The 56,456-nt window shown below is 62.7% G+C and carries 52 protein-coding genes and 1 riboswitch (1 of these 53 cut by a window edge); of the genes, 19 read left to right on the top strand and 33 right to left on the bottom strand.

What is annotated here, in order from left to right; translation table 11 throughout:
• Nucleotides 1–110 precede the first annotated feature (110 nt).
• Together SAZ10_RS12510 and SAZ10_RS12515 are read left to right on the top strand one after the other, a co-directional pair.
• The gene (locus tag SAZ10_RS12510) at nt 111–968 is read left to right on the top strand and encodes an NAD(P)-dependent oxidoreductase (RefSeq protein WP_318609538.1); all 858 of its coding nucleotides are present in this window, start codon (nt 111–113) and stop codon (nt 966–968) included.
• 48 nt (nt 969–1,016) lie between these two features.
• Nucleotides 1,017–1,847, top strand: a complete 831-nt coding sequence (locus SAZ10_RS12515) for an SDR family NAD(P)-dependent oxidoreductase (RefSeq protein ID WP_318609539.1) — start codon at nt 1,017–1,019, stop codon at nt 1,845–1,847.
• Nucleotides 1,848–2,055: 208 nt separating this feature from the next.
• Here the strand turns inward: SAZ10_RS12515 and SAZ10_RS12520 are convergent, their stop codons facing one another.
• On the bottom strand, nt 2,056–3,186 hold the full coding sequence (locus SAZ10_RS12520; RefSeq protein WP_318609540.1) for an FAD-dependent monooxygenase: 1,131 nt from the start codon (nt 3,184–3,186) through the stop codon (nt 2,056–2,058).
• Nucleotides 3,187–3,348: 162 nt separating this feature from the next.
• On the opposite strand from SAZ10_RS12520, the gene SAZ10_RS12525 reads away from it, so the two are divergent.
• Both SAZ10_RS12525 and SAZ10_RS12530 read left to right on the top strand, forming a co-directional pair.
• Nucleotides 3,349–4,365 carry a helix-turn-helix transcriptional regulator gene (locus SAZ10_RS12525; protein ID WP_318609541.1) on the top strand — a complete coding sequence of 339 codons (1,017 nt, stop codon included), beginning with the start codon at nt 3,349–3,351 and terminating at the stop codon, nt 4,363–4,365.
• Nucleotides 4,366–4,519: 154 nt separating this feature from the next.
• Nucleotides 4,520–5,695: a DUF930 domain-containing protein gene (locus SAZ10_RS12530; RefSeq protein ID WP_318609542.1), complete on the top strand. Its 1,176-nt coding sequence runs from the start codon at nt 4,520–4,522 to the stop codon at nt 5,693–5,695.
• A gap of 46 nt (nt 5,696–5,741) precedes the next feature.
• Here the strand turns inward: SAZ10_RS12530 and SAZ10_RS12535 are convergent, their stop codons facing one another.
• The 8 genes from SAZ10_RS12535 to SAZ10_RS12570 are packed head-to-tail and all read right to left on the bottom strand — an operon-like array spanning nt 5,742 to nt 12,787.
• Nucleotides 5,742–6,551, bottom strand: coding sequence for an SDR family NAD(P)-dependent oxidoreductase (locus tag SAZ10_RS12535; protein ID WP_318609543.1), 810 nt, complete (start codon nt 6,549–6,551; stop codon nt 5,742–5,744).
• The gene (locus SAZ10_RS12540) at nt 6,548–7,546 is read right to left on the bottom strand and encodes a sugar phosphate isomerase/epimerase family protein (protein ID WP_318609545.1); all 999 of its coding nucleotides are present in this window, start codon (nt 7,544–7,546) and stop codon (nt 6,548–6,550) included. The genes SAZ10_RS12535 and SAZ10_RS12540 overlap by 4 nt, the downstream gene beginning before the upstream one ends.
• Nucleotides 7,547–7,549: 3 nt before the next feature.
• Nucleotides 7,550–8,311, bottom strand: a complete 762-nt coding sequence (locus SAZ10_RS12545; RefSeq protein ID WP_318609546.1) for an SDR family oxidoreductase — start codon at nt 8,309–8,311, stop codon at nt 7,550–7,552.
• A gap of 8 nt (nt 8,312–8,319) precedes the next feature.
• The gene (locus SAZ10_RS12550; RefSeq protein WP_318609547.1) at nt 8,320–9,429 is read right to left on the bottom strand and encodes an ABC transporter ATP-binding protein; all 1,110 of its coding nucleotides are present in this window, start codon (nt 9,427–9,429) and stop codon (nt 8,320–8,322) included.
• Between the two features lie 40 nt (nt 9,430–9,469).
• Nucleotides 9,470–10,369, bottom strand: a complete 900-nt coding sequence (locus SAZ10_RS12555) for a carbohydrate ABC transporter permease (RefSeq protein WP_318609548.1) — start codon at nt 10,367–10,369, stop codon at nt 9,470–9,472.
• Nucleotides 10,362–11,297, bottom strand: a complete 936-nt coding sequence (locus tag SAZ10_RS12560; protein WP_318609549.1) for a sugar ABC transporter permease — start codon at nt 11,295–11,297, stop codon at nt 10,362–10,364. Before SAZ10_RS12560 ends, SAZ10_RS12555 begins: the two co-directional genes overlap by 8 nt.
• Nucleotides 11,298–11,348: 51 nt before the next feature.
• Nucleotides 11,349–12,611 carry an ABC transporter substrate-binding protein gene (locus SAZ10_RS12565; protein WP_318609550.1) on the bottom strand — a complete coding sequence of 421 codons (1,263 nt, stop codon included), beginning with the start codon at nt 12,609–12,611 and terminating at the stop codon, nt 11,349–11,351.
• Nucleotides 12,605–12,787, bottom strand: a complete 183-nt coding sequence (locus tag SAZ10_RS12570) for a hypothetical protein (protein WP_318609551.1) — start codon at nt 12,785–12,787, stop codon at nt 12,605–12,607. The genes SAZ10_RS12565 and SAZ10_RS12570 overlap by 7 nt, the downstream gene beginning before the upstream one ends.
• A gap of 186 nt (nt 12,788–12,973) precedes the next feature.
• Here SAZ10_RS12570 and SAZ10_RS12575 point away from each other — a divergent pair, with 186 nt between their 5' ends.
• The gene (locus SAZ10_RS12575) at nt 12,974–14,101 is read left to right on the top strand and encodes an ROK family transcriptional regulator (protein WP_318609552.1); all 1,128 of its coding nucleotides are present in this window, start codon (nt 12,974–12,976) and stop codon (nt 14,099–14,101) included.
• Between the two features lie 173 nt (nt 14,102–14,274).
• Here SAZ10_RS12575 and SAZ10_RS12580 read toward each other — a convergent pair whose 3' ends face one another.
• The 16 genes from SAZ10_RS12580 to SAZ10_RS12655 all read right to left on the bottom strand — a co-directional run bounded on the left by SAZ10_RS12580 (nt 14,275) and on the right by SAZ10_RS12655 (nt 33,306).
• Nucleotides 14,275–15,906 (bottom strand): hydantoinase B/oxoprolinase family protein, encoded by a 1,632-nt coding sequence (locus tag SAZ10_RS12580; protein WP_318609553.1) that lies wholly within the window; start codon nt 15,904–15,906, stop codon nt 14,275–14,277.
• Between the two features lie 196 nt (nt 15,907–16,102).
• Complete coding sequence (locus tag SAZ10_RS12585) at nt 16,103–17,206, bottom strand: aminopeptidase P family protein (protein ID WP_318609554.1); 1,104 nt, start codon at nt 17,204–17,206, stop codon at nt 16,103–16,105.
• 33 nt (nt 17,207–17,239) lie between these two features.
• Nucleotides 17,240–18,049, bottom strand: a complete 810-nt coding sequence (locus tag SAZ10_RS12590) for an aspartate/glutamate racemase family protein (protein ID WP_318609555.1) — start codon at nt 18,047–18,049, stop codon at nt 17,240–17,242.
• Nucleotides 18,050–18,273: 224 nt separating this feature from the next.
• Nucleotides 18,274–19,938, bottom strand: coding sequence for a hydantoinase B/oxoprolinase family protein (locus SAZ10_RS12595; RefSeq protein ID WP_318609556.1), 1,665 nt, complete (start codon nt 19,936–19,938; stop codon nt 18,274–18,276).
• 22 nt (nt 19,939–19,960) lie between these two features.
• Nucleotides 19,961–22,030: a hydantoinase/oxoprolinase family protein gene (locus SAZ10_RS12600; RefSeq protein WP_318609557.1), complete on the bottom strand. Its 2,070-nt coding sequence runs from the start codon at nt 22,028–22,030 to the stop codon at nt 19,961–19,963.
• Nucleotides 22,030–22,533: a GAF domain-containing protein gene (locus SAZ10_RS12605; RefSeq protein ID WP_318609558.1), complete on the bottom strand. Its 504-nt coding sequence runs from the start codon at nt 22,531–22,533 to the stop codon at nt 22,030–22,032. Before SAZ10_RS12605 ends, SAZ10_RS12600 begins: the two co-directional genes overlap by 1 nt.
• Complete coding sequence (locus tag SAZ10_RS12610) at nt 22,520–23,335, bottom strand: ABC transporter ATP-binding protein (protein WP_318609559.1); 816 nt, start codon at nt 23,333–23,335, stop codon at nt 22,520–22,522. Before SAZ10_RS12610 ends, SAZ10_RS12605 begins: the two co-directional genes overlap by 14 nt.
• A 229-nt stretch (nt 23,336–23,564) precedes the next feature.
• Nucleotides 23,565–24,455 carry an ABC transporter ATP-binding protein gene (locus SAZ10_RS12615; RefSeq protein ID WP_318609560.1) on the bottom strand — a complete coding sequence of 297 codons (891 nt, stop codon included), beginning with the start codon at nt 24,453–24,455 and terminating at the stop codon, nt 23,565–23,567.
• On the bottom strand, nt 24,452–25,285 hold the full coding sequence (locus SAZ10_RS12620) for an ABC transporter permease (RefSeq protein WP_318609561.1): 834 nt from the start codon (nt 25,283–25,285) through the stop codon (nt 24,452–24,454). The genes SAZ10_RS12615 and SAZ10_RS12620 overlap by 4 nt, the downstream gene beginning before the upstream one ends.
• Entirely contained in the window at nt 25,282–26,307 is a 1,026-nt protein-coding gene (locus SAZ10_RS12625; protein ID WP_318609562.1) for an ABC transporter permease, read from the bottom strand. Before SAZ10_RS12625 ends, SAZ10_RS12620 begins: the two co-directional genes overlap by 4 nt.
• A 64-nt stretch (nt 26,308–26,371) precedes the next feature.
• Nucleotides 26,372–27,985, bottom strand: a complete 1,614-nt coding sequence (locus SAZ10_RS12630) for an ABC transporter substrate-binding protein (RefSeq protein WP_318609563.1) — start codon at nt 27,983–27,985, stop codon at nt 26,372–26,374.
• Nucleotides 27,982–28,734, bottom strand: coding sequence for an XRE family transcriptional regulator (locus SAZ10_RS12635; RefSeq protein ID WP_318609564.1), 753 nt, complete (start codon nt 28,732–28,734; stop codon nt 27,982–27,984). Before SAZ10_RS12635 ends, SAZ10_RS12630 begins: the two co-directional genes overlap by 4 nt.
• A 76-nt stretch (nt 28,735–28,810) precedes the next feature.
• Nucleotides 28,811–29,842 carry an acyltransferase gene (locus tag SAZ10_RS12640; RefSeq protein WP_318609565.1) on the bottom strand — a complete coding sequence of 344 codons (1,032 nt, stop codon included), beginning with the start codon at nt 29,840–29,842 and terminating at the stop codon, nt 28,811–28,813.
• The gene (locus SAZ10_RS12645) at nt 29,842–31,107 is read right to left on the bottom strand and encodes an O-antigen ligase (RefSeq protein ID WP_318609566.1); all 1,266 of its coding nucleotides are present in this window, start codon (nt 31,105–31,107) and stop codon (nt 29,842–29,844) included. Before SAZ10_RS12645 ends, SAZ10_RS12640 begins: the two co-directional genes overlap by 1 nt.
• A 142-nt stretch (nt 31,108–31,249) precedes the next feature.
• Nucleotides 31,250–32,509: a polysaccharide biosynthesis/export family protein gene (locus SAZ10_RS12650; protein ID WP_412535209.1), complete on the bottom strand. Its 1,260-nt coding sequence runs from the start codon at nt 32,507–32,509 to the stop codon at nt 31,250–31,252.
• A 119-nt stretch (nt 32,510–32,628) separates the two neighbouring features.
• On the bottom strand, nt 32,629–33,306 hold the full coding sequence (locus tag SAZ10_RS12655) for a sugar transferase (protein WP_318609568.1): 678 nt from the start codon (nt 33,304–33,306) through the stop codon (nt 32,629–32,631).
• Between the two features lie 674 nt (nt 33,307–33,980).
• Here SAZ10_RS12655 and SAZ10_RS12660 point away from each other — a divergent pair.
• From SAZ10_RS12660 to SAZ10_RS12705, 10 genes are all read left to right on the top strand, one after another.
• Nucleotides 33,981–34,277 carry an exopolysaccharide production repressor protein gene (locus SAZ10_RS12660; RefSeq protein ID WP_318609569.1) on the top strand — a complete coding sequence of 99 codons (297 nt, stop codon included), beginning with the start codon at nt 33,981–33,983 and terminating at the stop codon, nt 34,275–34,277.
• Between the two features lie 146 nt (nt 34,278–34,423).
• Nucleotides 34,424–35,431, top strand: a complete 1,008-nt coding sequence (locus SAZ10_RS12665; protein ID WP_318609570.1) for a glycosyltransferase family 2 protein — start codon at nt 34,424–34,426, stop codon at nt 35,429–35,431.
• A 60-nt stretch (nt 35,432–35,491) separates the two neighbouring features.
• On the top strand, nt 35,492–35,851 hold the full coding sequence (locus SAZ10_RS12670) for a hypothetical protein (RefSeq protein WP_318609571.1): 360 nt from the start codon (nt 35,492–35,494) through the stop codon (nt 35,849–35,851).
• Between the two features lie 137 nt (nt 35,852–35,988).
• A complete protein-coding gene (locus tag SAZ10_RS12675) occupies nt 35,989–36,822 on the top strand; it encodes a glycoside hydrolase family 16 protein (RefSeq protein ID WP_412535204.1) in 834 nt (277 codons plus the stop codon).
• 8 nt (nt 36,823–36,830) lie between these two features.
• Nucleotides 36,831–38,009 carry a glycosyl transferase family 1 gene (locus SAZ10_RS12680; RefSeq protein WP_318609572.1) on the top strand — a complete coding sequence of 393 codons (1,179 nt, stop codon included), beginning with the start codon at nt 36,831–36,833 and terminating at the stop codon, nt 38,007–38,009.
• A gap of 59 nt (nt 38,010–38,068) precedes the next feature.
• A complete protein-coding gene (locus SAZ10_RS12685; protein ID WP_318609573.1) occupies nt 38,069–39,037 on the top strand; it encodes a glycosyltransferase family 2 protein in 969 nt (322 codons plus the stop codon).
• Nucleotides 39,037–39,990 carry a glycosyltransferase gene (locus SAZ10_RS12690; RefSeq protein ID WP_412535210.1) on the top strand — a complete coding sequence of 318 codons (954 nt, stop codon included), beginning with the start codon at nt 39,037–39,039 and terminating at the stop codon, nt 39,988–39,990. The genes SAZ10_RS12685 and SAZ10_RS12690 overlap by 1 nt, the downstream gene beginning before the upstream one ends.
• Nucleotides 39,980–40,939, top strand: coding sequence for a glycosyltransferase family 2 protein (locus tag SAZ10_RS12695; protein WP_318609575.1), 960 nt, complete (start codon nt 39,980–39,982; stop codon nt 40,937–40,939). Before SAZ10_RS12690 ends, SAZ10_RS12695 begins: the two co-directional genes overlap by 11 nt.
• A gap of 55 nt (nt 40,940–40,994) precedes the next feature.
• Nucleotides 40,995–41,891: a UTP--glucose-1-phosphate uridylyltransferase gene (locus SAZ10_RS12700; protein WP_318609576.1), complete on the top strand. Its 897-nt coding sequence runs from the start codon at nt 40,995–40,997 to the stop codon at nt 41,889–41,891.
• Nucleotides 41,892–41,995: 104 nt separating this feature from the next.
• Nucleotides 41,996–44,422, top strand: a complete 2,427-nt coding sequence (locus tag SAZ10_RS12705) for a polysaccharide biosynthesis tyrosine autokinase (protein WP_318609577.1) — start codon at nt 41,996–41,998, stop codon at nt 44,420–44,422.
• A gap of 7 nt (nt 44,423–44,429) precedes the next feature.
• Here the strand turns inward: SAZ10_RS12705 and SAZ10_RS12710 are convergent, their stop codons facing one another.
• The gene (locus tag SAZ10_RS12710) at nt 44,430–45,206 is read right to left on the bottom strand and encodes a metallophosphoesterase (RefSeq protein WP_318609578.1); all 777 of its coding nucleotides are present in this window, start codon (nt 45,204–45,206) and stop codon (nt 44,430–44,432) included.
• Between the two features lie 339 nt (nt 45,207–45,545).
• Between SAZ10_RS12710 and SAZ10_RS12715 the strand changes: the two genes are divergently transcribed.
• Nucleotides 45,546–46,187, top strand: coding sequence for a ThuA domain-containing protein (locus SAZ10_RS12715; protein WP_318609579.1), 642 nt, complete (start codon nt 45,546–45,548; stop codon nt 46,185–46,187).
• Nucleotides 46,188–46,250: 63 nt separating this feature from the next.
• Here the strand turns inward: SAZ10_RS12715 and SAZ10_RS12720 are convergent, their stop codons facing one another.
• The 3 genes from SAZ10_RS12720 to SAZ10_RS12730 form a co-directional block, all read right to left on the bottom strand.
• Nucleotides 46,251–46,688, bottom strand: coding sequence for a 6,7-dimethyl-8-ribityllumazine synthase (locus SAZ10_RS12720; protein ID WP_318609580.1), 438 nt, complete (start codon nt 46,686–46,688; stop codon nt 46,251–46,253).
• A gap of 77 nt (nt 46,689–46,765) precedes the next feature.
• A riboswitch (FMN riboswitch) is annotated at nt 46,766–46,909 on the bottom strand.
• An 82-nt stretch (nt 46,910–46,991) separates the two neighbouring features.
• Nucleotides 46,992–47,963, bottom strand: a complete 972-nt coding sequence (locus SAZ10_RS12725; RefSeq protein WP_318609581.1) for an NAD(P)-dependent oxidoreductase — start codon at nt 47,961–47,963, stop codon at nt 46,992–46,994.
• A gap of 111 nt (nt 47,964–48,074) precedes the next feature.
• Nucleotides 48,075–49,181: a mandelate racemase/muconate lactonizing enzyme family protein gene (locus tag SAZ10_RS12730; protein ID WP_318609582.1), complete on the bottom strand. Its 1,107-nt coding sequence runs from the start codon at nt 49,179–49,181 to the stop codon at nt 48,075–48,077.
• A 338-nt stretch (nt 49,182–49,519) separates the two neighbouring features.
• Between SAZ10_RS12730 and SAZ10_RS12735 the strand changes: the two genes are divergently transcribed.
• Both SAZ10_RS12735 and SAZ10_RS12740 read left to right on the top strand, forming a co-directional pair.
• Nucleotides 49,520–50,854, top strand: coding sequence for an LLM class flavin-dependent oxidoreductase (locus tag SAZ10_RS12735; protein WP_318609583.1), 1,335 nt, complete (start codon nt 49,520–49,522; stop codon nt 50,852–50,854).
• A gap of 180 nt (nt 50,855–51,034) precedes the next feature.
• Nucleotides 51,035–51,493, top strand: a complete 459-nt coding sequence (locus tag SAZ10_RS12740) for an NUDIX domain-containing protein (protein WP_318609584.1) — start codon at nt 51,035–51,037, stop codon at nt 51,491–51,493.
• 24 nt (nt 51,494–51,517) lie between these two features.
• Here SAZ10_RS12740 and SAZ10_RS12745 read toward each other — a convergent pair whose 3' ends face one another.
• The gene (locus tag SAZ10_RS12745) at nt 51,518–53,377 is read right to left on the bottom strand and encodes a glycoside hydrolase family 2 protein (RefSeq protein WP_318609585.1); all 1,860 of its coding nucleotides are present in this window, start codon (nt 53,375–53,377) and stop codon (nt 51,518–51,520) included.
• Between the two features lie 168 nt (nt 53,378–53,545).
• Here SAZ10_RS12745 and SAZ10_RS12750 point away from each other — a divergent pair, with 168 nt between their 5' ends.
• Complete coding sequence (locus tag SAZ10_RS12750; protein WP_318609586.1) at nt 53,546–54,544, top strand: LacI family DNA-binding transcriptional regulator; 999 nt, start codon at nt 53,546–53,548, stop codon at nt 54,542–54,544.
• Between the two features lie 69 nt (nt 54,545–54,613).
• Here SAZ10_RS12750 and cyoD read toward each other — a convergent pair whose 3' ends face one another.
• The 3 genes in view from cyoD to SAZ10_RS12765 are tightly spaced (each overlapping or abutting the next) and all read right to left on the bottom strand, a layout consistent with a single transcriptional unit that may run on beyond the window.
• Nucleotides 54,614–55,021, bottom strand: a complete 408-nt coding sequence (cyoD, locus tag SAZ10_RS12755; protein WP_318609587.1) for a cytochrome o ubiquinol oxidase subunit IV — start codon at nt 55,019–55,021, stop codon at nt 54,614–54,616.
• Complete coding sequence (locus SAZ10_RS12760; protein ID WP_318609588.1) at nt 55,018–55,713, bottom strand: cytochrome c oxidase subunit 3; 696 nt, start codon at nt 55,711–55,713, stop codon at nt 55,018–55,020. Before SAZ10_RS12760 ends, cyoD begins: the two co-directional genes overlap by 4 nt.
• Nucleotides 55,710–56,456: the 3' end of a cbb3-type cytochrome c oxidase subunit I gene (locus SAZ10_RS12765; protein WP_318609590.1), read on the bottom strand. It continues 1,266 nt past the right edge of the window; 747 of the gene's 2,013 nt are visible here — the last part of the coding sequence; its start codon lies off the right edge, out of view; its stop codon occupies nt 55,710–55,712. Before SAZ10_RS12765 ends, SAZ10_RS12760 begins: the two co-directional genes overlap by 4 nt.

The raw sequence follows: 56,456 nt of genomic DNA on the forward strand, positions 1-56,456 counted from the left end.
TTGGATTGGCGCGCTTCGCACCCCCACCCTGTATCCCTCCCCACAAGGGGGAGGGAGGCACCAGCGTCGCGCCCCGCAAATGCTAATCACCGAGGTCACAGTCAGCAAAGATGAGGATCATCGTCACTGGATCGAGCGGGCTGTTGGGACGGCATGTCGCCAGCGCGCTTGCCGACGCCGGACATACGGTGCTCGGTATCGACGTTGCGCCGCCGCCTGTGGGCGTGGACTGGGAGCATGTGACCGCGGACCTCACCGATCTCGGCCAGGCGCTGCAGCTGGTGCGGGATGCCGAAGCGGTGGTCCATATCGCCGCGATTCCGAGGCCGACCGGCGTTCCCGCCGGCCATGTGTTCCAGGTCAACATGGCCGCCTGCTACAATGTCGTCGAAGCTGCGGTGCTCTTCGGCGCGAAGCGCCTCGTCTACGCCTCGTCGATGAGCGTGCTCGGCTATCCCTTCTTCGAGAAGCCGATCGTCCCCTCATACTTGCCCTTCGACTCGGCGCATCCGGCAGCGCCGCAGGATGCCTATGCCTTGTCGAAATGGCTGGGCGAGGAAATTGTTGCTTCGGCGGCGCGGCGACGGCCGGATTTCTCCTGCGTGAGCTTGCGAATGCCGTGGATTCAGACGGCTGAGACTTTTGCGCGTGACGTTCTCGAGCGGCGCAAGCACTCCGAGCTGGTGGCGCGCGACCTTTGGGGCTATCTCGACGTGCGGGACGCTGCGGCTGCGTTTCGCCTGGCGGTCGAGCGGCCGCTTGAAGGCCACCATCGGATCTTCATCAGCGCGGCCGATACGTTCATGGAGGCCGAAACGGAGGCTCTGGTGCGGACCGCCTATCCGGGTGTCGAACTCCGACGCCCGCTGCCTGGTCACGCGGCCGCCTTCGACTTGACCGAGGCACGGGAACTGCTCGGTTTCGAGCCGCGCCATAGCTGGCGGGACTATTCTTTGTCCGGCGCATGATCTTCCCGAAACTCTGCAGCTATTCGGGGTCATATTGAGGAGGCAGCGATGAGCGACACGATCGGCCGACGCTTTGTCGACAAGGTGGTGCTGGTAACCGGCGGCGCAGGAGCCATAGGTTCTGCCGCGGTGCGCCGCTTTGCGGGGGAGGGGGCGAAAGTCGCGATCCTCGACCTCGACAAGGCCGGGGCTGAGGCGCTTGCCGACGAGTTTCTGCGTGGTGGAAGCGAGGCGCTGGCTATCGGCGCTGATGTGGGTTCGGAGAGCGAGGTGAACGCTGCGCTGGCCGAGATCGTGTCGCGTTTCGGCAGGCTGGATGTGCTGTTCAACAATGCCGGCATCTCCGGCAAGGTCGCGCCGGTGCATGAACTCGGCCTCGACGACTGGGACGACATCATCCGCATCAACCTCAGCGGCATCTTTCTGGTTCAGCGCGCGGCACTCCGCGTCATGATCGAGGCCAGGACACGCGGCAACGTCGTCAATATGGGCTCGTCGATGGCTGGATGGGACGTGCTCTCCGGCGGCGCAGGCTACGCGGCGAGCAAGCACGCCGTGCTGGGGCTGACCCGCATAGCGGCGCTCGACATGGCGCCCTACGGCATCCGCGTCAACGCCATCTGTCCCGGCGTGATCGAGACGCGGCTCGGCGTTCCTGCGGGGGACGATGCCGCCTATCGTGCCGGCGTCGAGCGTTTTGCCAACCGCATCCCGTTGAGGCGTATCGGCGAACCCGCCGACGTGGCGGCCGCCGTCGCCTTCCTGGCGTCAGACGAGGCTCGTCACGTCACGGGCGTCGGCTGGCTGATCGATGGCGGCCAGACTCTGCAGAGCTGGGCGAACGCGCCGGACGCGGAGTCCTATCCGCGGTTCGAGTGAATGCCGGGCGAAGCCGCGGGACAACGCGCGAACTTTTCGAAGGCTCACATTTGGTCTGAAAGACCGACAGCTTAGTATCCCGATCGGACCGCCGGTTTCGACCCTGTTCCGCCCTTTCCGTTGCAGAGAGGTTTCTGGCAAGCCATGACCCGAAGTCGACCTGAAGCCCTCGCATTGCTTGTATGATGCGGACGATTGCGCCCACGTGCTACGGAGGCGGCACGAGCGGTCCGAAACGGTCCTGCATCAATTGAGCGCCGCGCTCGCGCAACATTGCATCTCGGGCCGAAGTAGACGCGGTGAGAAGGTTGGCCAGACCCATGCTCTGGCGCTGTACCCACTCGACGCGGGGCTTGCGACGGCGGACATAGCTCGCCAGCGCGTCCTCCACGGTACGCGCCGAGCGCAACTCCTCGGTGAGCACGCAGGCATCCTCCATCGCCATGCAGCCGCCCTGGCCCATCATTGGCGAGCTGGCGTGCGCGGCGTCACCCACCAGCACCACGCGCCCGGCATGCCACTCCTTGATCTCCATCCACATCATGGTCGAGCAAATGACCTGATCGTCACGCTCGAGCGCGCCGAGATACTCTTGCACGCGCGGACCGAAATTCCGCAACCGGTGGCGTAGCCGTTCGAGGCGCCCCTCCAACGGATCGTGGAAGCGCTGTGTGATGACGTAATTGAAACCGTAAATGCGTCTCCGCCCTATCGGCATGAAGCCGAACAGGCACCCATCGCCGAGGTGGAACTGTATGGCCGTCGGGCCTGGGATCGGGCTTATCTGGGAAATGCTGCGCCAAGTCATGGCGCCAAGCTCGCTCGTCGATCTTGTGCCCAGTATCAGATTGCGCACCGTGGATTTCATTCCGTCCGCGCCGATGACGACATCGTAGTGGCAGGTCGAGCCATCCGAGAACCCGACCCGGACTCGGGAATCGTCCTGAACCAGAGTTGTGACCGACGTTCCAAGCCGGCAACGCAGATCGACGACACCGGGTAGCAGAGCGCGCTGTAGCTCTGGCCGTTCAATGCCGACGCAGGGACCTGTATCGTCCCACAAGGCCTCAAGATCGGTCTCAGACAGCAGGTGGCCTTGCTGATCGCAGAAGTGCCATCGGCGAACGAGCGCGCCCGCCTTTTCGACGCCGCTCCCAAGACCGAGTGAGGTCAGCATGCGCATCCCGTTGGCGTGGACCAGGAAGCCTGCCCCCGGCGCCCACCAGGTGTCTTGGCGCTCCACGAGCTCGACCGGCAAATCGTGCCGCTTGAGAGCCGCGGCGGTGGTCAGTCCTGCCACTCCGCCGCCGACGACCAGGATCCTGTTAATGTTTGCCATGTTCACACCGTTCGCAGTGAACGAGCCGAGTTCGCGCCTCACAATGCGAGCCTAGGCGCTTGTGTCCTCCTCAGTCTTGGAGTCGGCGGAACAGCGATTTGGACTGAAGGGAAATCGTGCGATACTAGGCAGGGAAGCGGCCATCCCACGCGGGTAATGGGCGTGCCAGACCTATGCACCACCTTCAAGTTCTCGACCGCCGGCCTGCCGGTATCGGCGCGGGCCCAGGCGGTACGTGACCTTCATCACCGCGAGCGACCGCTTTTGCCGGCCGGTGGCGAGCCGATCGAACCGCTCGAGCCGCTGCCCAATTTGCCGGTTCACGTCGCGGTGACCAAGAGGACGTTACCGGGCCTCGCGATCGTGTCTGGAACCTTCGGCGGTCTGCGTCACGGCATACGGCCCTGCAAGGCGGTCGCGAATGGTGCGGACGATCTCCTCATCGGTGTCAATGTACGCGGTTGCAGCACGGCTCTCCAACGTGATCGAGAGCAGTTGCTCGGGGACGGTGATGGCATCATTGCGACGCGAGGTGAGACCGGCCTGTCCCTGGTGCGGCCCACGCCCGCTCGCTTCCTCGGCTGCCGAATGTCGCTCAAGGCGGTCGCAGCACTCGTTGGCCGGCTCGACGATGTGCCAATGAGCCTGGTTCCGCATGGCACGGAAGCACTGAGCCTGCTTATCACCTATGCCTGCACCATTGCCGATGACCTGCCACTCGCCACTCCCGAACTGCAACGACTCGCGGTCAGCCACATGCACGATCTCGTGGCTGCAACCATCTCGGCCGCAAGCGGCCGCCGAGCTGTCGCCGAAGGACGCGGTATCGCCGCCGCACGGCTCAGGGCGATTATGACAGACATCAACGCTAACCTCGCCGACGGTGATCTGTCGGTTGCAGAGGTCGCACAGCGCCAGCATGTGACACCGCGATACGTACATAAGCTGTTCGAGATGGAGGGTCTCACCTTCTCATCCTTTGTGCTCGGGCAGCGCCTGGCGCGCGCGCATCGGACGCTGAGCGATCCACGGTTTGCCGATCGCACCATCGGTTCGGTCGCTTTCGATGTTGGCTTCGGCGATCTGTCCTACTTCAATCGCACTTTTCGCCGACACTATGAGGCCACGCCCGGTGAAATCAGGCAATCGGCGGTGAAGCTCGATCGCACGCGCCGCTGAGTGGGATTGTCGCCGGTCACGGTCAAGGACAAGCGCGCTTTCCATTTCTGGAATTGGCGCGACCAAGGTGTTCCGGCAGACGGCTCAAACGACAAAGTCCTACCGAAAACACCTGTTTGGAAGTCCGACCGCGTAGAATATCCGGCGCTCGTGCATGATACCGCCGCTATTTCGTTCCAAATCGGTCAAGATGAAGGACGAGACACAGGCCCGGCGGCGGAACTTGTTGTGGGCCTTGCCCGCATCGCTGATCCTGAATGCACTTATCATCGCGCTCTTGGGCTACGGCGTGCCGACGGCGCCTCAACAGCCGCCGGAGCAGCAAGCGGTAAATGTCTCGCTTGTCCCTCCGCCCGATCAGCCAAAGCCGAAACCTGCTCCTGCGCCGTCCCCAAAGGAACCCAAGGCCGAAAAGCCGCCAGAATCGAAGGTAGAGAAACCACCTCTGCCCGAAAAGCAGCCGCCCACGCAAAAGCAGCCGCCCAAGCCAGCGCGGATCGAGGTTCTGAAACCTGTTGTTGAATACGGTGACAAGGATGCCGGCCCCAGGAAATCTCTGGGTGGGAGCAGCGCTCAAGACAGCTCGCCGCCGCCGGGCAAGGATGACGATGCAAAGCCGCCTGTCGCGGCGAAGAGCCCAGACAACAAATCTGCCGCGCCTTCAGACGAGGGGGGGCGGGCAGATGCAGTGAAAGAGGCAGAGAAGAAGGCAAGCCAGGACGCAGGCAAGCAGGACGCAGACAAACAAGAAAACGAGGTGCACGACGCTGACAAGCAGACGGCACCGGCACCAACGCCGCTGGCTTCAGCCGGCAGCGACGGTGAGATCGCGCTTCCCAAGGCGACCGAAGCGCCGCAGCCGAGGCCCGCGAAAGCGCCAAAGCCCAGCTTTGCAAAGCTTTCGAAGCCCGCAAGTGGGACCGCCAGGAGGCCAAACTCCACGGACGTGGCCGCATCGCAGGGCTATTCGGGCCTTCCTGGTGTTCGCAAGCTCAACTCGCCAGGCGCTACCGGCGATGCGTTGGCCACGAGCTCGATGGCTGGCATACCTCGCGATAAGCGGGTTGCCAAACTTTGCGCCAGTGCGTTGCAGCAGCAACTGCCGGAAGCCTCTTATTTTCCCTACCTGGTGCCACTTGTTCCGTTGAAGACCGGCAATGTCGTTGACGTCCCGAACACCGCCTTCAGCACGCGAACGACATGGTACAATTTGGGCTTCCGGTGCGAGGTCGATGCCAATGCGACGAGAGTCTTGTCCTTCGCTTTCAATGTCGGAGCTGAGATCCCGCGCAGCGAATGGGCAGGTCTCGGATTACCGATTCTGTACTAGGGGCATTTCCGGCGAAAACAGGGGCGCCTGAGAGTGATCTTCACCACTACCCCGGCCAGACTGTCTCGCCGCCGTCGACGACCAGCACCTGGCCGTTGACGAAACGGCTGCGAGGGCTGACAAGGAACGCCACCGCCTCGGCGATCTCGTCCGGCTCGGCGTAGCGCTGCAGCGATTTCTGGGCCGAGTTCATCTTGACCGGGTCGACGACGCGTGTGGCTTCGAAGCGCGCGGTCTTGGTCGGTCCGGGGCTCACCGCGTTGACGCGCACGCCGTCGGCCTGGACCTCGCGGGAGAGACAGCGCGAGTAGTGGACGACCGCGGCCTTCAATGTCGCGTAGATGGCGCCGTGCGAATAGCCGGCATGCGCTGCGGTGGAGCCGATATTGACGACGGCGCCCCGGCCGGCTTTCACCATGGGCGGCACGAAGGTCTGGCACATCAGCATCGTGCCGATCAGGTTGTTGTTGGTGAGCGCCTGGATGTCTTCGAGCGGGATGCCGAGCACATTGTTCGGCTCCGGCTTGCCGCCGGCGGCACCGATGTCGCCACCGGCGCAGTTCACCAGCAATTCCACCTGGCCGAGCCTTGCCTCGATGTCGGTCTTCATCTTCGCAACGGCGGCCCTGTCGCCGATATTGCCGGTGACAGCGACGGTGCGCACGCCGAGCGCCTCGATCTCTCGTGCCGCCACGCCGAGGTCTGCCGCTTCGCCATATTTCGACGGCGCGTTCCACTCGAGGTCATGGATGGCGACATCGGCGCCGAGCGCGGCAAGCTTCAATGCTATGGCATGGCCGATGCCTCTGCCCGAGCCGGTGACAAAAGCGATCTTGCCTCTTAATTCCTTGGTCATGCCAATGCCCTTCCTTCCATAATTCCAGCTGTTCTCATGTTCGCGGCGCTACGGCGGATCATCGCGAGCTCATAGTCGACGAGCTCGTGATCGGCGTTGCGCTCCCAAGGGGTGCGATAATCGGCGTCGTCGGGCAGGCGGTTGCGGCGCGCCGCAAGGAGGCAGGCGGCCAGTGCCCGTGCATCCTTTGGCGCATAGCCGCGCCACCAGTCCGGCGTGAACAAGCGGACGTGCCGCGCTTCCAACGCGCCGGGCTCCAGCACGGCCGGCAGCGTCGGGTGGTGTTCGGCAAGGATGGCGATCAGCTCCTTGAACGGGACCGCTCCGTCACCGATCGCGCAGCGAACCAGCCTGATCCCCTCGTCGGTCCACTGCACGCGATAGTCCTTGAGATGGACATATGCGACATGGGGCGCGATGACACGCGTGAAGTCGAGAGGGGCTTCCGCGACCGGGAAGCTGTTGCCGGTGTCGTAGACGATGCGCACGCCGGGCCCGAACTCCTCGCAAAAGGCGACCAGCTCGCGGCTTGTGAAGTCCTGGTGGTTCTCGATGACGATCGTCAGACCCTCAGCGGCTGCGCGCGGCGCATAGGCCCCAAGCTTCTCGCGGACATTCGCCACCAGCTCCGGCCATCTTTCGCCTGCAGCGGCGCGGTCGCCGCACAGGATCGGCGTGAGCGCGAACCGGATCAGCCGGGCGCCGAGCGCCTTGGCGGCGCTGACGCAGATGTCGAAATCGCCGTGATGAAGGCCGGAGCTGACAACGGGCGTCATGCCAAGCCTGTGGAGGCGATCGCGCAGAGCGAGCAGCTCTGCGTCGGAGAGCGGTCCCAGCCAGGCCTCTGCGATCTCCAGCGTCCTTGCTCCGAGCTCTTCGGCAAGCTCGATGAAGCCCTCGAGGCCGCGGCCATTCGGATTGGCGCGCGGCGTCCCGCGACCCTGCAGCCCAAGAAAGTAGGTCAGTCCGTAGGGGTTCAGTCCGACTTCAAGCATGGGTCACCTCAGCCCTCCGTCGACGATGAGGCACTGCTTGGTGATCATCTCGCTGTCGTCGGCGGCGAGGAACAGCGCCACCCTCGCGATGTCGACGGGCAGCAAGCGCCGCCTGATGGCCTGACGGCCAGCCATTTCGTCGGCCTGCTCAGGCGTGTACCAGAGGCGCAGCTGCTTGTCGGTGACGACCGCCCCGGGCGCAATCGCGTTGACGCGAATGTTGTCCGGGCCGAACTCGCGTCCGAGAGACTTGGTGAGGCCAAGGATCGCTGACTTGGCGGTCGTGTAGGCAACCATGCCGGCCGCGCCGGCCATCCAGGCGATCGAGGAAAAGTTGACGATCGAGCCGCGGCCAAGCTCCTTCATGTGCGGGCGCACAGCCTGCGCGGCAAAGAACTGGTGGCGCAGGTTCACGTTCATCATCTTGTCCCAGTAGTCCGGCGTGACATGATCGAGCTCGTGCCGCTCGTCGCTGGCAGCGTTGTTGATGAGCACGGCGATCGGTCCAAGCGTGTGCCGCGTCTCCTCGATCGAGGCTTGCAGGGCGCCGATGTCGATAAGGTCGACCGGTAGAAAGCGCGGCCGGTGCTGCGTATCCCGCAGCTCGGCGACAAGGGCCTTGCCCGCATCCGCCTGGATGTCGACAAAGGCGACCTTCGCGCCGTTGGCGGCAAAGGCGCGCACCATCTCTGCGCCGATTCCCGAAGCCCCGCCGGTCACGAACACGACCCGCCCCGCCAGGCTGGGGTAGTTTGCAAAAGTCATGGATGTCCTCAGATCAGTCTTTTGGTGGCAGGGTCGAACAGGCATGCGCGCGCCATGTCGATGCCGAGCTGGATTTCTTCGCCCATTTGAGGAGCCTGGTCGCGATCGAAACGGCCGACGACCTCCTGGCCACCGAGCTTCATCACGGCGATCGTTTCGGCGCCGGTCGGCTCGACCAACTCAACTGGCGCGGTGAGCATGGCCATGCCAGGTTTGCGGGCTGCCGTCTGCGGATCGAAGCGGCTTATATGCTCGGGCCGCACGCCCAGGATGACGTTTCCCGTCTTGATGCGAGCAGCGGCATCACCGTGGAGGGGGAGGGAAGCCTTGCTGCCATTCGCCGTTTTGATCGAAAGCGCGGGCTTGTCATTGTCACCCGCCAGCTCGGCCGGGATGAAGTTCATGGATGGCGAACCCATGAAACCAGCCACGAACGTATTGGCCGGCCGGTCATAGACCATTTGCGGCACGTCGAACTGCTGGACCGAGCCCTGGTGCATGACGGCAATGCGTGTGGCAAGCGTCATCGCCTCCACCTGGTCATGGGTGACATAGATCGTGGTTTTGCCGACGCGGTGGTGCAGCTTCTTGATCTCGGTTCGCATTTCTATGCGCAGCTTGGCGTCGAGATTGGACAGCGGTTCGTCGAACAGGAACAGCTTGGGATCGCGCACGAGGGCGCGCCCCATGGCGACGCGCTGCCGCTGCCCGCCCGAGAGCTGGCCGGGCTTGCGGTTGAGCAACTGCTCGATCTGCAACAATGCAGCGACGCGCTTCAGCGCCTCGGCCTGCTCCTTCTTCGGCACCCTGCGGCTCTCCATGCCGAAGGTGATGTTCTCGCGCACGGTCATGGTCGGGTAGAGTGCGTAGGACTGGAACACCATCGCGATGTCACGATCCTTCGGCTGCACGGAGTTCACCAGCCTGTCGCCGATCCAGATCTCGCCCGACGTCACGCCTTCCAGACCGGCAATCATTCCGAGCAGGGTGGACTTGCCGCAACCGGAGGGCCCGACCAGCGCGATGAATTCGCCTGCCCGCGCCTCAAGATTGATGCCCTTCAGCACCTCGAGGGCGCCGAAGTTCTTATGCAAGTTGCGGATGGTCAGTGTCGACATCAGCGGCCCGTCATTTGATCGCTTGTCACTTGATCGCGTGTCACTTGATCGCGCCTTGGGTCAGGCCGCGTACGAAATACTTGCCTCCGAAGAGGTAGATCAAAAGGGGAGGCAACGCTCCGATCAGAACCGATGCGCTCATCACGTCGTAGGCTCGCGCGGTGGTGCCGCTGGCGGTGAGCGCAACAAGCGCCGCGGTGATCGGCTGCTGGACCCCGGAGGTGAAGACCACCCCGAACAGATATTCGTTCCAGATGCCGGTAAACTGCCAGATCACGGTGACGATCAGGATCGGCGGGGACAGCGGAAGGATGATCTTTCTGAAAATACGCCAGAACCCCGCGCCGTCGATGCGGGCTGCCTTTATGAGATCATCCGGTATGCTGACGTAATAGTTGCGGCAGAAGAGGGTTGTGAAGGATATTCCCTGGATGACGTGCACCAGGATCAGGCCGTAGGTGGAATTGGTGAGGCCGAGCTTACCGAGGACAAAGGCCCAGGGCATCAGCGCGATCTGGCCCGGCATGAACACGCCGAGCAGCATGCAGGTGAACAGTATCTCGGAGCCTTTGAACCGCCATTTGGAAAGAATGTAGCCGTTGATGGCCCCAAGCACCGTCGAGATTACGGTCGCCGGGATCGTCATCCAGAGCGAGTTGAAGAAGTTGCGCTTCATCCCTTCGCAGGTGCCGGCGACGCAGTAGGTGTTCCAGGCCTGCGTCCAGGCGTCCAGCCGAAAGCTCCTGGGAAATGAGATCAGTCCGCTGCGGGCGATATCCGCCTGCTCGCGAAACGAGTTCAGCACCACGACGACCAACGGGATGAGATAGATGGCGGCGAACAGGCCGAGCAGCCCGTAAATGGCGACGCGACTCCAGAAGTGCCGGCGGCTTGCGAGGGCCGCCTCCGCGTCGAAAGCTGCCACCGCCACCTCAGCCATTGCGGCCCTCCGCACGGCGACGCCACACGACCCACAGTGAATAGGGCACGAGGACAACGGCGAGAGCTGCCAGCATCATCACCGCGGCAGCGGCGCCTTCGCCGATCTGTCCGCGCTGGAACATCAGGTCGTAGACATAGATCGCCGGGAAGGTGGTCGCTATGCCCGGTCCACCACGCGTCAGCGCGGCGACGAGATCGAAAGTCTTGATCGCGAACTGGATCTGGATGACCGCGACCGCGATGAAGATCGGTGCGATGGTGGGCAGGATCACTTTGCGATAGGTGCGGAAGGCGGAGGCGCCGTCGATCTGCGCCGCCTTGATCAGATCCGGATCGACCGACCGTAGCCCAGCGAGAAAGAGCGCCATGGCGAAACCCGACGACTGCCAGATGCCGGTGATGATCACGGCGTAGATCGCTTTATTGCGGTCGGACGTCAGCGCGAAGTTGAAGTCGCTCCAGCCCAGTCCCCGCACCAACGCCTGAATGCCGTCGACAGGGTTGTAGAGCCAGCTCCAGACGGTTCCGGTCACAATGAAGGAGACCGCCAGCGGGTAGAGAAAGATGGTTCGCCAGACTGCTTCGCCACGGACTTTCTGATCGATCAGGATGGCAAGCAGCAGTCCGACCGCCATCGAGCCGACGACGTAGAACCCGCTGAAGAAGAAGAGGTTCGTGTAGGCGACGTTCCAGCGGCGGTTCGCCCAGAGCGAAGCGTAGTTGTCGAGGCCGACGAAACCGTAGCTCGGGAGCAGCGAAGAGTTGGAGAGCGACAGGTACAGTGTCCAGCCGGCAAAGACGAAGACATAGATGAAACTTGCCGCCAGCGAAGGCGCCAGGACCAGGACAGGAACGACCGACCCCATCCGATCCCGCCACGAGCCGGCGGGTCTGGGGGGAGATATGGTCAGGTCGTGAGTGGACATGGCGCCCTGCGAGGAAACAAGCCGGCGCCAAGAGGCGCCGGCTTGCCGGGATTACATCTGCGCTTCAGCGGCGTCGGCCATCGCGTTGGCCGCGTCCTTGGCGGACATGTCAGGCGTGGCGACGAACTCGGTGATCGTATCCATCATGGCGCCGCGGACCTTCTGCGGGACCGTCATGTTGTGGGCCATCGACCGCACCAAAGTACCCGCCTGGATGGAAGCGTTGAGGTCCTTTTGCGAAAGCTGCTGGCAAGGATTGAAGCCATTCGAGAGATCGACATCGAGTCGCGCCGGAATGGAGCCCTTGGCCTGGTTGAAGATCGTCTGGAAATCCTTCGACAAGATCAGATGCGCGAGCAGCTTCTGACCCTCGACGTAATCCGGGTCCTTCTGCTTGAAGAACACGACGGAATCGGAATTCAGGATGAATCCCGGCTTGCCCCAGTCGGTGGGTGCCTGGGCGCAGACGTAGTCGGTGCCTTCCTTGAAGCCGGCGGCAGTCAGAAGCCCGATCGTCCAATCGCCCATGATATGGAACGCCGCCTCGCCACGGCCTACGAGAGCCGACATGGAATCCCAGTCGCGGCCGTTCATGCCGGGGTCCATGTACTTGGACGTCATCGTACGGAACTGCTCGAAGGCTTTGATCATGCCGTCGCTGCGCATGGCATCGATGTTGCCCTCGACGAAAGCCTTACGATAGAGGTCGAGATCCTGGCCGTAGACAACCACTTCGAAGACGGTGGAGTCGGTCCAGTCGGCAGTCGAGTGCGAGATGCAGATCTTGCCGCTCGCGACGATCTTGTCGCAAGCCGCGTTGAATTCGGCCCAGGTCTTGGGCATCTCCGTCACGCCGGCTGCCTGCATGACCTTCGGCGAAGCCCACAGCCAGTTGATGCGGTGGATATTCATGGGCGCGGCGACCCAGCTGCCTTTCGGCTTCATGACCGGCAGCAGCTCCGGCGCGACGACCTTGTCCCAGCCTTCCTGGCCGGCGAGCTCATCCATGCTGGCGGTGCCGCCGGTCTCGTTCCACTCGGCGATCTCCGGTCCCTTGAGCTGGACGGCAGGCGGCGCATTGCCGGCGACAACGTCGGCGCGAAGCTTGGCGAGCGTGTTGGCGGTGTGGCCGGCAATCGCAGTCTGTTGCCACTGGCCGCCAGCGGCTGTGAACATCTCGCCGAGCTTGGCGATCGCCGCAGCATCCGAACCGGTCGCCCATTGATGCAGCAGGTTGGTTTTAGGGTCGGCCTCGGCAGAGCCGACGGCGGCCAGAACGGCGGCCGCGGCCACGGCGCATTTGAGTTTCAGCATTCCTCTTCCTCCCGGGGTTCGGCGCGGGTTGGCCGCGCTCGCTTGATGATCATGCTGGCGTGATGCGCGTGCCGGCAAAAAGCCTCTTCCTGATCGGGTATGCAGCATTCGCTCGGCCGGCGTGATGGGGCCGCAAGGCGCAATTCAACGATCAGGCCGAGGCCGGCCTTCGGCATGCTTCGATGGTGTTCCTCCCGATATGGGCCGTTTCGACCCTTATTCTGGTTCTTGTTCTAAATTAATTCTGTTATGAACTTATTCCAAAGTCAATCATCGAATTCGCGTTCGGGATGTACAAAGCTGAACTAAAGTCACTTCTTGCGGAGCGCTCTGCTGGAGCGCCCTCGACCCGCATAGTGCGCGTGCTCAGCGAGCGGGGCGCGCTCAGCGGGACGCAGATCGCGAAGATCCTCGGGCTCGCCAAATCGACCGTGTCGATGACGCTCGCCGAATTGCGTAAGGCGGGGATGGTGGTCGATGGCGCGGCGCCGGTCGCAAACCGCAGCAGCGGCGCCGGCCGGCCTGCAACTGCTGTCATGCTCAACCCGGAAGCGGGCACGGTGGTCGGTCTTCTGATCGGGCTCGAGCACATCCAGCTCATCGTGGCCGACGTCTCGCATGCCGTGCTTGCCGACAAGAAGGTCGAGCTGGAGGTCGACTTCTCGCCTGACGCAGCAATGGCAATCGTTCAGCGCCTCGTCCGCGAAGCCTATGAGGAGCTCGGCATTTCCACCGACACCATGCTCGGCGTAGGCGTCGCCATCGGAGGGCCTGTCAATCCGACCAATGGGCGCCTCATGCGGGCCGGCGCCATTCCGACTTGGGAAGGCGTCGACGTCTACAGCCTGTTCGAAGCGGCGTTGGAGCGGCCGATCTATGCGGACAATGTCAGCAAATGCTGGGCGATCGCGGAGATGATGTGGGGCGCGGCCCACGGCATCGAGGATTTCGTCTATATGCTGGTCGATCTCGGCGTTGCCGGCGCGATCGTGAGCCGCGGCCATCTGATAGACGGGGTGGCAGGCGCCGCGGGCGAGTTCGGGCACATGACCATCGACCCACAAGGCGATCTCTGCCGCTGCGGCAATCGAGGCTGCCTCGAACTCTATGCGGGTTTCAAGGCGGCGACGACAATGGCTTCGAAGCGCTTCGGCCGACCGATGGGGATCATGGATGTGATCGCGCTTGCCAGGAAGGGCGACGTCGGCTGCCGACGCCTGATCGAGGACACGGCGGAGATGGCCGGGCGAGGGCTTGCGATGGTGGGCGCCGCCGTAAATCCCGGGCTGATCCTGATCGGCGGCCGGCTCGCGATGGCAGGATCGATGTTCTTCGACCCGCTCGAGGCGAGCTTCGACAAATATTCGCTCGTGAAACGGCACGACGTCGCACCGGAGGCAAGGACGCGCATCGTGCCGGCCAAGATGCTCGAAAACGGCGCCTGCATGGGCGCGGTCGGGCTTGTTCTGCGGCATTACGGGCGGCGCTGAATTTAGAGTTCGGCAAATCGCTTGAGGTTGGCGCCGCCCCTCACCCTTGCCCTCTCCCCGTGAAAAACGGGGAGAGGGGATTCCGAGACGTTGCCGCCCCCTCTCCCCGTCCTTACGGGGAGAGGGTATGGGTGAGGGGCAGCGCCAACCTCAAAACAGAAGGCTGCAACCCGTCAGCCAGGCTTGCCCCAACCGCCGCCATTGGCGGTATGGATCAGCACCTCGTCGCCGGGTTCGACGACAAGCCCGCTGACGAAGGCGTGGTCCTCGCGTTTGCCGCCGCGCCGAATAACCGACAGTCCGTTGGTGCCGCCGTCTTCACCGCCGGCCGAGCCCCAGACCGGCAGGCGGTTGCGGCTGTAGCCGGCCGAAAGCACTGCGCGGCCGCGCGGGCGATAGCTCACCGAAAGGCCCTTGCCGCCCGAGTGCAGGCCGTGGCCTTCGCCGCTTTCGTTCAGCCTCTTGTAGCCGACATCGATGCCGTAGCGGGCCTCGCAGATTTCGACCGGGCAATTGAAGGTCTCGCCATGGCTGGTCGAATACATGGCGTCGAGGCCGTCGCGCGTGGCGGTTGCGCCCCAGCCGCCCATCTGCGGCTCGACCATGGTGAAACGGCGGCCAGTGTCCGGATGATTGCCTGCAATCACCGTGCCGCAGATCGAGGCGAAATGCCCGGCCGGCAGACGCTCGGGCATGGCGCGGGCCATGCAGCGCCACAGCATGTCGTAGAGGCGGATCCGTGTCTCGAAATAATAGCCGTGCGGCGCGGTGCCTTCGGCGTGGAAGATCGTGCCCGGCGCGGTGATCACTTGCAGCGGACGGAACGAGCCGGCGTTGGCGAGCAATGTCGGGTCGGTCAGCGCCTTGAAGATCATCTGGCCGGAGATGACGGCGCCATCGCGGCTGGTGTTGTAAGGCGCGCTGCGCTGCTTTGGATTGCCCGAGAGATCGATGGTGAAACGCTCGTCCGAGACAGTGATCGAGGCGCGCCAGACGGCGCCGTCGTCCTGTTCCTCCTCTATCGAATAAGTGCCGGGCGGGATGGTCCCGAGCCCGGCACGGCTGCGGCGCTCGCCTTCGTCGAAGAGGGTCTTCACTGCCGTGCGATAGGCTTCCAGGCCATAAGTCTCGACGAGCTGCCTGATGCGCATTTCGGCCTTGCGGCTCGCCGCGACCTGGGCCCAGAGATCGCCGCGCACGAAGTCCGGCAGGCGCGAATTGGCCATGATGATGTCGAAGACCGAGGCGATAGGCCGCCCGTTCTCGAACAGCTTCACCGCCGGCAGGCGCAACCCTTCCTGAAAGATCTCGGAAACGTCGACCGCCATCGAGCCGGGTGTCCTGCCGCCGACATCGTTCCAGTGTGCAATCGAGGCCGCCCAGGCGATGCATTCGCCGCCGGCGAAGACGGGGAGCGCGATCACGACGTCGTTGAGATGCGTCACGCCGCCGTAATAGGGATCGTTGGTTACGAAGCAGTCGCCCTCGCGGATGTCGTCGAGCTCGGTGAGCTCCACGATCTTCTTCACGGCCTTGTCGAGCACGCCGACGAAGGTCGGAATGCCGGCGCCCGAGTTCACCAGCTCGCCGCGCTCGTCGGTAATGCCGGTGCCGACGTCAAGCACCTCGTAGATGATCGGACTCATCGCGGTCTTCTTCAGCACCGCGAACATCTCGTCGGCGGCCGCGGCGAGACTGGCCTGGATCACGGTTGAAGTGATCGGGTCGTCGATCAGCTTAGATATGGCGCGCTCCAAATAGGTTGCTCGGCGCCCCGTCGCGCCCCCCTCTGTCCTGCCGGACATCTCCCCCACGAGGGGGGAGATCGGCTGTCATCGATGGTTTCGCTAACCTGCAACATTGCAGGGAAGGTGCCATCAAAAATGAAGGCCAATCTCCCCCCTTGTGGGGGAGATGTCCGGCAGGACAGAGGGGGGCAACATAGGGCATCGTGTTTTCCGGATGAATGTTCCCTTCCGGAGGTTCGACGAGTGGCGCCGTTCACATCGTCGCTACATGAACGTCGCGGGGCAGCGTGGACAGGATCTCCGGCCCGTCCTCGCGCAGGATCACGATCTCCTCCAGCCGGATACCGAAGCGACCGGGGATGTAGATGCCGGGCTCGATGGAGAAGACCATGCCTTCCTCCAGTACCGTGTCCGAGGTCGCGGTGATATAGGGCGGCTCATGGCCGTCGATGCCCATGCCATGGCCGGTGCGATGGACGAAATATTCACCGTAGCCGGCGTCAGCGATGACGCGCCGCGCGGCCGCATCCACCTCCTTGGCGAGCACGCCCGGCCTGGCGGCCTTGAGCGCAGCCTGCACGGCCTTCTCGACAATGGTGTGGATCTGGCCATAGGCTTCCGGCGGCCGGCCGACGACGGCCATGCGGGTGATGTCGCTCGGAAAGCCATCCTTGCGGCCGCCGATGTCGATCACAATGGCGTCGCCTTCTTCCAGCTTGCGGGAGCCGGTCTGATGGTGGGGGAAGGCGCCGTTGCCGCCGGCGCCGACGATCCAGAAGGCCGGCGTCGCGCCTTCCGAAGCGAAGTGATCCTTGATCGCGGCGGCCAATTCCAGCTCGGTCATGCCGGGCTTGATCGAGGCGAAGGCCTTCTGCATCGCGCGGTCGGCGATGCCGGCGTTCATCTTGAGCTTGGCATATTCCGCCGCGTCCTTGCGCATCCTCAGCGCGCCAACCGTCGTGTCGGTGAAGCTATGCCTGGCGCCCGGGAGGGCGTCGAGAAGCAGCAGCGCGAAGTCGGCGCGCATCGTCTCGTCGAGCACCACGCTCCTGGCGTCGCTTGCGCCGATCGCAGCGAGCGCCGCGGCGAGCGCGGCATGCGGGCCATTCTCATCCGCCCAGGTGTGGAACTCGATGTCGGTCTCCTCGCGAGAACCTTCCGCGTTGAGCGCCGGCATCAGGAAGGCCTCCTTCTCGGGACCGATCAGCAGCAGGCAGGGCCGCTCGTCGGCATGCGGATGAAAACCGACCACCCACTGCATATGCGATCCGGGTCCCAGCGCCACGAGTTCGACCTCGGCTTCGCTCATTTTCCCGCGGAGAGCCTGGAGCCTCTTATTGGTGTCGACTTTCATCATTTTCCTTCCCGGTTGTGAGTGTGATCCAAGACCTTATGCGGCCTCGACGACGATCCTGTTGCCAAACGGCTCGTTGGTGTCGAACTGGCCGAAGCGGGCTATCTCTTCCTCGGGGGGCGGCTCGCTCGACCATTTGCGCGAGGGTACCCAACCGCATTGCCGTTTGAGCACCGCGGCATATTCAGCCCGCTTCAGCGCGGCGATGGAGGGGTCGATGACCGGCACGCCGAGCCGCTTCTCGACATCTCGATAGAAGCCGACCTCCATCGTGCAGCCGAGGATCAGCGCCTCGGCGAAATCCTCCTCCACCGCCTTGCGGCCGGCCTCGATCAGCCGCCGCTCCGTCTCGGCGTGGTCCTTCTGGAAGTCGGTGACGCCGAGCTCGACGTGATAGAAGCCCGACAGCCGGTGCTCATGGCCGTGCTCGCGCACGGTCGAATGCATCTGGTGCACCCATTTGCGGCGGCCGACGATGATGCCGAAGCGGTTGGCCAGGCTCGCCGCAATCTCGCAGGAGGCGACGCAGGGCGCCGTCACGATCATGCCTTCCGAGATCTCGCGGGCGTCGTGCAGCGCCGTGTCATAGAAGCAGCCGATTGCCAGCGCGTCGAAGCCTTCGCGCGCCGCCGCCCGTGCCGCGCGTATGATGCCGCGCGTCACCATCGCCTCGTAGGAGCGATACTCGATATGGGTGAAGCTGCCTTCGCTCGCCGGGAGCGAGGTCACGTGCACTTCGGTTCCCGGCAGCTTGTGCTTTCTGGCCATGGCTGCGAAGACCGGATCGGCGTCGGAATAGCCGACCGGGTTCAGGAACATGATCTTGAGCGGCTGTTGGTTGGGCATGGTCGCTTCTCCTTAGAACTTGGGCGCCTGGGAACCCCTCATCCGTCTCGGCGCTGCGCGCCGAGCCACCTTCTCCCACAAGGGGAGAAGGGGAGGCCTGGCATTTAGCTCGCTGCAAATCTCCAACGTTGGCGATTGGCAGTAGGCTCCGTGCAGCTCTCCCCCTTCTCCCCTTGTGGGAGAAGGTGGCCGCTAAGCGGTCGGATGGGGTGCTCCAGCTTGGCTCATCCCTCGATGCCGTACACTTCCCGCGCCCGGTCGCGCGTGATGAGGCCATTCTTGATGTCGTCCTCGACCAGCGCGGGGTCGCGTTCTCTCGGGTCGCCGATCCCGCCGCCGTTGCCGGTCACGACGCGGATCACGTCATCGGGGTGCGTGGTGAGTCCGGAAACGAAAGCAAAGCGTTTGTCGGTGCCGTCCTTGCCCATGTAGCGAACGTAATTGGGCGAGCCCTCGCGGCCACCGTCGATGCCCCAGGCAGGGAATTTCGATCGCGTGTAGCCGGCTGTCAGGAAGCCGTTGTCGCCGCGGATGCGGTAGTCCATGACGATGCCGCGGCCGCCCCTGTACTTGCCTTCGCCGCCCGGCTCCAGATTGAGTTCCATGCGGTCGACATAGAGGCCGTTGCGGGCCTCGTTGATCTCCGCCGGGCAGTTGTAGGTCTCGCCGTGGAAGCCGGAGAAGATCGCGGTGTTGCCGTCCATGCCGCGGCTGGCGCCCCAGCCGCCGAGCTGCGGCTCGATGATCGTGTATTGCCGTCCCGTATCGGGATGGATGCCGCCGATGAAGGTGCCGCAGATCGAGGCAAAATGTCCGGCCGGCAACCGCTCGGGCATGTAGGGCGCGAGGCAGCGCCACATCAGATCGTATACGCGCAGCTCGATCTCATAATAGAAGCCGAGCGGCGCCGGCTCCTTCGCATGGAAAACCGAGCCTTCGCGCGTCAGAAGCCGGATCGGCCGGAACGAACCCTCGTTCGCGGGCGACTCCGGATCGGTCAGCGACTTGAAGAGCATCTGAGCGCAGACCATCACGCCATCGGGGCTGGTGTTCACCGGGCTAACCGACTGGTCGGGATTGTCGCGCAGGTCGACGACGAACTCACTGTCCGAGATCGTGATCTTCACGTTGAAGACGCGACCGTCGTCCTGTTCCTCGGAAAGCTCGAACGTGCCCTTGGGCAGCTTTGCCAGTTCCTTGAGCGAGACCTGCTCGCCGAAATCCATGAAGGAGGCCATCGCGGTCTCGAAGGTCTCGACACCGTATTTTTCGGCCAGTTCCTGTAGCCGTTTTGCGCCGATGCGCACCGACGCGATGGCCGCCCAGACGTCGCCTTCGAGCACGTCGGGCATGCGCGAGTTGACTTTGATGATCTCCATGACAGAGCGGATAGGCTCGCCCTTCGAGATCACCTTGATCGCGGGAAGCCTCAGTCCCTCTTGGAAGATCTCCGTCGCTTCGCCGGTCAGCGACCCGGGTGCCATGCCGCCGACGTCTGAATTGTGGGCGATGTTGGCTGTCCAGGCGATGATGCGGCCGTCGGCGAAGACCGGCATCATCACTATGATGTCGTTGAGATGGGTCACGCCGCCATAGTAAGGATCGTTCGTGGCGAACACGTCACCCGGCTCGATGTCCCCCAGCTTGTCGAATTTCCCGACAACCACCTTCACAGATTTGTCGAGCACGCCGACAAAGGCGGGGATGCCGGCGCCGGAAGAGGCGAGCGCCCCCTTCGCATCGGTGATGCCGGTGCCCATGTCGAGCACCTCGTAGATGATCGAGCTCATCGCCGTCTTCTTCATGACGGCGAACATCTCGTCGGCTGTCGCCTGCAGCGAGTTCTGGATGATCTCCAGCGTGATCGGGTCGTTGGCGAGCTTAGGCATGGCGGGCTCTGTGGGCTCCGATTTACAGTTGAATGTGGATGTTGCCGTAGCCGTCGATCTCGACACGGTTGCCGGGATGCACCACGACTGTCGTGCCGGGGTCCTCGACAATCGCCGGACCGCTGAAGGCCATTCCCGGCTCGAGCTTCGTGCCGTCATAGATCGCCGCCTTGTGGATGCCTTCCAGCGCGTAGTCGACATCGCGATGACCCTTGAGCGCGGCTTGGGCTGAAGCGCCGGTCGCCTCGCGTTTCTTCATGGTGAGCTTGCCGACCTCGGCGGAGCCGACGAGGTGGATACCGACCATCTCGACAGGCGCATCGAGCCGATAGGTGTATTCACGTTCGTAGGTCTCGTGGAAGGCGGCCTCGATCTCCGCCAGCCGCGCGTCGGTAATCGCGCCTGCAGCAATCAGCACTTCGGTCGTGTGCTCCTGGTTCTGGTAGCGGAACTTGCCGTAGCGCAGGAAGCGCACCTTCGCTGGGTCGACGCCTTCCGCTGCGAACTGAGCGCGGGCGCTCTCCTCGCTCTCGGCAAAGAGCTGCTCGATGCCCTCTGCCGCACCCCTCTTCAGGTCGGCAAGCCGGGTAACAAAGTAGTCGCGCCGCAAGTCCGACATCATCATGCCCCACGCCGAAAACACCGCGGCGCCGGCCGGCACGACAACCTTCCGGGCACCAAGCTCGGAGGCGAGCGCGACGCCGTGCATGGCGCCACCGCCGCCGAAGACCAGCAGCGTGAATTCGCGCGGGTCGTGGCCGCGGTTCAGCGATACGAGCTTCAGCGCATTCACCATGTTGTTGTTGGCGATGCGGATGATGCCGCGCGCAGCCTCGTCGGCGTCGACGCCGAGCTTCTCGCCGACTGCCGTGATCGCGGCTTCCGCGGCCTTCATGTCGGCAACGACCTCGCCACCGCAGAAATAGTCTCGGTTGATGCGGCCGAGCCAGAGATTGGCGTCGGTGGTGGTCGCCTTGTCGCCGCCGCGGCCGTAGGCGGCAGGGCCGGGCATGGCGCCGGCCGATTGCGGGCCGACATGCAGCTTGCCAAAATCATCGACCCAGGCGATCGAGCCGCCGCCATTGCCGATCTCGACGAGATCGACCACAGGCACCATGATCGGATAGCCGGCCGAGGTACGGTCGCGCTCGATCCAGTAGTCGGTCTTGATCTTCACCTCGCCGTTCTCGATCAACGAGCACTTCGCCGTCGTGCCGCCGATGTCGAGCGCCAGCACATTCGGCTCGCCGATCAGCTTGCCGAGTTCCGCCGCGCCCCAGAAGCCGGAGGCCGGGCCGGACTCGACCATGGTGATCGGGATCTTCGAGACCGATTCAAGCGAATCCACGCCGCAGTTCGACTGCATGATGTAGGGGCTCTTGGCGAAGCCCTTCTCCTTGAGGCCGGCGAGCAGGCGGGAGAGGTAGCGTTCTGCAGTGGGCTGCACATAGGCGGAGAGCACGGCCGTGTTGGAGCGTTCGTATTCGCGCCACTCGCGGGTGATCTGGTGCGAGGCGACGGCCGAGACGTCCGGCCACAGCCTGCGCAGTTCGGCAAGGGTCGCCTGCTCATGGCTGGTGTTCGCATATGAGTGCAGGAAGCAGATGGCGACCGCCTCGACATCTTCCTTCCTGAAATCGTCGATGATGGCCGGCAGCGGCGAGAGGTCGAGCGGTCTCATCTCTTCGCCCTTGTAGGAGATCCGGCCGGGGAGTTCCCGGCGCAGATAACGCGGCACGAAGGGCTTCGGCTTCTGATAGTGCAGGTTGAAGAAATCCGGCCGGTTCCCGCGCGCAATCTCCAGAGTGTCGCGGAAACCTTCGGTGGTGATCAGCCCCACCTTCACGCCCTTGCGCTCGGTGAGGGCATTGATGACGACCGTCGTGCCGTGCGCGAGGAAATCGACCGACCTCGGGTCGATGCCGCCTTTCTGCAAGACGTTCAACACGCCCTGCTCGAAATTCGGCGGCGTGGTGTCGGATTTCGCCGTGATGACGCGAGACTCGCCCGTGCCATGGTCGGTCTCGAACGAGACGAGGTCGGTGAAGGTTCCGCCGACGTCGGTGGCGACGCGGATCGTCTTTGTAGGCATTACAGTGCCCCCTTCGCATTCAGCTCGGTCATGAGCAGGCAGACCGCGCCCGGGAGCTTCAGCGCCTCGGATGCATCGACCCGCTCCGGCGTATAGAAGCCGGCTTCGTGCAGGCAGTTGATCGTGCCCCTGACCTCGCCGGCCACGACGATCGGCACGTTGATGACGCTCTCACAACCGAGCGATTTGATGAGCTCGTGATCCGAGAAGACGGCGGCAATGCCTTCAATGTCGTTGGCGACGAAGGTCTGCTTTTCGCCGATCACTTGCCGTGACCAGTGGGTCTCGTTGGCAGGCTTGGTGCCGGAAACAGGATAGGCCTCCGGCATGTTGGAGTAGATCCGCTGGGCTACTCCCTTCCTGCCGTCATGCGTCATGACGGTGAAGAGCTTGACCCCGACCAGGTCGCGGGTCAGCGCCCACAGCGCGGCGAAGGCGGCCTCGGGCTGGTCGCGGCTCTCGGCCACGGCTTTGGTAAAGACGGAATAATCAGGCACTTGCATCGCTCTTCTCCATGAGCCGGCCGCGCAATGCCGCCTCCTCGGCGGTGACGACCGGAACGGCGCCGATCAGCCGGCGCGTGTAAGGGTGCTGCGGGTTGGTGAACACGGTTTCGGTCGAGGAGAGCTCGACGAGCTTGCCCTTCTCGAAGACGGCGACCCGGTCGGCGATGTTGCGGACCACCGAGAGGTCGTGGGTGATGAAGATGTAGGTCAGCCCGCGCTTCTGCCTGAGCTCATTGAGAAGCTTCAGCACGCGCGCCTGCACCAGGACGTCGAGCGCCGAGGTCGGCTCGTCCAGCACCACCAGCTCCGACTGGCAGGCGAGCGCACGGGCGATCGCCACACGCTGGCGCTGACCGCCGGAGAGCGCCGCCGGCGATCGGGAACGGAACTCGGCCGGCAAGCCGACTTCCTCCAGAAGCTTGCCGACGCGATTCCATCGGCCGCTTCTTTCGCCGATGCCGTGCACGTCGAGAGCGAGCCGGAGCGATGCGCCGATGCTGCGCTTCGGGTTCAGAGAGGAGAGCGGATTCTGCTGGACAAGCTGGATCGCGCGGCGATGGACGAGCTCGCGGCGAGCGGGGAGGGGATCACCCCTGAAGAGGATGTCGCCCGCCGTCTGCGGATATATGCCAAGGATCATATTGGCGATGGTCGACTTGCCGGAGCCGGACTCACCGACGATGGCCAGGCACTCGCCAGCCGTCACGTCGAACGAGACGTTGTCGACGGCATGCACCTTGCGGCCGGCGGAGGTGAAGGTCTTGCTGACGGAGACGAGGGAGAGGAGGGGCTGGGTCATGCCGGACGCCTCCTGGATGTGGAGCTTGGTGCCCTACGTTGCCCCCCTCTGTCCTGCCGGACATCTCCCCCACAAGGCGGGAGATTGGACGGCCGATTTGATTTCGCCAACCTGCAACGACGGCGATTGGCGAAACCAATAGTGACAGCCAATCTCCCCCCTTGTGGGGGAGATGTCCGGCAGGACAGAGGGGGGCGCGACAGGGCGCAAATCTGGACGATGACCGCCATCACCCCACCACCCCCGGCTCGCCAAAGCCTTCATGCACCACGAGCGGTGCGAAATAAGACTCAGACGCGTCCTCAATCTCTGGGATGCCGCCGCCGGTAATGCGCGGCACGGCCTTGAGCAGAGCGCGCGTATAGGGATGCCGCGGATCTTCGAAGAGCGCCGCTGCGGAGCCTTGCTCGACGATGCGACCCTTGTAGATGACGTAGACCCGGTCGGCGAATTCGCGCACCACGCCGAGATTGTGTGAGATGAACAGCACGGCCGTGTTGTGCCTCTGGACGAGGTCGCGCATGAGCTTCAGCGTCTGTGCCTGCACGGTCACGTCGAGGGCCGTACCCGGCTCGTCGGCGATCAGGAGCGACGGCTCGTTGGCGAGCGCCATGGCGATCATGACGCGCTGGTTCATGCCGCCGGAAAGCTGGAACGGATAAGAGTTCAGCACGCGCTCCGGCTCGCTGATGGCGACGTCGTCGAGCGCCGCGATCGCTTGGCTGCGCGCCTGGGCCTCCCGAATTCCAGGGTTGCCGCGCTCGAGAACCTCACGGAACTGAGTGGCGATCGTGTAGACGGGGTTCAGCGAGGAGGTCGGATCCTGAAAGATCATCGACATCTTCGTGCCGCGCAGCGCATGCCGCTCGCGTTCCGCCAGGCGCTCCAGATCGCGGCCTTCGAATTCGACGCGGCCTGAGATGCGAGCGCTGCGCAGCGATTGGAGCAGGCCGAGGATGATGCGGGCCGTCACCGACTTGCCCGAGCCGGATTCGCCGACCAGTGCCACGCGCTCGCCCCTGCCGATATGCAGCGAGATGCCGTGCAGCACCTCGATCATGCCGGCATAGGTGCGGAAGCCGAGGTTGAGATCGCGGATCTGGAGGGTCGGCGCGTTCATTGCTCGGCCCCCAGGATTTCGCGTAGCGCGTCGCCGACCAGATTGAAGCCGAACACCGCAATCAGGATCGCAAGGCCGGGGAAAACAGTCAGCCACCAGCTGTCGGGCAGGTATTTTGCGCCGTCCGCGACCATCGATCCGAGATCCGGCGTCGGCGGCTGCACGCCCAGGCCAAGGAAGGAAAGCGATGAGGCGATCAGGATGACGAAGCCCAGATCGAGCGTCATCTTGGTGAGGATCGAGGGCACACAGTTCGGCAGGATTTCGCGGAACATGACATGCGTTTTCGAAGCGCCGATCACCTCGGCGGCGAGCACGTAGCCTTCTTCTTTTTCGGAGCGCGTCAGGTTGTAGACGAGCCGCGTGTACCAAGGCCACCACATGGCTGTGACCGCGATCATGCCGTTGGTCAGCGTCGGCTCCAGCACACCCATCATCGACATGGCAAGCACCAGGGGCGGAATCGACAGGAAGACGTCGGTGATACGCATCAGCACATACTCGATCCAGCCGCCGAAATAGCCTGCGGTGAGGCCGATGGTCACGCCGATCGGCACCGCGATCGCCAGCACGACCACGCCGAGGATCAGCGAGATTCGATAGGCGTAGACGATGCGGGTGAAGAGGTCGCGCCCGACGAGATCGGTGCCCATGATGTAGGGCCATTCCGGCGGCCGGTTGAAATTGGCGAAATCGACAACCGCGCCGACATGTGCCGGAAATGGCGTGATGAAATCGGCGAAGACCGCCGAGAAGACGACCAGCGCGATCAGCAGAAGGCCGAGCAGCGAGAGCGGGTTGCGCAGAAGGATGGCGAACGTGCGTTTCATGCCGCCCTCTGCGAATATCTGATGCGCGGGTTGATGAAGGCGATCAGGAGGTCGACGATCACGTTCACGATCAGGAACATGGCCGATATGATCAGCACGGTCCCGATGATGGCATTGAGGTCCTTCCTCAGGATCACCGCCACGCCGTAGCGCGACAGCCCGGGCCAGGCGAACACAGCCTCCACCAGGAAGGCGTTGCCGAGCAGCGCCGCGAAATCGAGGCCGATTATCGTGAGAGAAGGGATCATCGAGGGGCGGAAGGCATAGCGGTTGGCGATGCGTTTTTCCGGAAACCCATAGGACTGCGCCATCTCGATATATGGGCGCTCATAAGTCTCGACCATGTTGGCGCGAGTGAGCCGCGCTGCCTGGCCTATGCCCGACAGCGCCAGCGCGAAGGCCGGCAGCACGATATGCCAGGCCACGTTGCCGAAGGCACGGAGGTTTCCGGCAAGCAGCGTGTCGACGAACAGGAAGCCCGTAACCGGAGCGACCGTGATCGTGTCGGAGACGCGGCCCGCGATCGGGAAGAGCGGCACGAAATAGGCGAACAGGAGCATCAGGATCACCGCCCAGACGAAGGCCGGCGCGGAGACGCCGAGCAGCGTGACCAGACGGATCAGATTGTCGATCCAGCTATTGCGGTAACGGGCCGAAAGGATCCCTAGCGGCAGGCCGATAATCACCATCATGAGGCCCGACGCGATCACCAGCTCGAGGGTCGCCGGCAGGAACTCGGCGATGTCCTTCGTCACCGGGCGGTTGGTGTAGAGCGAGATGCCAAGATCGCCGCGCATGAGATCGGCGATGAAATAGCCGTATTGCGCGACGATCGGCTGATCGAGATGGAGCCGCTCGCGAAGCGCCGTGACCTGCTCGGCCGATGCATTCGGGCCAAGCGCAATGCGCGCTGGGTCGCCGGGGATGACCCGGGCGATCGCGAAGATCAGCATGGAGACCCCGATCAATACGATCAAGGAAGTTCCCAGCCGCTTCGCCAGGAGGCGGATGACAGGCAGCATCGTTGAGCTTTCCGTAGACGTCTGAGGTTGGCCGGCGGCGAACCGCCGGCCCTTTCAGGTCCGCCTATTCGTTCATTTCCATCAGCCGGAATGTGAAGCCCATCCCGCTCAGGCCAAAGGCCTTGCTCTTGTCGGACAACGCCGGCACCGAAACGCGATTGCCCGCTGCGAAGACCGCATTCTGGTCATAGGCGAAAATAGTGGGCGCGAGCTCCCGCAGCCGTTTGCCGACCTCCGTGTAAGTCGCGGCACGTTCCTTGTCGGTGGTCTCGGTGCGCGCCCTGTCGAGCAGCTCGTCGACCTTGGCGTCCTTCAGATGCTCGGGCGACTGCCAGGTGCCCGCGGCCGAGGAGTGGTACATGCCGTAGATCAGCGTGTCCGGATCGCCCGTCACCGCATTTACGAAGACCTGGCTGATATTCGGCGTGTTCTCAGGCTTCGTCACCTGCTCGGAAAACAGCGCCCAGGGGATCTTCTTCACCTCCGATTTGATGCCGATCTCGGCGAAGTTCGCCTGCATCAGCAGGGCGAAACGCTCTTCCAGCGGCACTTCGCCGACCCAGGACAGCTCGAGCGTGAAGTCCTCCGGCTTGTACTTGCATTCGGAGAGATACTTCTTCGCCTTGTCGAGATCGCGCTGGTAGGCATCCGAGATCGGCAGCGAGCCGAGCATGCCGACGGGCAACGGACCGCTCGCCGGGGTGCCCTGCGAGACCTTGTCGGTGATCGCCACCATTTTGATGCCGGCCTCGTAGTCGAAAGCATAGGTCAAGGCGAGGCGGCAGTTCACGTCGTCGAGCGGCTTCTTGGTCGTGTTCATCTTGATGTAGAAGCCTGAGCCGCCGCTCTCCGTCAGCAGCTGCGTGCCGCCCGCGGCCAGCGCCTTCAGCACCTCCGGCGGCAGCCATTGCGAGGTGATGTCGTGCTCGCCCTGCGTCATCAATGTGCGCACGGTCGCTGCCTCGAGGCTGTAGCGCAGACGTACCGTGTCCGGCGCCTTGGCGGGCACGCCGAGGAAATAATCCGGGTTCTTCGCCATCACCGTCAGTTCCTGCGGATTATGCGAGACGACCTTGTAGGCGCCGGTGCCCGCGCTGTGGGTCGACAGGTACGCCTGACCCCAGTCCTTCATCTCGCCGTCGCCCGCGGCGAGATTCTGGACGACCAGCTTCTTGTCGACGATCGGCAACCGCAGCAGCGCCGATATGAAGGGCGAGTCCGGTCTGGTCAGAGTGAACTTGACCGTCGTCGGATCGACGGCCTCCGCCTTCTCGACATTCGCGAAGAGGTAGGAGAGGCCCTGGCCGACAGCCTTCATCCGGTCGAGCGAGAAGACCACGTCTTCGGCGGCGAGCGGGTTTCCGCTCTGGAATTTCACGTCCTTGCGCAGCTTGAACGTGTAGGTCTTGCCGTCATCGGAGATCGTCCAGCTCTCGGCGAGATGCGGCACCACGCCGGCGCCGCCCTGCTTCGAGAGCACGAGCGTATCGTAGACGTTGAACATCAGCATCGAGTCGGCATAGTCCGTGGCCTTTGCCGGATCGAGTTCGCCGACGGCGACCTCGTCGAGGCGGAGCACAGTCTCGGCAGCTGCAGGAGTTGCGGTGACGACCGCGATTGCAGTGAGCGACGTCGCGGCGACAAGCGCCGCAGCGAATGGTTTCAGCATTGTTTTCATTTCGATTTCCCCTTGCCTATGATGAGTTGCTTTGGAGCGCTTCTCAGTTTGCCGCTTCTTCTGACGGCCATGCTTGTTTCGGCTTTACCCGTCGGCAGACCATCTCCGAACACGTCCATCGTGCAGGTGTGCAGGACGGTCGTCGGGAGATCGGTGTGGTTCCAGGTGACATGTGTCCTGGTCGATGGGAAATGGACGGAATCCCCGGCTTCGAGGATCGTCCGTTCGCCGTCGATCTCTATCGTGAGCGCACCTTCCAGGATGAAGAACATCTCCTCGCCCTCATGCGCCATCGGTTCGCTTCGGAAGCCGGGCGGCTCGTGAAAGATGACGCTGCGCAGCACGTTGCCGGGAAATGAAGCCGACAGCCGCTCATAGGTGATTGCGTCGCTGCCCAAGGCGTAAACCGAGCGCTGGTCGTGGCGCGTCACCGGCATGTCGCCGCGCGGCTGCGTGAGAAAATCGCCGACCTCCGACTTCAGGACGTGGCAGACATTGATCAGGGAGGTGAGCGAGGGAATCGTGATGCCGCGCTCGATTTGCGAGATGAAGCCGACAGACAAACCAGCGCCGTCCGCGACCTCTTTCAGGGTCAAGGCGAGTTCCTGGCGCCGTTCGCGGAGCCGCGAGCCAAGCGGAGCGGAATTGCTTCCACCTGCGTGCGGCTGAACCGTTTTCTGGTCCAATGCCGTCGTTCCCCAACGTTTTAGTATTGCTAAAACGATGCTTTTTCCTCCAGCGTAGGTCAAGAGGAAATTTAGCCATACTAAAATTTTGTGAAACGGGCCGAAGCCCTGCGTGGTTGTCTGAGCGTTGCAGGGAGTCTCAGAGCTGCGGTCCGGTGTCGCCGGCCGGTACTGCCGGGTCCAGTCTTTCGCTGCGCCGCCTGCCGCGTTTGAAAGCGGCGGTCAGCGGTTTTTCCAGGAATTCGTAGCAAAAAACTCCGATAGCCGTGCCGGCCAGAAGTGCAATGACGAGCCACGGCAGAAATGGCATAGACACAAAACCCGCGAGCTTCGCCACGACCGATATTGCCAGCGTGTGCCAGAGATAGATCGAGTAGGAACTATCGCCGAGATAGGTCAGCGGCGCGATACGGCCGAATGCTCCCGCCTTCTCCAGTGCAAGCGTGCCGACTACGAGCGCAGCCGCCAATGGCCCGAAGACCAGCGGTCCAAATCCGATGTGAGTCGTACCGACGATGGCGAAGCCCAGCAGCGCGACAGCGATCAGCCCAAGGCCTGTCATTGGCTGCGGCATCCTGCCGGCGAGCCAGAGCTTGGCGATCAAGGCGCCGAGCAGGAATTCGAGAATGATGGGATCGGTGTAGGTCAGCACGACGTCGTTGCCGCCATCGACGAGCAGGCCCGAGGCCACCAGCAGGATGAAGGTGGCGGTCAGCGCCGCGAGCCGAGCTTTCGGGGGCAGGAACAGCGCGCCGGCGAAGATGACGTAGAAGAACATCTCGTAGTTCAAGGTCCAGCCCTGAATCAGTATCGGCCAGATCTCGCCGTTGCTCGGCGAGCGGTGCGGAACGAAGAAGAGCGACTCCAGCACGTGTGCCAGCGTGAGCTTGAGATTGGGGAACAGGCCAGCAAGCGCGCCAACGATCATGACGCCGGTCGCGGCCCAGTAGATCGGTACGATGCGCTGCACCCGCTCCCGGAGGAACTGGGCCGGTGTGGTCCGGCGGGTTTCGGAGATCACCCACATGATGAAACCGCTGACCACGAAGAAGACGTCGACGCCGGCGGCACCAATTGCAAAGTGCCCACCTGTTCGTTCGGCCGCGTGGAAGGCGACAACGGCAAGGGCAGCGCAAGCGCGCAGGTACTGGATGCCGTAGAGCTTTTTCATCAAGCCTGGCGCATGCCGGGCCGAAAGCGCATTGCACGATATGCCGGTAGATTTGCCCGTTGCGGCGTCGCCAGCAGTCCGGCTGCGTAATAGAGCAGGAACGAGCCGACCTGATAGGCATTGAGCACGTCGACCTCGAAGAAGGATCGCACGACGAGCAGCATCGATATGCCGAACATGATGTAGGAGGTGCGATCGTTTCGGTCGTCGAGGAGCTTGGTCAGGTGGCCGAGAAGGACTCGAAGAATGATGGTGCTGATCAGCACAAGGCCCACGACCCCGAGCTCCACCAGAGTTTCGATATAGGTGTTGTGGAAATGGAAGCCGGTTCGCGCGGTGATGTAGAATTCCTGCCAGAGGCGCTCTGCGTCCGCAAAGCCCTGCACCCAGTAGGCATAGTAGCCGACGCCGAGCAGCGGGGCTTGGTGCCATGCCAGCAAGCCCTGCTGCCAGAGATAGGTGCGGCCCGTCAGCGTCGTATTCTTGCCGAAAGCCCCCAAAAGCAGGTTGAGGCCGCCGGCGTTAAGCCCGATCAAGGCGACGCCAAAGCCAACCACAATGCCGAAAAGCAGCAGCCCTTTTCTTGCGTGTGGCGCGAACAGGAGAATCACCCCGAGGCCGGTCATCACGCCCAGCGTGCCTGCGATGGATATGATCGAGGTTGCCGAATGGGATACCAGGAGCGCGTAGCCGGACAGCATGGTGCATATGCCGGCGAGAATGCGCCAGACGCCACGCTCGCGCAGGACGAACACCAAGATGAAGGCGAAATAGATGCCCAGCGAGGCATAGAAGCCGAGCTGGTTCTTGGATGCGAATGCTCCGACGAAGGTGTATTCGTTGTCGAGCGGGTCGTACGAATATTGGCCGAACGCGAGCGAATAGAGCACGACCAGTGACACGCCGCCCAACGCTCCGATCGTCAGTGTCCTGACGCTCATGGTGCGGGCCGCAATCAGGGCGCAGACGATGTGCGAGGCATATTGGAGGCAGGCGCGTGCCGTAGCGCCGGGCGCGGCCGACCAGAACACCGACAGGCAGGCGAGCACCGCAAAGCCGATGATCCAGTGGAACTTCAGGTAGTTGCCCAACGACTGGCGGTAATCGACTAGAATGAGGGGGAACCACACCGCATAAAAAGCCAGGATCGAGACTTGGCCGAAGCGTGTCGAATAGGCGAACACGAAGAAGGAGATCGAAATCGCTACGACGCCATAGCCGGTACTTCGGTCCGGGCTGACGAAATATGCCTTGGCGATCTTCATGCTCGTGGCTGGCGCCGAGCGGCGAGCCGACCGCCGTTGTCAGAGCGGCACGCGACCAGATTGAATCCTCGCGCCAGTCTGACTCTCGGTTCAGGCATCGGATTTGTCCGAAAGCCGTTACGCACTGTTTCGGCCCGGCGCGCTAGTTCGAATTAGCGGAAGCAGGAGCGACAGCTATGCTCACCTTGATGACGTCGCCCGGCAGGACGGCCGTGTTCTCGTCGGCCTGGATCTCCGTCGCCTTGCCGTCGGCCTCACGCACAATCGAGTAGGTGACGTCCCTGGCATAGGTGCTGCCGGCCCCAACGGCTGCTGAAGGATCCTGCTCCATTGCCTCGCCCATGAGATCCCTGTACATCTGGATTTTCAGCTCGGCCTCCCGAAGATCGGCTTCGGCCTGCTGGCGGTCCTGGTCGATCTGGGTCGCTCGGTCGGTTTGCAGGTTCGTCGCATCCTGCGATGCCTTGCTGATGGCCTGCTTGGCCTGCAGGGATGCGGTCTCCATATTGAGAACCTTGCCTTCCAGATCGGCGGTCTGCCGCTCGAGCGTGAGGATCCTGTCATTCACGACAAGCCCCTTCTGGGCGAGGCTGCCGACGCTGGCGAGTTCCTTCTTCGACAGGTCGATCTGGCGGTTCTGGGTGGCCATGTTCTTTTCCAGCGATTCGACTTCGGCCTGCAGTATCGATTTCAGGTCGCTGAGCGCGTCGAGCTGAACTTTGAGCCTTCTCTCCCGCGCTTCCTTGTAGGCGGACTCGTCAGCCATCAACTTCTTGCCTATGGCGCTCTGCTGAAGCTCTTTCGGGAAATCGATCTGGGCGCTTCCTTCGGCCTCGGCGATCAAACGGGCGCGTCTGGCGATGAGGCCGTCCCTCTGGGCCACGAGCACATCGTAATTTCCGCGGGCATTAATGAAGTCGCGTGCGAATCTCTGGCCGGTATCGGCATGACGCAGCCCGCTCGCCAAGCTGAGCGCTTTCAGCACAGTCAGGCCCGGCGCATAAGGGTACTTGCCCGGCGTCTGCACATCGCCCGAGACGAAGATAGGCCGGTATTCAGCAAGCTCCACAGAGGCATCGGGGCGATCGAGAAGGCCGAACTTCTGCTGAAGCTCGTCGCTGATCTTGGTGGCGACTTCCGCGGTCGTCTTGCCGGCAACAGGCATCTCGCCGACGAAGGGCAGCGATATGTTGCCCGAAGGGCCGACCGTATATTCACCGCTCATAGACGACCAGTCGCGCACGGCGCCCTCCGCGGTCCGCCATTCGGCGACGCGTATGCGCAGCCTGTCCATGGTGCCCAGCGGATAGTCCGTAGTCTCGGCTGAAGCGCTTGCGGTCACCGCAAGCATGAACGTGAATGCCGCCATGGCGGCGAGAAGCAGCCCGATAGCCGGCTGCATGATCTGGAATACCGCTTGTCGCCTTTTCACTGCCTGCCTTTCCCGAAATCAAATGATCGTCAAGAGCGGCCGGGCAGGACGGACGGTCGAGTCCCGCCCTGCCGCGAGCCAAGCACAGATCAGTAGCTGCCACGCGACGAAAACACGGCCGGTACCGTCATGGCAATGATCTTCAGGTCGGTGGTGAACGACCAGTTCTCCACATAGTGCTGGTCGAAGGCGACCCGCGTTCCGTAGGAGACGTCGTTGCGTCCGCTGACCTGCCACAGGCCAGTCAGGCCGGGCCGCGTTCTCAAGTAATGATCCGCCGCCGAGCCATAGAGCTCGAGTTCGTCCTTCACCACCGGGCGCGGCCCGACGAAGCTCATGTGCCCCAGCAGGATATTGAAGACCTGCGGCAGCTCGTCGAGACTGAGCTTGCGCAACACGTAGCCTACAGGCGTCACCCGCGGATCGTCCTGAAGCTTGCGCGTGGCAAGCCACTCTTGGCGAGCCTCCGGGTTGCGGGCGAAGTGAGCCGTGAGCACCTCGTCGCCGTTTTCGACCATGGTACGGAATTTCAGGCAATGAAAGACGTTGCCGTTCCGCCCGATTCGCTTATGGCCGTAAAAGACCTTGCCGCCGTCGGCTAGCTTGATCAACAGGGCCAGCATTGCCAGTAACGGACTCAAAACAAGGATAGCCAGGGCCGCGACGATGATGTCGAAGATGCGTTTATAGAGTCCTCCAACCGGGGGCAGGTCGGCGGCTGCCGATCGGTGGCGGGACCAGTCGGCCAGTCTGGCGGCATATCTCATTATGTTGCTCCACGATGAAGGGTGCCCCGGTGCCCATGTTGAGATACTCCCAAGCCGCGTGCGATGCTGCAACGCAACAACCACGACATTAATAGGGCGCTGAACCGGAAGGAACAGGTTAGGGATGCGATAAAATTCTCAAAACCGAGGTTTTTCTGATCATATTTTGTAACACGTAGTCATATTGAATGATCGTCGCGCGATTTTTAATGGAAGCCTCCAACCTGAAGTTTGTCGGCTAGGAATATGACTGGTTGTGCATAATGAAGAAAACTGGCCTTGCGCGTTTATCGCTGATCGAAAAATTAAACTATCCTTCCCTTGTTTAATAGTAATTTCGGATCTGTGTTAGCAATTCGTTTGATTCTCCTTTGTTAAAGTATCTTTCGGTTTGAGTTCAGAGAGTTGGTTCAGCTCATTGTTGCGCCGCACAATCATGGTGGCTCAAACGATTGGTTTGCCAAAGGCGGCATGGGGAAGGAACCTAACCTCCGGGTTGTACCCAAAGGCCAAGCCGAATATATACGGAGTGCACACGTGTGTTGGTGTGGCCGTCCGGCCCCGAAGATGATCGGCACTCCTGCCGGATACCAGACCGCGACGTATGCTTGGTGGGAGGCGTCCGGTATGGGTTTTGATGCACGACAACGTGCATGGCATAGGGTGGGATAGCAATGTCCTTCCCGCTTTTTCTGCGCGGCTTCGTTGGTTTGCTTCTGGTCTTTGCTGCGACGACCTATGTTATTACAGGATCGGCTTGGACGACATTTATCGAGACCTTAGTTGTCGCGGTTCTGGTGCAGATCGGCTACTTTGCAGCGGTGCTTTTCCTTGTCTGGCGTGCGGCCAAAACGCCGAAAAGCCGAATGGGCGCGGTTGCAATCGAAACCATGCAGACACTACCTAAAGACGAACAGGCGGCGGCCAGCGTGAGCCATCTGCCGAGCGCACCCCGCTCGCGCCATCCCTGAGCCTGCACCTTTTCACGAAATTGCCTTTTGCAGCTGCGAAGAATCTGCCTCTATCTGCCTTTGCAGTATTGTGCCGGCTCTTGACCGGTGCGCCCCCGCTTTAGATTAGTTGGACAAGGGCGGCGGGCAAGATTGATAGAGGCGGCATGTCTTCATCCACCGCTACGGTATGCACCATCATCGCAGCCAAGAACGCGTCCGGCACGATCGGGCGTTCTATCCGCTCGGCCTTGCGAGAGTCGCAAGTTGCGGAGGTGGTGGTGGTCGACGACGGTTCCACCGACGACACCGTACAAACCGCACGTGCGGCTGATGACGGCAGCGGTCGCCTGCAGGTGCTGAGCCTCGACCGGAACAGGGGCCCAGCCTTTGCCAGGAATCATGCGATCGCCCATTCCAGCGCTCCGCTGATCGCAATCCTCGACGCGGACGACTTCTTCCTGAAGGGCCGATTCGGCAGGTTGCTCGACAGGCAGGATTGGGACTTCGTCGCCGACAACATCGTCTTTATCGATTCGCGCAGTGACGGCCTCGAGCTGGATGTGCCGGAATTCGAGGCGACGCCACGCTTTCTCGACCTGCGAGGTTTCGTGGAGGGAAACATCTCCAAGCGCGGTGCATCGCGCGGCGAAATCGGGTTCCTGAAGCCGGTAATGCGCCGGGCGTTTCTCGACGCGCACAAGCTTCGTTACCGGGAAGATCTGCGGCTGGGGGAGGACTACGACCTCTATGCACGAGCGCTGCTGAAAGGCGCGCGTTACAAGGTCGTACATGGCTGCGGCTACGGCGCCATCGTGCGCCCGGATTCGCTCAGCGGCAAGCACAGGACGCTCGACCTCAAACGGCTCTACGAGGCGGACCGGGCGATCCTTGCTTCGCCGGACCTCCCCGGCGACGCGAGATCCCTGTTCAGCCAGCACGAGCGCCATGTACGCGGCCGCTACGAGTTGCGCCGGTTCCTCGACGTCAAGGCCGAGATCGGGTTGCTGAGTGCCGGCCTTCGGGCGCTGGCAAGGCCGGCGGCGCTACCGGCGATCGTCGGCGGCATTGCGGCCGACAAGCTCGATGCCTTGACGGCGCGGCATGGCGCTGCGGCCGAGAAGGCGGCCGGCCCTCGTTATCTCCTGGAGGGGCGGCCAGTCTCGCGCTTGTGAAATTCGCCGAATCTGAATTTGCAGGAGTTGGCTGCGAGCAAATTTCGAAGGGACCGACCGATGGCACTTTCCCGATTTCGAGTGAGAAGCCCCCAACGCGACCGCGACACCGACCTCGACCGCATGCAGCGACTTCGACATTCCTTGCGTGATATCCGCGTCGAGATGGAGCGGGAGAGAGAGGGGCTTCGCGACCGCTACGAGAAGGTGACGGCCGACGCTGCCTTTTCCCAATTGGCCCTGGAAGACGACAGCGCAAGCCCAGGCTTGTCGTCGAAAATCGACGACATGACGGAGACGATGATCCACTACACCAAACGCATCGCGTCGCTGGAGGAGCAGATCGAATTCGTTACCGATCTCGACTCCAGGGTCGAGCTGTTTTCTCAACAGAATACGGGAGATAAAGCTCCAGCTTAAGAATGATGCCGAGAGCTATTTTTACCGACGATTACAAAAGTTTACCGAGTTCGGAGCGCGCCGTCATTTTCTCATCTTTCCACCGCTCTATGTGCAGTGCAGCATAACTAAGCGGCGGGGGGATTGGCCAGGAAGAGGTGGCCGATCTCGTGATTGAAAATACGACCTATAACAAGCGACGCGGCATCACGTCCCTCGTCTTCGGCGCCTGTGCGCCGATTCTGTCCGGCATTGGCGGTGCTCCCGCCGCTCATGCCGGGGAGGTCACGACAGGGGAGTCCTTCGTCGAGACTTTCGATAATTTAAGCACCAAGCGGTGGTATATCTCCGACGGCTGGTCGAACGGAGACCATCAAAACTGCACATGGTCGAAAAACCAGGTGAGGGCAGCCGACGGCGTTCTGCGGCTGACTTTCCAGAAACAGAAATACAAAGACCGCGATTACGTCTGCGCGGAGATCCAGACCAATCAACGTTTCGGCTACGGCACTTATGAGGTCCGCATGAAGGCGGCCGCCGGCTCAGGGCTCAACACCGGCTTCTTCAGCTATATCGGGCCCGTCCATAAGCAGCCACACGACGAAATCGATTTCGAGGTGCTCGGGAAGAACCCGGCGAAGGTGCAGATCAACCAGTTCGTCAACGGCAAGGAAGTCGGCGACCAGAAACTGGTCGATGTTCCCGGTGGGGCCGATCAGGATTTCCACGACTACGCCTTCGTTTGGGAGAAGGATAGAATCCGCTGGTTTGTCGACGGCCAGCTTGTAGGGGAGGCGACCGACCCGGCCAAGCTGCCCAGCCATCCCTCGAAGATCTACGTCAGTCTGTGGAGCAGCGACAAGCTGAAGTCGTGGATGGGAACGCTCGCCGATTTTGACGGCCCGGTCACGGCCGAAATAGATCGTATCGCTTTCACCGCGCTGGGCGACGCCTGCCAATTTTCCGAATCGGTGGCATGTTTGCAGGATTAGTTCGCTCGATGAGTCCCAAGCTGCATGTCCTCTATTTCGTGCATGACCTGTCCGACCCGGCAGTTCGGCGGCGGGTCATCATGCTGCAGGCCGGCGGCGCGCAGGTGACGCTGGCCGGATTCCGGCGGGCGGCGACCGTGGTTCCGGGACTGGAGGCGATGTCGCCCATAGATCTCGGCCGGACGGCAGACGGCAAGTTCGCACAGCGCCTCGTGGCGGTCGCCAAGGCGGCGCTATCGCTCGGCGCCAAGCTCAGAACTGTCCGCCGGCCGGACGTCATCATCGGCCGCAACCTGGAAATGCTGGCGCTGGCCAAGCGCGCGCGCGCGCTGTTTTCGGCCAATATCCCCATCGTCTACGAATGCCTCGATATCCACCGGCTCCTGCTCGGGCAGAACGGCATCTCTCGGGCGATGCGCGGCGCCGAGCGAGTGCTCGGCCGCAACGCTGTGCTTCTGATGACGAGCTCGCCGGCTTTCGTGCGCGACTATTTTCAGCGTTTCAGGCAGATCGACGCGCCGGTGGCGCTTCTCCATAACAAGGTGCTGGAACTTGCCGGAGAGCCCTCCGACGTGCGTCGGCAGGTGAGAGCGCCTCAGGGCGGCGAGCCGTGGACAATCGGCTGGTTTGGCGCCTTGCGGTGCCGCAAGTCGCTCGAGTTGCTCGCAGCGTTCACGCACAGGATGGAGGGCCGTTTCGATGTTGTGCTCCGCGGCCGGCCCGCCTATTCCGAGTTTCCGGATTTCGACGGCTTCGTTGCCGGCCAGCCGCACATGCGCTTCGAAGGTGGCTACCGCAATCCGGAAGATCTCGCCGATATTTACGGCGAAGTGCACTTCTCTTGGGCAATCGACTTCTTCGAGGAAGGGCTCAACTCCAATTGGCTGCTGCCCAACAGGCTCTATGAAGGCTGTCGGCACGGCACGGTGCCGATCGCCATGCGTGGCACCGAGACCGGCCGGTTTCTGGCAGAGCGGCATCTAGGGCTCCTGCTCGACGAAGCTTCCGTCGCCTCGGTCATGAAGCTTTTCGACAGCTTCGACGCCGAGAGATACGCCGCCTTGCGCGGCAGGGTGCTGGCCGAGGACCGCGGGACCTGGGTGTGCGACGCCCGCGACTGCCGCGCCCTCGTCGAGCGCCTGAGAGAGCTGACGGCGGCGCCCGAACCCGTAATGCAGGCGGCATGACCGTGGCGGGGGCAACAAAACCAGCGATCCCGATGCAAACCTCGCCGGCAACGCCGTGCATGGTCGTGATCCCCTGCCTCAACGAGGCGGAGCATATCGAGGCGCTCATCGGGAAACTTGCGCCGTCCGCCGCGCGGCTCGGCCTGAAAATCGTGGTCGCCGACGGCGGCAGTACCGACGGGACGCAGCGGATTGTCGAGGAGATCGCTGCTGCCGACCCGCGCATCGTGCTCTTGCCGAACCCCAAGAGGATCCAGAGCGCCGCCGTCAATCTGGCAGTCGAGACCTTCGGCAATGATTTCCAGAGCTTCATCCGGATCGATGCGCATGCCGACTATCCCCCGGACTATTGCGACCTGCTCATCGAAGACGCCGAGGCGACGGGTGCGGATTCGGTCGTCGTCTCAATGATGACGCGCGGCTTCAGCGTCTTCCAGAAAGCCACTGCGATTGCTCAGAATTCGGTTCTCGGCAATGGCGGCTCGCCACATCGCCAAGGCGCCAAAGGCCATTGGACAGACCATGGCCACCATGCGCTAATACGCACAGCCGCCTTTCGTGCCGTCGGCGGCTACGACGAGAGCTTCACTCACAATGAGGACGCGGAGCTCGACTTTCGCCTGAGGAGCGCCAGCTATCGTATCTGGATGACGGACAAGACCTTCATGGTCTATTATCCGCGTGCGTCCGTGCCCGCACTTTTCCGGCAATATCTCGGCTACGGCAGAGGACGCGCAAGAAACATCCTGAAGCATCGCGCCATGCCGAAGATCCGGCAGATGATCCCCCTCATGGTGGCCCCGATGGTGGCCGGCGCTTCGCTGGCGCTGCTGAGCTGGGTGGCGCTGGTGCCAGCTTGTCTCTGGGCGGCCGCCTGCCTCGGTTACGGCGCATGGATGGCCGTCGGCCAGCGCAATCCCTACGGGCCGCTGGTTGGATTCTCGGCGATGGTCATGCATCTCGCCTGGTCGGCCGGGTTCTGGCTGCAGCTCCTCGAAATTCGCAAGCGCGAGATGCGGGTGCAATGATGCGGGCGCGCGGAAGAGGCGAGGCTTTGCGCATCGATGTCTGCGTGTGCACCTATCGCAGGCGCGAGCTGGAGGACACGCTGCGATCGATCGGCGCGATGGCTGTGCCTGCCAACGTCGTCGTCAGACTGATCGTCGCCGACAACGACGTTGAGCCCAGCGCGCGCGACCTAGTCTCTGCGCTCTCTGCGGAACTGCCTTTCGAGACTGTCTATGTGCATTGCCCCGCTTCGAACATCTCAATTGCGCGCAATGCCTGCCTGGATCATGTCACTGGCGATTTTCTTGCCTTCATCGACGACGACGAGACGGCTTCGAAAGAGTGGCTGACGGAGCTGCTGGCTGTTGCCGAGGACACGGGGGCGGACGCCGTGCTCGGGCCAGTGCATGCAGTCTATTCCGATGAGGCGCCAGTCTGGATGCGGAAGGGCGATTTCCATTCGACCGCTCCGGTCTGGGTCAACGGCGAGATCCGCACTGGCTATACCTGCAATGTCATGCTGCGACACGCCTCGTCTTTTGTGGCAGGCCGTCGCTTCGACCTGGGGCTAGGTCAGACAGGCGGCGAAGACACCGAATATTTCACGCATCTGCACAGGGCCGGCGGCAAGATCGCTTTTGCTCCAAGGGCTGTCGTCCACGAAACGGTGCCCGGCAGCCGAGCCCGCTTGTCGTGGCTTACGAAACGTCGCTTCCGGTTCGGCCAGACGCATGGACGGCTGATTGGCGACCAGCGCGACGCCTCCGGCCTGATGCCGCAGATCGGACTGGCTGCCGCCAAGGTCGCATATTGCTTTGCGGCGGCATCGGCGCTCGCGATCGCGCCCGTGCTACGCAACCGCTATGCCCTTCGCGGCGTTATGCATGCCGGTGTGGTAAGCGGATTGATGGGTGTACGCGAAATTCGACAATATGGCGAAGAACCTGTGGGGAGGCGCGGCAATGCGGCCTGACGTCAGCTTCGTCATCGCCGCCTATAATGCCGAGGCGACCCTTGCCCGCGCGATCCAGAGCGCGCTCGGCCAGAGCGGCGTCACGGTCGAGGTGGTCGTTGTCGACGATTGTTCAACCGACCGTTCGCTCGCTATTGCCCAGTCGTTCCCCTCAGAGCGCATCCGTGTCGTTGCGCTGGAGAAGAACCGCGGCCCGGGCGGCGCACGCAACGCTGGGCTGTCGGCCGCCCGCGGCCGCTGGATCGCGGTGCTCGATTCCGACGATACGGTCCACCCGGATCGGCTGGCACGCATGATTTTGCGCGCGGAGAAGGCCGGTGCGCAGATCGCAGTCGACAATATCGACGTGGTGCAGGAGACGGTTGGCCGGGGCACGACAATGTTCGCGCCGGCGCTGTTCGCGAGATTGCCTGAACTGACGCTGGCCGACTTCATCGGTTCGAACCTGGTCTTCGAGGGCAGCTTCAACTTCGGCTACATGAAGCCGATCTTCGAACGGCGTTTCATAGAAGACAACGCACTGCGCTACGACGAGATGCTACGCATCGGCGAGGACTACATCTTTCTCGCTTCAGCACTCGCCAAAGGCGGCCGTTGCGTCGTCGAGCCTCGCCCGGGCTATTGCTATCATATCCGCACGGGATCCATTTCGCGTGTGCTCGAAGTGCATCATGTCGAAGCAATGCTTGCCGCCGATGCGGATTTCGTGCGGGATCACCGACTGGACGCGGCCGCAAGGTCTGCGCAGGCGCGGCGAACCCGCAGCCTCAAGGATGCTGCAGCGTTTCTTGCCGTAGTTCGCCATCTCAAGAACCGCAACCTGCTCAACGCGGCAGGGGCAGCGCTTCGCCGGCCAATGGCACTAAGGCACCTCAGAATGCCGATCGCAACCAGGCTGCGTCGGTTCGCGCGATCCATCGGAGCGCGACCCCTCGATCAATCGGCTTGAAGATCGAAGGAGATAAGGAATGGGCGGGGCGGCCCAAAGTGCAGGGAAACTGGAAATGAAGAAAGTCAGAAAAGCTGTCATACCCGTTGCCGGTCTAGGAACGCGTTTCCTGCCAGCCACCAAGGCTGTGCCGAAGGAGATGCTGACCGTCGTGGACCGGCCGGTCGTGCAATACGCGGTGGATGAGGCGCTCGAGGCAGGCATCGAGCACATCGTCTTCGTCACGGGGCGCAACAAGCACGTCATCGAAGACTATTTCGACATCCATCCGGAACTCTATGATACGCTGACCCGATCGGGAAAAACGGCTCCGCTCGCATCCCTGCACGCGATGCAGCTGCCGGCCGGCGCAGTCAGCTTCACCCGCCAGCAGGAGCCGCTCGGATTGGGCCATGCGGTCTGGTGCGCCCGAGACATCATCGGCGACGAACCTTTCGCGCTGCTGCTCCCCGACATGATATCCTTCGGCGAGCGTGGCTGCCTGGCCGGGCTGATAGAGCTTTACCAGCGTGTCGGAGGCAACGTCATCGCGGTCGAGCAATGCGATCCAACGGAGACCGACAAATACGGCATCGTCGGCAAGGGCAAGGAGGTCGGCCGTGGCTTCGCCATAACCGAAATGGTGGAAAAGCCTTCCCCATCCGAAGCACCCTCAAACTTCTACATCACCGGGCGTTACGTCTTGCAGCCCGAGGTGTTCGCGCTGCTCGGCACACAGGAGCGCGGCGCCGGCGGCGAAATCCAGCTCACCGACGCTATGCGGCGCCTTGCGCAAAGGCAGGAATTCCACGCGCGGCCCTATGAGGGGCGTACATTCGACTGCGGCTCGAAGGAGGGTTTCATCCAAGCCAATGTCGCCTTCGCGCTTGCCCGCGACGATGTGCGCGAACTGGTATTCGAGCCGATTGCCGAGATGATCGCCGCGCAGCAACGCCGTAGCGCTGCCGCCTGAGGAAGGCGGCTGTCTGCACGACCAACCGGGCTTCAGGCCGTGCAGACAGCCAGGCATGAACGAGGCCCTCCGCTGAAAGATCCTCGAGAAGGCAGGCTCGCCGTATGAACGTTTTTGACGCCACGTCCCGGCTCAAGCCCGGAAGCGAACCCGACGCCGTCGAGTTCGGAAGCGCGCGCGCCCGCGATGCCATGGTTCAGGGATTTCCGTTGAGCACCAGGCTGACAATGGCGTCCGAAGACGCTGATCGCTTCATCGATCTCGAGCGATTGGCGACGATTGGATTGAGGCGCATGAGAGTGGTCGCGCTTTGTGGCGCGCTCGGAATCATGCTTGGAATTCTCTACCTGGTGATCACGCCGCCTGAATACACGGCGGCGACCAGCATCCTGCTCGATGACAACCTGACCAGATTCGCTGACGACAAGAGTTCGCTGCCTGCCCAGCAGCAGGCCGATATCGAGATCCTGAGCGAAGTCGAAATCCTGAAATCGGAAAGGCTGGCGCGCGCTGTCGTGGTCGCTGAGAACCTGCAGAACAACGACGCGTTCATGAACCCGCCGCAATCGCCTTTCGAGTGGCTCAAGTCACAGATCAAAAGCCTGACGAACATGTTCTCGTCGCCCGTGCCGCTGGCCCCTGGCGAATCGCCCGAAGATGCCGCGATCGGCAGGGCGGCCTATTTGCTGCAGAATGATCTGGACGCCCAACAGGTCGGGCGGAGCTTCGTGATCCAGTTCACCTACCAGAATCACGATCGCGATCTCGCCGGGAGGATCACGCGGGCCTATGCCAATGCCTATCTCAACGACAAGCTCAATGCCAATTTCGACGCCACGCAACGCGCGACTGTCTGGCTTCAGGAAAGGATTGCCGAGCTGCGTGACAGCTCGCAGGCGGCTGCTCTCGAAGTCGAGAAATTCCGTGCCGAGCATGGGCTGACCTCGGCGCGCGGCGAGCTGATCTCGGACCAGCAGCTTTCGGACCTGAACAACCAGCTGATCCTCTCCCAGGCCGATACTGCCAACGCCCTTGCTCGCTACAACCAGTTCAAGGCAATTATCGACAGCGGACCCGATAACGCGGTCAAGAATGCAACCATTCCCACCGAGAAGGGCGAGAGCGCCAGCAACACCGGGCTCATCAACGATCTGAAGGCGCGCTATCTCGACATCAGCAGGCGTGAAAGCGACATTGCGGCACGATTCGGCGAGGATCACCCCCAGGCGGTCGCGCTCCGGCGCGAGCAGGCGGGGCTGACCCAGCAGATCTATCATGAGCTGCAGCAGCTGACCGAAAGCTTCCGCACCCAATACGAGGTCGCCAAGACGCGCGAGGATTCGCTGCGCGCCAATGTCAGCCTGATGTCCGGCCAAAGCTCGCAGACGAGCCAGGATGTTGTGCGCATGCGCGAGCTGCAGCAGAAGGCCGACGCGCTCTCGGCACTCTATCAGTCGTTCCTGTCACGCCACGAGGAGGCATCTCAGCAGCGCTCGTTCCCGATCGCCAAGGCACGGGTGATCTCCGAGGCCGACGATCCGGTCTCGCCTTCGAGCCCCAAGAAGACTCTTGTGCTCGCGCTGTCGATGGTGCTCGGGCTCATGGCCGGAGCGGGGATCGGCGCACTGCAGGAATTCCGGGAGCGCTTCTTCCGCACGGCCGAAGATGTCCGAGCCGCTCTCGACATCAACTTCCTCGGCTATCTGCCGATGATCGGCGCCCGATTTGCGGCGGCGCCCAAGCCTGCGAATGGCAAGGCCCAAGAAAAATCGCGGGAGCAGGCGAGCCCGGTTGCGCCGCGAATCTTGCGCGTCGCCGTCAACCAGCCGTCCTCATCCTTTGCGGAGACGCTGCGCAACACCAAGCTCGCCGTCGACGTCGTGCTTCAGGACAGGCCGTGCAAGGTGGTTGGCTTCGTGTCGATCTTGCCCACCGAGGGCAAGACGACGATCGCCGCCAATTTCGCCGGCCTGCTCGCCGCCAATGGCGCTCGAACGTTGTTGATCGATGGCGACCTTCGGAATCCCGGGCTCAGCCGTGCTCTGTCGCTCACGCCGGGCAAGGGCCTCGTCGAGGCAATCGTCGGGGAGCAGCGCTGGCAGAGCACGGTTCTGGTCGACCGTTCGACATCACTCGCGATCATCCCGGCTGCGGTCCGCGGACGGCTGTCGCATACCAGCGAGCTGATCTCGGGGCCCGGTATGCGCAATTTGGTCAATGAAGCCCGCAAAGCCTACGACTATATCGTCGTCGACCTGCCGCCGCTCGGGCCGGTCGTGGACGCCAAGGCGTTCGCACCTCTGGCTGACGGCCTTGTGCTGGTCACCGAATGGGGCGTGACGCCACGCGCGCTGGTGCGCACCACGCTCAACGCGGAACCGCAACTCGCGGCCAAGATGCTTGGCATCATCCTCAACAAGACCGACATGAAGAAGCTGCCACGCTACGGCGGCTTCGGGAGCTCGGAGCAGTACTTCGAACACTATTCGGCGTACTATACGCCCAACGTCGATATGACCGGGACGAGTTGAGCGGCGGTCAGGTCGTGAGGTAACTCCCTTTGTTGCCCCAGATGCGGATGGCTGTCAGCCGTCCGCTGAAACAGGCGCCGGTATCGATGTTGATGCGCCTGCCTTCGAGCTTGGCCTCGCTGACGGGGGTGTGCCCATGCACGACGTATTTTTTCAGCAGGTGGGCGCGCTCGTAAAATTCGGAGCGGATGAAAACGAGGTCGTCGTCGGACTGTTGGTCGAGTGGAAGCTCGGGGCGGATGCCGGCATGCACGAAGACGAAGCGCTTTGCATCCACGAGGATCGGCAGCGAACGCAGAAAGGCGGCATGCGTGTTGGGGATCGCGCGCCTGATCATGTCGTCGACCTGCTTGGCCGAACCGTAGATCTGGGCCAGCCTCTCGCGGTCTATGCCGTAGGAGCGAAGTGTCGGTCCGGCCCCCATTTGCAGCCATTCGCCCAGGGTGGCTCGACCTTCCAGATAGTCGAGCATGAGCATGTCGTGATTGCCGGTGAGGCAAATGCGCTCGAAACCGGCCGGCGGCGGAGCAATCAGATGATCGATGACCTGTGCGGACGCCGGGCCGCGGTCGACATAGTCGCCGAGCATGATGATCAGCTTGCGTCCCGGCAGGGAACGCCCGTCTGCTACGATGGCTTCTTCCAGCGCAAGCAACTGGTCGAGGCAACCATGCACGTCGCCGACGGCATAGATGGCCATGCCTTCGGTATCAAGCCGCAGCCGTGCCCGCTTCTCCCTTCCCGGGCTTCTATTCAGGCCGAGAAGGCCGGCCAGTTTCCTCATCGAATCCCTTGCATAGACGGCTCAATTCGAGCGCGAGAGCGGGATGAATTCGAGACGAACGCATTCATCCGGGCCTAGCTCGTTGTTTTTGCAGCATGATCTTTACCGAAAAACCTGCAGCTTCGTGCTGCGCTGACCTTCGGTTCAGGATCATGCTCCCTTATCAGGCCGTTCCATGAAATAGCAAATCCGATCCGAGCCGACGTCATGGTTTTCCGGGGAGGGCGATGCGCGGAAACGGGATCGCCCGATGACCGCCTGGATCCGTCCGCTTCATTCTTGACAACGGGGGAGAAGACGGCTCGCCTGCTTCGACAGGTTCGCGATGGAGGAGACGCGATGCGCAAGGCTTTGATCGTATGGGGCGGATGGGAGGGGCATGAGCCCGAGCAGGGCGCAGCTGTCGTCCGCGGCATGCTGGAGGAGGATGGTTTCTCGGTTGCCGTGGAGAACACGACCAAGGTCTTCACGGACCCGTCGATCCGCGACTTAAGCCTGATCGTGCCGATCATCACCATGTCGAAGATCGAGAAGGCGGAAGCGGTGAACCTCGCCTCGGCGGTCGAGAGCGGCGTCGGGCTTGCCGGCTATCACGGCGGCATGGGCGATTCCTTCCGCGAATCCGTGGACTATCACTTCGTGGTCGGCGGCCAGTGGGTTGCGCATCCCGGGGACATCATCGACTACCGGGTCGACATCACGCGCCCGGACGACCCGGTGATGCAAGATATTTCCAGCTTCCCCTACCGTTCCGAGCAGTACTACATGCATGTCGACCCCGCGAACGAAGTTCTGGCGACGACCACTTTCTCGGGCGACCATGCATGGTGGATCAACGGCGTCACCATGCCGGTGGTCTGGAAGCGCAAATACGGTCACGGCCGGGTGTTCTTTTCATCGCTCGGCCATCAGGCCAAAGAGTTCGACGTGCCGCAAATGCGCACCATCCTGCGGCGTGGCATGAATTGGGCGGCGCGCTGAGGGGCCGAACGAGGCGGCACATGGGGAGGGCAGCGCATGAGGCACCGCCCCCTCCAGAATTCCCTATGCCGCCGCCAGGGACGCGCGCGTCTTGGCAATCATCAGAGCCGCCCTCGCAGCCTCACGCCCTTTCTCGACGAAATGGGCGCGGTAGATCTGGGTGTGGTGCTCGGTCTCCCGATACTGATGGGGCGTGAGCGAAACCGAGAGAACCGGCACGCCAGTATCCATGCCGGCGCGCATCAATCCATCCACGACTGCCTGGGCGACGAACTCGTGGCGATAAATCCCTCCATCGACAACGAAGGCGGCAGCCACGACGGCGGCATACCGTCCCGAAGCCGCAAGGTCACGCGAGAGCAGCGGCAGTTCGAACGCGCCCGGGACATCAAAGACGTCGACTTGTTCGGCAGGCACAAGCTCGCAAAACCCATCGAGCGCCCGGTCCACGATTTCATGGTGCCAGTTGGCTTTGATGAAGGCATAACGGGTGGGTGTCATCGTGATCTCCTTTGTAGCGACACATCACCCAAGGCGATCACGCGCGATCCTGCTTGTCCCTGAGGACACCAGAGATCGCCCGTTCTCTTTCATCCGGACTATTACCGTCGGCTCAGGCATCTCACCTGATCTGCTCGACCCTTCCAATGGAAGGCGCTCGCGGGCTCGCAACGATGTCGCATACCGCCGGTGGGGACTTGCACCCCGCCCTGAGAACACCGCAAGCAATATGCGGAAGACGACCGGCTGGCAACATGCGAGAAGCGCCTCCGACCGTTTCTGCCGGGCTGTTCCCATCAGGCGTCAGGATACCGGACTGAACGTCTCGACGATCCCTTTCTCGATCAGCCAGGTGACCGACTCGTAGACGGCTTCGAGCGACGTGTAGCGCGGCTCATAGCCGAGGAGGCGCCGCGCCTTCTCGATGCTGCTGTTCGGGCTGCGGGAGATGTGCTCCCAGGTGGCCTGCGCCTCCTCCTCGGATTGCCTCGCCTTCCATTCCGGCCAGGGCAAGAACACGAGCTTCGGCTCGCGGCCGAACCAGCCAGCAACCGCTTCGGCATAGCCGCGCAGGCTGATTGCGGCAGGCGACACGGTATGGAAGGCCTCGCCGACCGACGCGCTCCAGTTGAAGATCGCCCTGATGAACATCTGCGCGACGTCGTCGGCATGGACATGGTGAACAGTCTCCATGCCGAAATTCGGCAGCGCTAGCTCCTCGCCCCTGGCGAGTATCGAAAAGACGTCCGGGTTGAAATGGCCGGCCGGATTGAGGGGCGCCCAGCCGGGCCCGACGATGTGGCCGGGATGCGCAATCGTTGCCGGGAAGCCGTTGCGGCGCGCCTCGTCGAGCAGAAAAGCCTCGATCGCGGCCTTCTGGGTTCCGTATTCGCCGAACGGCCGGCGCGGCTGGCTCTCGGAAGCAGGCACCTCGACGCTCGGGCCGTGCACCCAGATCGTGCCGCAAGACAGGAAGTGCTGCACCTGGCCACGGAGCGCTTCGACCAGGTGCTTCGCCGAATCGAGCCGGAAGCAGATCATGTCGATGACGATGTCGGGCTTGAGGTCGCATATATTGCGGCCGAACGTGCCTGCCTTCTCCTCGGCGTCACGGTCGAGCGTTGCGGTTCGCACTGCCTTCCAAGCGGCATGCGGCTGGTAAGGCTCGCGCGCACCGCGGCTGATATTGACGACTTCGAACCCGGCCTCCACCAATCGCGGCACCAGATAGGTACCGACATGGCCGCTGCCGCCGATGATCACGACGCGGGACATTCATTCCTCCGAAAAAGCCGCTCCGATCCGATTGAGCGGCCGGCGTCCAGTTGGAACATCAGTTCACGTTAGCTGGAACCATTGTAGCGATTTGCCATCCTTATCGCACGGCTATTGCTCGATCTCGCTCACCTGATAGGCTGACTTCGCCAGCCATTCCGGGGCGATCTCGACGCCCCAGCCGGGCGCATCGGTGATGGTAACCTGGCCGCCTTCGACCTGGTAAGGCGATTTGACGAACAGCCCCTCCTGCCAGGGATAGTAGTCCAGCCCTTCGATCGAGAATTCCAGATATTTTCCGGCGCCCTCGATCGCGCGCATGAGGTGCATGGTGAAGAGTGTCACCAGTCCGAGATTGGCGCTGTGCGGCGTGACGGGCAGACCGGCTTCCTTGGCCATCTGGCAGACGCGGAGCGTACGGCTGATGCCTCCGAGATAGAGAATGTCAGGCTGGACAATGTCGACGGCGCGCATCTCGATCATGCGGCGCCAGGTCGGGATCTCGCAGTCCTGCTCGCCGCCGGTGACGGCGATGTCGAGCGCATCCGCAACCTCCCTGGTCTGCTCGAGCTCCCAATAGAGGCAGGGCTCTTCATAGTGTTCCACGCCGTGGTCCTCCAGCATGCGTCCCACCTCGATCGCGCGGGGAGGGGAGAAGCCACTGTTGGCGTCGACCAGCAGGGCGGCGTCGGGACCGAGCGCGCGACGTATCATGGGCACGATCTCTTCGGTTCGGCCGGGCCACTCGTCGACATCATGGCCGTATTCGGCGGCGATACGGAACTTGAAAGCGTCGAAGCCGAACTCGCCCTGCAGGCGCTTCAAACGCTCGGCTTCGGCGGCAGGCGTGATATCGCGGCGCATCGATGAGGCATAGGCGCGCAGCGGACCTGGAGTGCCACCCAACAGGCTCACCACCGGCAAGCCGGCCTGCTTGCCGCGGCAGTCCCAGATCGCGGTGTCGAGGCCGCCCAGCGCGCGTTTCATATAGGAGCCGGGGAATTTGTGCTCGCGCTCTATCACCCTATCGGTGAGGGCGTCGATCGAGACGAACTCGACGCCGAGTACATGAGGCGCGACCTGGCGGTGCAGCACAGTCGAGGTGATGTCGGAATTATAGGTCGAGACCTGGCCGATGCCTTTTGCGCCGTCGTCCGTCGTAACACGAACGAAGCCGATGAACTCGGTCGAGAAGGTCTCAATGCGCGCGATCTTCAAGTGAGATCCCCAATGCTGGGCATGTGGCCCCGATAGCACATTTTCGGGGGCGAAGCAGTGCAGGGCGAGCGCTGGCAAATCGTTTCGGCTGAATGCCCCTGTGGAGCATGAACTCGCTCCGCGCCGCCGAAACCTATCGTCTGCATTGCTTTGATACGTGCAGCCGGTGTGTCATCGTCCGGCATCGAGGCAACCGGCGTGGCGAAATCGTTGACGTTGATCTGGATGTCGGCGTTTCAAAGGCTATCTCCAGTTTCGCCAGCAACTGGGAGAATCTGGACCGCCAATCCACCTACCGGCGATGAACCGGCACGAAGTCAGATCCGAAGGTAGCTCCCATGGCATCGAACCGTCAGTTGCATCTTGGCGCATTCATGCGCCCTGTCAGCCTGCACACGGGCGCATGGCGCTATCCCGGCGCCTATCCCGACGCGAATTTCAACTTCGGCCACCTGAAGCGATTTGCCCAGAAGCTGGAGCAGGCCAAGTTCGACGCGTTCTTCATGGCCGACCATCTGGCGCTGCTCAACATGCCGATCGAAGCGCTGAAGCGCAGCCACACCGTGACGTCCTTCGAGCCGTTCACGCTGCTTTCAGCACTTGCCGCGGTCACCGAGCGCATCGGCCTCGTCGCGACGGCATCGACTTCCTATGACGCGCCCTATCACATAGCTCGCCGCTTTGCTTCGCTCGACCATATCAGCGGCGGCCGCGCGGGCTGGAACGTCGTGACGACGTCCAATCCCGACGCCGCGCTCAATTTCGGGTTCGACGAGCAGGTCAAGCATGATGAGCGATACCAGCGCGCGCGTGAGTTCTATGAGGTCGTGACCGGCCTATGGGACAGTTTTGCCGACGACGCCTTCGTGCGCGATGTCGAGAGCGGGGCCTATTTCGATCCGTCGAAAATGCACGTTCTCAATCACAAGGGACCGGAGCTTTCGGTGCGCGGACCGCTCAACATCGCCCGGCCGGTGCAAGGCTGGCCGGTAATCGTGCAGGCCGGCGCGTCCGATGTCGGCCGGCAATTTGCTTCCGAAGTGGCTGAAGTCGTGTTCACCGCTGTCCTCGACCTCACGGCAGGCCAGCGCTTCTATGCCGATGTGAAGAGCAAGGCCGAGGCGGCCGGCCGCTCGCGCGACCATGTCAAGATCCTGCCCGCGGCCTTCGTCGTCGTCGGCGATACGGTCGACGAAGCGCGCGCCAAGCGGGCAAAGCTCGACAGCCTCGTCTATTACGAAAGCGGCATTGCTTCGCTCTCCATCGCGCTCGGCCATGACGCCTCCCGCTTCGATCCGGACGGGCCGCTTCCGGATATCCCTGAAAGCAATGCCAGCAAGAGCAGCCGCGAGCGCGTGATCGAGCTGGCGCGGACCGAGAAGCTGACTGTCAGGCAACTTGCGCAGCGGCTCGGTGGCTATTCGGGTCTCGCCTTCGTCGGAACGCCTCGGACGATCGCCGACGAAATGGAGGAATGGCTCGTGAGCGAGGGATCTGACGGCTTCAATGTCACGTTCCCCTATCTTCCGGCGGGCCTCGACGATTTCGTCGAAATGGTTGTTCCGGAACTGCAGCGCCGCAGTCTTTTCCGGCGCGAATATGAGGGCAAGACATTGCGCGAGCATCTCGGCTTGCCACGGCCCAAGAACCGGTTCTTTGATCAGGGTCTGTGAGGTTCAGGTGATGCCGGCCTGCAAATGGCGGCTTTCTGCGCTTCCGGTGCTCACGTACTGTAGTACGCTCCGCTCCGGTTCTCGAAATCCACCATTTTGTCGCCCTGCGCCATCTTCGATTCCGGATCGGCCTGACCTGAATCCAAGACACCCTGGGTAGCCTTTCTCGGAGGGGTCGGCATGGCTGCGAAGAGCGCTGGCATTCTTCTTTATCGCCGCGCGAACGGCGCGATCGAGGTCCTGCTCGTCCATCCCGGCGGGCCGTTCTGGAGCCGGCGCGATGTTGGCGCATGGTCGATCCCGAAAGGCGAGTTCGATGCGGACGAAGAGCCGGAGGTTGCGGCCCGGCGCGAATTCGCCGAAGAGCTCGGCATTGAGCTTTCCGGCGAGCTCGTTCCGCTTGGCGAAATCAGGCAGAAGGCGGGCAAGCAGGTCGTCGCCTTCGCCGTCGAGGGCGACCTCGACCTGACCGCGATCGTCAGCAACAGCTTCGAGATGGAATGGCCGCCGCGCAGTGGACGCAAGCAGTCATTCCCGGAGATCGACCGGGCCGAGTGGTTCGATCTGGAAACGGCTGGCGAGAAGATCATCCCCGGCCAGCGGCCGTTCCTCGAGAGGCTCCGCTGTCTGGGTGGCTAGGCCAACGCTCGGTGGAGAGCCAGATCATTCGATCGGTTCGCTGGACCCTGCCGCAGCGCGCGCGACCTGACGCGCCGCATCGATCTGCTCCTGGGGTGCGGATGCCGCAGGCTGCGTCAGAATTGCGCGGATCGTCTCGAAGGGCAGCTTCGGCTCTCGTGCCGCGGTGAGCAGGCCATTGGTCTCCTGCTCGGTGTCGGTGAGCTGCGTGTAACAGAAACCGGCGACATGCGGTGCGGCCAGCACCGCCCCGAACAGATCGGCAAGGCGCGCTTCATACGCTTGCGCATCGTCGACCGTCGCATAGCCGTGCCATGCGTCGCCACGCTTGGGCAGAAAGCTCAAGCCGCCGAACTCGGTCAGCATCACCGGCCGGTTCCCGCGCTCGCGATCATCAAGGATCATGCGGCGGCGGGCAGGGCCCATCCCGTTCAGCATCGCGTCGATGTCCTCCTGCCGATGGAAGCGGGACGCAATGCCTTTGCCGTCCGGCGCATAGTCGTGCACGGACCAGATGTCGCTTTCCACCAGCTCCCAGCCATCATTGGAGATCACCGGCCGGCTTGGATCGAGCGCCTTGGTCAAGTGGTAGAGCGCGGCGGCATAGTTGTTCTGGTCGGAGCGCGCCGCGATGTGGGGCACACCCCAGCTCTCGTTGAACGGGACCCAGGCGACGATGCAGGGATGACTCTTGTCGCGCCGGATCGCCTCCATCCACTCCCGGGAGAGCCGCTCCACCGCCGAGGCCGAGAAGGCATAGGCGCTGGGCATCTCTTCCCATACAAGGACGCCCAGCCGGTCGCACCAATAGAGAAACCGTGGGTCTTCGATCTTCTGGTGGATGCGCACACCATTGAAGCCGAGTTGCTTGATCAGCTCGACTTCCCGGCGCAAGCCGTCGTCAGCCGGCGAGGCAAGATGCGTGTCCGGCCAATAATTCTGACCCAGAACCAGTCGCAGATAATAGGGGAGGCCATTGAGAAGGAAGTGGCCCGCCCCAACCTCGCAACTGCGTAACCCGAGATAGGTTTCGATCTCATCGACGTCGTCGCCTTCCAGCGTGACGGTCACATCGATGAGGTTCGGACGTTCCGGCGTCCACAGGAGATGGTCTTTGTAGGTGCCGTGCTGGAGCGCCGGTATGGTAACGTCGAAAATGACCTCCGAGTCTGCCACCAGCAGCGACTGCTCGGCGAGAGGCTCGCCGTCACTGGCCAGCTTGACGCGAAGCGTAATCGGCTTCTTAGGCACGCCGCTGAGCCGCGCCTCACACCGCACCCGCGCTTGCGGCAGATCCGGCGTCCAATGCAAGTCGGTCAGATGCAGCCGCGGCACGACCTCCAGCCAGACCGGTTGCCAGATGCCGGTCGTGCGGTGGTACCAGATATTGTGCGGCTTCTCGAGCCAGTCCTGCTTGCCGCGCGGGAACCGTACATCCTGTGGCGGATCTTCGGCGCGAACGACCACGGTCTGTTCGCCATCCTTGTTGATCAGTGGCGTTATGTCGAAACGGAAAGGGGTATGTCCGCCCTCATGCCGGCCAGCAAAATGGCCGTTGACCCAAACCTCCGCGACATAGTCCACCGCGCCGAAATGCAGGATGACGCGCTCGTTGCCGCTCCACTGTGGGGCCTCGAAGGCGCGGCGGTACCAGACAATGGGATGGAAGCCCCGCTCTTCGATACCGGATGCCCTCGATTCGGGAGGGAACGGAACGATGATCTGCCGATCGAAAACATCGGCCTTCTCTTCCCATCCGCTGTCGCGGCCGATATCAGCATCATCATGGGCAAACGCCCAGCTGCCGCAAAGATCTAGCCAGCGCTTGCGTCCAAACTGCGGGTTGGGGTGAAGCTGATCCTCAGCCTGGGCGGACTTGTTCATCTGTCGAATCCTGCCGATCTAACCAGCCAATGGCAGCCATGCGCGACAATTCCGCGGAGAGTCTGCTTTGGCCTTGAGCGACCTTGAATGTTGTTGCTAAATTTCTTTAGCAACCGAAATTGACCGCGAGAACCCGCATTGTCAAGGCAACAGTCGTCCCGCGAACAGATGATCAAACGGCGCGTCAGGATGGTCGACATCGCCCGTGCCGCGGAGGTTTCGCAAACAACGGTGTCGCTTGTCCTCAATCAGGTCGAGGGCATTCGCATTGCGGAAGACACGCGGCATCGCGTTCTCTCGGTTGCCCGTGAACTTGGCTACGAGCCAGCCCCGGCGCTGCGAGCGTTCGGGCGGGCGGGTACGAAACTCTTCGGCGTCGTCATCGACGAGATCTCAGCCGCCTATCCCAGCAACATGATCGACGGACTGCAGTCGGCAGCTGAGGCGAGGGCCACCGAGCTGATTATCCAAATCACAGGCGGCCGTGAGGATCGCGAGGCCGCCGCGCTGGAGAACTTCGCACGGCTGGCCGTCGCCGGCGTCATCTACGCGACCACCTTCACGCGCTTGGTGCAGCCGTCCACACGGCTGGACAGCTTTCCCCACATCTTCCTGAACTGCCGGCGGAAGGACAAGCAAGGCCTCTCCGTACTGCCCGACGAAAGGCGCGGTGGCAAAATGGCCGCCCAGCACCTGATCGACGCCGGCTGCGAACGCATCGCCACCATTACCGGTGATCCGTGGCAGAGCGCGGCGAGAGATCGGTTTGCCGGCTTTCGCCAAACGTTACAGCGCAATGGCCTGTCAGCAGACCCCGCCTGCGTAAGACATGGCGACTGGGGCTATGAGAGTGGCTGGCGATCTACCAGAGAGTTGCTTGCGCTCGAGAGCCCTCCGGACGGGCTGTTCTGCCAGAACGATGTCATGGCGCGCGGCGCATTGACGGCCATCGAGGAGGCTGGGCTGCGAGTGCCCCGCGACATCGCAGTTATAGGCTATGATGACCGCGACTTCGCCAAGAACCTGCGGCCGCCGCTGACGACGATTTCTCTGCCACATGCCGAGATGGCGGAGCAGGCGTTGGCGCGGCTCACGGCCTATCCCAATGACAGGGCAGCCACGGCGTATCGCGTCTCCGGTTCGTTGGTCATGCGCGCAAGCTGCTGAAGGCTGCCCGCCGGCTCGCTGTCGATCGGCGCGGCTCGCCGGTTCGGCCGTGCGATCCGTCCGAACGAATCACGGCGAGGGCATCTGCTCCTGCACCGGCATCAAGTTGTGGTTCAGATTATACATGATCCAGATCGATCCGACGACAATCAGGAAGACCACCATGATGCCGAAGGCAAGTGCCAGCACGTTGTTGGTGTTGTCCGGGCCGGTGGTGATGTGGAGGAAGAACACCAAGTGCACGCCCATCTGTGCGATGGCGAGCACGATCAGAGCGTCCGCAATGGCTGGCGCGTAGATGGTGTTCGAGCCGGCCACGAGGAAGGCGGCAACGGTGAGCACAATCGAGAAGCCGAGGCCCAAATTGGCGTTGAGTATCCAGTGGCCGGCATCCTCCGGAGGCTCGTCGCCGGGGGCGTGATCTTCCCGACCGTCCAGTTCGGCCGATTGCAGGTTGGGGTCGATTTCGAGACTCATGCGAGGCTCCCGATCAGATAGACGATCGTGAAAATTCCGATCCAGATTATGTCAAGGGCATGCCAGTAAAGGTTGAAGCAGATCAGTCGATGAACGATCTCGCGGCGGAATCCCTTGACCTGCACCTGAGCCAGCATGGTGGCAAGCCACATTCCCCCAAGGGTAACGTGCAAGCCGTGCAGGCCCACCAGGCCGAAGAACGAGGTGAGCATCCCGCTGCGCTGGGGCGTCAGTCCCCGTTCGGCAAGGCCAACGAACTCGTCCAGCTCGAGAAGCACGAATGCGAGACCAAGGAGCCCGGTAACCACCAGGAAAATCTGGGTCCACAACCGGCTCCTCGCGTTCGTTGCAGCGAAAGAGAGCATGCAGGTATAGCTGGACAGCAGCAGGGCCGCCGTCTGGACGGCCACCCGAGGGACGTCGACGATTTCGTTGATCGACGGCCCGCCGGCCGTCGCTCCGCGCAGCACGGCGAAGGCGGCGAAGAAGCAGGAGAAGATCACGATGTCGCTCAGCAGGAAGATCCAGAAGCCGTAGCCCACAATGATCCGTTTGTCGGCGGGACCGGTCGTCCCTTGCCCTGTGCCCGGGACGGGTTCTCCGGGAGCATGGGCGCGATGGCCAAGCCGATGGGGATCCTGACGGACGCGGCGGATTGCTTCGACGCTCGCGGGCAGTCCGACATCGCTCATGGCAGCGCCCCCTGCTCGGAGAGGCGCTCGAGCAGCGCTATGCGTGCTTCACGGCGGGCGCGATCCACCCGCGCGACCTCCTCGGCCGGCACCTCGAATTCGTGGACGTCGCGCCAGGCGATGGCCACGAATCCAGCAAAAGCCGCTACCAGCGCGACGCCGGCGAGCCACCAGATGTACCAAATCATCGAAAAGCCGAACACCGATGCGAAAAAGGCCGTGTAGATGCCAACCGGGCTGTTCACCGGCATCTCGATGGGTTCGTATTTCGGCTCCGGCGACAGCTGTTGCGACTCGACGGCACGCAGCTTGATGCCCCAATAGGCCTCCTCTCCTTCAACGTTCGGCATGACTGCGAAATTGAAAAAAGGCGGAGGGGAAGGCGTGGCCCATTCGAGCGAGCGGCCGTCCCACGGATCGCCGGTGAGGTCGCGCAGCTTCTCGCGGCGGCGGATGCTGACCACCAGCTGCACCACCTGCGAGATCACGCCAAGGATGAGGATCCCGATGCCGATCACCGATAAGTACAGCCAGGGTCGCCAGGCATCGATGTTGATGTGCTGCAAGCGCCGGGTCATGCCGAGCAGGCCGAGCACGTAGAGCGGTGCGAACGTCACCCAGAATCCGATGAAGGCGAACCAGAAGGCGGCCTTGCCCCAGTTTTCCTGCAGCCGGAACCCGAAGGCTTTTGGAAACCAATATTCCAGGCCTGCAAAGACAGCGAACACCACCCCGCCAATTAT

The sequence above is a fragment of the Mesorhizobium sp. BAC0120 genome, from assembly GCF_033542235.1.
In the GTDB taxonomy this organism is placed as follows: domain Bacteria; phylum Pseudomonadota; class Alphaproteobacteria; order Rhizobiales; family Rhizobiaceae; genus JAWRCU01.

Bases quoted from the DNA above. Each gene is read 5' to 3' on its own strand.
- SAZ10_RS12740 (WP_318609584.1), top strand. From the start codon at position 51,035: ATGGCTGCGAAGAGCGCTGGCATTCTTCTTTATCGCCGCGCGAACGGC.
- SAZ10_RS12615 (WP_318609560.1), bottom strand. From the start codon at position 24,455: ATGAACGCGCCGACCCTCCAGATCCGCGATCTCAACCTCGGCTTCCGC.
- SAZ10_RS12535 (WP_318609543.1), bottom strand. From the start codon at position 6,551: ATGACCAAGGAATTAAGAGGCAAGATCGCTTTTGTCACCGGCTCGGGC.
- SAZ10_RS12540 (WP_318609545.1), bottom strand. From the start codon at position 7,546: ATGCTTGAAGTCGGACTGAACCCCTACGGACTGACCTACTTTCTTGGG.
- SAZ10_RS12580 (WP_318609553.1), bottom strand. From the start codon at position 15,906: ATGTCCGGCAGGACAGAGGGGGGCGCGACGGGGCGCCGAGCAACCTAT.
- SAZ10_RS12660 (WP_318609569.1), top strand. From the start codon at position 33,981: ATGTCCTTCCCGCTTTTTCTGCGCGGCTTCGTTGGTTTGCTTCTGGTC.
- SAZ10_RS12720 (WP_318609580.1), bottom strand. From the start codon at position 46,688: ATGACACCCACCCGTTATGCCTTCATCAAAGCCAACTGGCACCATGAA.
- SAZ10_RS12585 (WP_318609554.1), bottom strand. From the start codon at position 17,206: ATGATGAAAGTCGACACCAATAAGAGGCTCCAGGCTCTCCGCGGGAAA.
- SAZ10_RS12520 (WP_318609540.1), bottom strand. From the start codon at position 3,186: ATGGCAAACATTAACAGGATCCTGGTCGTCGGCGGCGGAGTGGCAGGA.
- SAZ10_RS12645 (WP_318609566.1), bottom strand. From the start codon at position 31,107: ATGAAGATCGCCAAGGCATATTTCGTCAGCCCGGACCGAAGTACCGGC.
- SAZ10_RS12700 (WP_318609576.1), top strand. From the start codon at position 40,995: ATGAAGAAAGTCAGAAAAGCTGTCATACCCGTTGCCGGTCTAGGAACG.
- SAZ10_RS12545 (WP_318609546.1), bottom strand. From the start codon at position 8,311: ATGACTTTTGCAAACTACCCCAGCCTGGCGGGGCGGGTCGTGTTCGTG.
- SAZ10_RS12530 (WP_318609542.1), top strand. From the start codon at position 4,520: ATGATACCGCCGCTATTTCGTTCCAAATCGGTCAAGATGAAGGACGAG.
- SAZ10_RS12685 (WP_318609573.1), top strand. From the start codon at position 38,069: ATGGTCGTGATCCCCTGCCTCAACGAGGCGGAGCATATCGAGGCGCTC.
- SAZ10_RS12680 (WP_318609572.1), top strand. From the start codon at position 36,831: ATGAGTCCCAAGCTGCATGTCCTCTATTTCGTGCATGACCTGTCCGAC.
- SAZ10_RS12750 (WP_318609586.1), top strand. From the start codon at position 53,546: ATGATCAAACGGCGCGTCAGGATGGTCGACATCGCCCGTGCCGCGGAG.
- SAZ10_RS12510 (WP_318609538.1), top strand. From the start codon at position 111: ATGAGGATCATCGTCACTGGATCGAGCGGGCTGTTGGGACGGCATGTC.
- SAZ10_RS12705 (WP_318609577.1), top strand. From the start codon at position 41,996: ATGAACGTTTTTGACGCCACGTCCCGGCTCAAGCCCGGAAGCGAACCC.
- SAZ10_RS12625 (WP_318609562.1), bottom strand. From the start codon at position 26,307: ATGCTGCCTGTCATCCGCCTCCTGGCGAAGCGGCTGGGAACTTCCTTG.
- SAZ10_RS12550 (WP_318609547.1), bottom strand. From the start codon at position 9,429: ATGTCGACACTGACCATCCGCAACTTGCATAAGAACTTCGGCGCCCTC.
- cyoD (WP_318609587.1), bottom strand. From the start codon at position 55,021: ATGAGTCTCGAAATCGACCCCAACCTGCAATCGGCCGAACTGGACGGT.
- SAZ10_RS12600 (WP_318609557.1), bottom strand. From the start codon at position 22,030: ATGCCTACAAAGACGATCCGCGTCGCCACCGACGTCGGCGGAACCTTC.
- SAZ10_RS12655 (WP_318609568.1), bottom strand. From the start codon at position 33,306: ATGAGATATGCCGCCAGACTGGCCGACTGGTCCCGCCACCGATCGGCA.
- SAZ10_RS12690 (WP_412535210.1), top strand. From the start codon at position 39,037: ATGCGGGCGCGCGGAAGAGGCGAGGCTTTGCGCATCGATGTCTGCGTG.
- SAZ10_RS12640 (WP_318609565.1), bottom strand. From the start codon at position 29,842: ATGAAAAAGCTCTACGGCATCCAGTACCTGCGCGCTTGCGCTGCCCTT.
- SAZ10_RS12760 (WP_318609588.1), bottom strand. From the start codon at position 55,713: ATGAGCGATGTCGGACTGCCCGCGAGCGTCGAAGCAATCCGCCGCGTC.
- SAZ10_RS12745 (WP_318609585.1), bottom strand. From the start codon at position 53,377: ATGAACAAGTCCGCCCAGGCTGAGGATCAGCTTCACCCCAACCCGCAG.
- SAZ10_RS12605 (WP_318609558.1), bottom strand. From the start codon at position 22,533: ATGCAAGTGCCTGATTATTCCGTCTTTACCAAAGCCGTGGCCGAGAGC.
- SAZ10_RS12560 (WP_318609549.1), bottom strand. From the start codon at position 11,297: ATGTCCACTCACGACCTGACCATATCTCCCCCCAGACCCGCCGGCTCG.
- SAZ10_RS12715 (WP_318609579.1), top strand. From the start codon at position 45,546: ATGCGCAAGGCTTTGATCGTATGGGGCGGATGGGAGGGGCATGAGCCC.
- SAZ10_RS12695 (WP_318609575.1), top strand. From the start codon at position 39,980: ATGCGGCCTGACGTCAGCTTCGTCATCGCCGCCTATAATGCCGAGGCG.
- SAZ10_RS12630 (WP_318609563.1), bottom strand. From the start codon at position 27,985: ATGAAAACAATGCTGAAACCATTCGCTGCGGCGCTTGTCGCCGCGACG.
- SAZ10_RS12595 (WP_318609556.1), bottom strand. From the start codon at position 19,938: ATGCCTAAGCTCGCCAACGACCCGATCACGCTGGAGATCATCCAGAAC.
- SAZ10_RS12570 (WP_318609551.1), bottom strand. From the start codon at position 12,787: ATGCCGAAGGCCGGCCTCGGCCTGATCGTTGAATTGCGCCTTGCGGCC.
- SAZ10_RS12725 (WP_318609581.1), bottom strand. From the start codon at position 47,963: ATGTCCCGCGTCGTGATCATCGGCGGCAGCGGCCATGTCGGTACCTAT.
- SAZ10_RS12620 (WP_318609561.1), bottom strand. From the start codon at position 25,285: ATGAAACGCACGTTCGCCATCCTTCTGCGCAACCCGCTCTCGCTGCTC.
- SAZ10_RS12670 (WP_318609571.1), top strand. From the start codon at position 35,492: ATGGCACTTTCCCGATTTCGAGTGAGAAGCCCCCAACGCGACCGCGAC.
- SAZ10_RS12650 (WP_412535209.1), bottom strand. From the start codon at position 32,509: ATGCAGCCGGCTATCGGGCTGCTTCTCGCCGCCATGGCGGCATTCACG.
- SAZ10_RS12610 (WP_318609559.1), bottom strand. From the start codon at position 23,335: ATGACCCAGCCCCTCCTCTCCCTCGTCTCCGTCAGCAAGACCTTCACC.
- SAZ10_RS12565 (WP_318609550.1), bottom strand. From the start codon at position 12,611: ATGCTGAAACTCAAATGCGCCGTGGCCGCGGCCGCCGTTCTGGCCGCC.
- SAZ10_RS12515 (WP_318609539.1), top strand. From the start codon at position 1,017: ATGAGCGACACGATCGGCCGACGCTTTGTCGACAAGGTGGTGCTGGTA.
- SAZ10_RS12710 (WP_318609578.1), bottom strand. From the start codon at position 45,206: ATGAGGAAACTGGCCGGCCTTCTCGGCCTGAATAGAAGCCCGGGAAGG.
- SAZ10_RS12590 (WP_318609555.1), bottom strand. From the start codon at position 18,049: ATGCCCAACCAACAGCCGCTCAAGATCATGTTCCTGAACCCGGTCGGC.
- SAZ10_RS12735 (WP_318609583.1), top strand. From the start codon at position 49,520: ATGGCATCGAACCGTCAGTTGCATCTTGGCGCATTCATGCGCCCTGTC.
- SAZ10_RS12555 (WP_318609548.1), bottom strand. From the start codon at position 10,369: ATGGCTGAGGTGGCGGTGGCAGCTTTCGACGCGGAGGCGGCCCTCGCA.
- SAZ10_RS12665 (WP_318609570.1), top strand. From the start codon at position 34,424: ATGTCTTCATCCACCGCTACGGTATGCACCATCATCGCAGCCAAGAAC.